Source organism: Roseobacter weihaiensis, from assembly GCF_020622345.1.
Classification (GTDB): domain Bacteria; phylum Pseudomonadota; class Alphaproteobacteria; order Rhodobacterales; family Rhodobacteraceae; genus Roseobacter; species Roseobacter weihaiensis.
Genome location: NZ_JACNMO010000012.1, coordinates 56,852 through 111,353, shown reverse-complemented (window position 1 = coordinate 111,353; position 54,502 = coordinate 56,852). Strand labels below are relative to the sequence as shown.

The following is a 54,502-nucleotide window of genomic DNA, read 5'->3' as shown; positions in this document are numbered from 1 at the left end:
CGGCGCTCACGGCCATCCCGATGGTCAAGCTGCTGCCGTTCTTCGGCATCAACAAATACTGGGCGGCGGCCTGCCTCATCCCGCTGGGCACGATTGCCCTGCTGTGGTGGATGGGTCTGAAGCTGCAAGAGCTGGAGAAGCGGTGATGGGATTTGACCTCGGGCTTCCTTCGGTAGTTCTAGTGTTCATGATGGCTGCAGTATTTGCGACGCCAATATGGATGCTGTTGCCGAAATTCGGAATGTCAAAGTGGTGGGCGATTCTGGCAGTCAATCCGGCTTTTGTTTTCATATTCTGTTGGATTTTTGCATTTCGTGATCCGGTTCAAACAACGGAGGAACGCGCATGATGGACGGCTCCAAAGGTTTTGAAGACGCCCTCACGGGCGAGCAGAAGATCCGCAACTTCAACATCAACTTCGGGCCGCAACACCCCGCAGCCCACGGCGTGCTGCGGCTGGTGCTGGAGCTTGACGGCGAGATCGTCGAGCGCTGTGACCCGCATATCGGGCTGCTGCACCGGGGCACCGAGAAGCTGATGGAGAGCCGGACCTATCTGCAAAACCTGCCCTACTTTGACAGGCTCGATTACGTGGCGCCGATGAACCAGGAACACGCCTGGTGTCTGGCCATCGAAAAGCTGACAGGCGTTGAAGTGCCGCGCCGCGCATCGCTGATCCGGGTGCTCTTTTGTGAAATAGGCCGGGTGCTCAATCACATCCTCAACATCACCACGCAGGCGATGGACGTGGGCGCGCTCACCCCGCCGCTCTGGGGCTTTGAGGAGCGTGAAAAGCTGATGGTCTTCTATGAGCGGGCCTGCGGGGCACGGCTGCATGCTGCCTATTTCCGGCCCGGTGGGGTGCATCAGGACCTGCCGCCCGAGTTGATCGACGACATCGAGACCTGGGCGCATGAGTTTCCCCGTGTGATCAACGATATCGACGGGCTTTTGACAGAAAACCGTATCTTCAAGCAGCGCAACGCCGATATCGGCGTGGTCACCGAAGAGGAAATCCTCGACTACGGCTTCTCCGGCGTGATGGTGCGTGGGTCCGGTCTGGCGTGGGATTTGCGCCGCGCCCAGCCCTATGAATGCTACGACGAGTTCGACTTCCAGATCCCCGTGGGCAAGAACGGCGACTGCTATGACCGCTATCTGGTGCGTATGGAAGAGATGCGCCAATCTGTGGGCATCATTCTGCAAGCCGTCGAGAAACTGCGCGCGCCCGAGGGGCAGGGCGACATTCTGGCCCGCGGCAAGATCACTCCGCCCAGCCGCTCCGATATGAAGACGTCGATGGAAGCGCTGATCCACCACTTCAAGCTCTACACCGAAGGCTTCCACGTGCCCGAAGGCGAGGTCTACTGCGCGGTCGAGGCGCCCAAGGGCGAGTTCGGCGTTTATCTGGTGGCCGACGGCACCAACAGGCCCTACCGCGCCAAGATCCGCGCGCCGGGCTTTTTGCACCTGCAGGCGATGGACCATATGTCGCGCGGCCACCAACTGGCTGACGTTGCTGCCATCATCGGCACCATGGATGTGGTGTTCGGGGAGATTGACCGATGACCGGCAGGTTGATTGCCCTGACACTCTGTATCGCTGTGGCGCTTGTCGTGAAATTTCATGCGCCCATGAGCGGCTCAGATGCGCCCGATGCCCGGCAGGCCGATGGCACTACATGCGACAGACCGAGACTCTGGACCAACCCGCAGCCAGGCGCGGAGTGTTATAAGGTGCCGAAGCTTTGCCCTGACGGTAGTGCGGAGTGTGAGATCGCACCCCGCCTTTGGACAAACTCCGACCCCAAACGCGCTGTTGAACGCCTCTAATGACATCGATGTGCCGCAGGGCGCGCAAAGGACACCGAAATGCTCCGCAGACTTCATCCCGACCAACCTTCAAGCTTTGCTTTCACACCCGCCAACCAGGCTTGGGCGGAAGGGCAGATGACCAAATACCCCGAGGGGCGGCAGGCCTCGGCCATTATTCCGATCCTTTGGCGGGCGCAGGAGCAGGAGGGCTGGCTTTCCAAGCCCGCGATTGAAACGGTCGCGGATATGCTGGATCTCAGCTACATCCGGGCGCTGGAAGTGGCGACGTTTTACTTTATGTTCCAGCTCCAACCCGTTGGTGCCATTGCCCATATTCAGGTTTGCGGTACAACGTCCTGCATGATCTGCGGCGCGGAAGACCTGGTGGCGGTCTGCAAGGAAAAGATCGCCGCCGAGCCACATCAATTGTCTGTGGACGGGAATTTCTCATGGGAAGAGGTGGAGTGTCTTGGATCGTGTTCGAACGCCCCGATGGCGCAGATCGGCAAAGACTACTACGAGGATTTGACGGCCGCGCGCCTGGGGGAGATCATTGACGAGTTGGCAGCGGGCAAAGTGCCCGTGCCGGGGCCGCAGAACGGACGCTACGCGGCAGAGCCGCTCAAGGGGCTGACCAGCCTCACCGACTATGACAGCGGCAAAACACAGTACAATGCCTCCGTCCAGCTGGCGGTGGATCTGGGCGATACGGTCAAGCGTATCGACGGGACCGAAGTGCCCCTGCGGATGCCCTGGCAGGGCGCAAACGAAAATGCAGCCCCGGCCCCCAAGCCCAAAGCGAAAAGGAAACCTGCGCCGGAGCAGGTGACCGAGGTGCCCGCAGGCGTGAAACCCGGCACGCTGAAAGGCCCGCGCGAGAACGGGGCGGATGATCTCAAGCTCATCAAGGGGATCGGCCCCAAGCTTGAGGGGATGCTGAATGACATCGGCATTTATCATTTTGACCAGATTGCAAGCTGGTCCGAGGATGAAGTGGCCTGGGCGGACGAAAGCTTTGTGGGGTTCAAGGGCCGCGTCAGCAGAGATGGCTGGGTCGCACAGGCCAAAGCCCTTGCTGACGGGCAGGACACAGAATTTTCCCAAAGGGCGGAAAAAGACGGTATTTATAAAAAGTGATTGCGTAAATAACCGAAAGAGAGGCCGCTATGGATAGCAACAAAGGAATGATTGGAATGGCGATTGGCAGCTGGCTTGTGGCATTGGCCGGCGGCACTCTGGCCGGCACGCTGCTGTGGGTGCTGGGGGAAAACTGGAGTTTCCTGCAGGGCGCCTTTGTTGGATTCCTGGTCTTTCTCATTTTTGGCGGCATCATCAGCTTTGTGATGACGCGTCCGTTGCCCGGTCCGGGCGAGGTCAAGCTGAACACACCGGCGGCGCCTGAAAAACCCGAAGCGCCAGCGCCGAAGGCCGCCGCACCGGTTGCCGCTGCCGCCCCGGCGGCGGTAAAAGCTGCTGAAAAACCGGCACCCGCGAAAGCGCCGGCTGCAAAGTCGCCTGCCAAGCAGGCGACGCCCGCGAAGGCGAAACCCGCTGCAAAAGAAACAGATGCGCGACCCGCGCTGATGCGGGATGCCCCGGAGGGTGGCCAGGCGGACGATCTCAAGAAGATCAGCGGCGTCGGCCCCAAGCTGGAGCAGACCCTCAACGAGCTTGGCATCTGGCATTACGAGCAGGTCGCCAAGCTGAAAAAGAAAGATATCGCGTGGGTGGATGAGCGCCTGCGCTTCAAAGGACGTATCGAACGGGACGACTGGGTCGGTCAGGCCAAGGCGCTGGCAAAAGCCAAAGGCTGATCCAAGACGAAGCTAGGAGGCTTCATGAGTGCGCAAGAACAATCGGCCGAGGCGCGGGAGCGTGCCTTGGCCGCCAAAGGACGGATGGTCAGCCTCGTGATTGTGGGGACCATGGTGCTTTGGATGCTGTCGTTGTGGCTGGCGCCCAAGATCGGGCTAACGTCAAGGCAGTCGATCCTCATTGATCTCTTCGCTCTGGCGGCCCTCTTGTGGTCGTTTATCGTCTCGATGCAATTGAAACGTGCGCGCAAGGCCGCGCGCGAGGACAGGTAAAAGGGGAAGCGGTATGCTTCAGGATAAAGATCGCATCTTTACCAACATCTACGGGATGCATGACCGCACGCTCAAGGGCGCGCAACAGCGCGGCCATTGGGATGGCACAGCGGGCATCATCCAGAAGGGTCGGGACTGGATTGTGGACCAGATGAAAGCCTCTGGCCTGCGGGGCCGGGGCGGTGCTGGCTTCCCGACCGGTCTGAAATGGTCGTTCATGCCCAAGGAAAGTGACGGGCGGCCCGCTTACCTGGTGGTCAATGCCGACGAATCCGAGCCGGGCACCTGCAAGGACCGCGAGATCATGCGCCACGATCCGCATACATTGGTCGAGGGCTGCCTGATTGCCTCTTTCGCGATGAATGCGCATGCCTGCTACATCTACATCCGCGGCGAATACATCCGCGAGAAAGAGGCGCTGCAGGCCGCGATTGACGAGGCCTATGATGCCGGGCTGGTGGGCAAGAATGCCGCAGGCTCCGGCTGGGATTTCGACATCTACCTGCACCACGGCGCGGGCGCTTACATTTGCGGTGAAGAGACCGCCCTGCTGGAAAGCCTCGAGGGCAAGAAGGGCATGCCGCGCATGAAGCCGCCGTTCCCGGCGGGCGCCGGGCTCTACGGCTGTCCGACCACGGTGAACAACGTCGAAAGCATCGCCGTTGTGCCCACGATCCTGCGGCGCGGGCCGGAGTGGTTTTCAAGCTTTGGGCGCGCCAACAACGCAGGGACGAAACTCTTTGCGATTTCGGGCCATGTGAACAATCCCTGCGTCGTCGAAGAGGCGATGTCGATCAGTTTCGAGGAGCTGATCGAGACCCATTGCGGCGGTATTCGCGGCGGCTGGGACAATCTCAAGGCCGTCATTCCGGGCGGGTCCTCGGTGCCGCTGATCCCCGGCAAGGACATGAAAGACGCGATCATGGATTTCGACTACCTGCGCGAGCAGCGGTCGGGTCTTGGCACGGCGGCGGTGATCGTGATGGACAATTCGACGGATGTGATCAAGGCGATCTGGCGTCTGTCGAAGTTCTACAAGCACGAGTCCTGTGGCCAGTGCACGCCCTGCCGCGAAGGCACGGGCTGGATGATGCGGGTGATGGACCGGCTGGTCACCGGTGAGGCGGAGGTCGAGGAGATCGACATGCTGCTCGATGTGACAAAGCAGGTCGAAGGCCACACGATCTGCGCGCTTGGTGATGCTGCGGCCTGGCCCATTCAGGGCCTGATCCGCCACTTCCGCGACGAGATCGAGGACCGGATCAAGCACAAGCGGACGGGCCGCGTGAGCGCTGTGGCGGCGGAGTGATGATACAACTCTGGCCAGGTACAGCGGCGTTGCCGTGCGCTTTGATCTTAGTCGGTGGCGCCGCATTCGCGCATGGTATCCACATTCCTGAACCGTGTGGAACTGGCGAATACACCCATCTATCCGGCGCTGCTTTTTCATGGGATGGTTCCGAAGGTCATATTGTGATTGATAGTATTCCGATCTCGGAACAACGCTTCGAGTTTGTGCTGTCTTTTGACGTGTTGCTTGATGAGCGGCACGCCGATGGGCTGTCGCATTTCATGATTTATGTAACCTGCCAAAGATTCAATATGTTGCCTGGTCCCGTTGAACTTGTTGAGCGTTTGCCAAACGGACTGGACTTCCGGTTTGGGGGTTTGTGCACAGGCGAAGTAAAAACGCCTGACGAAGTATGCGGCGAGGAAGTTCATGGTTGAACACGCCAAACACCTCGCCGAACTCAACGTAGGCCGCCTTGCCGCCCCAACGGATGATCCGCGTGTCGCGGAGTTCATGGCGAACCTCGACCGGATCAATGGGCTGGGCAAGCGCATGCCGGGGTTCGTCTGGATGATGGAAGGCTCGGGCGCGCCGGGCACCGGGAATACGGAAAACGCCATTGATGGCGATCCGCTCTATGTCTCGAACCTCACGGTTTGGGAAAGCGTCGAGGCGCTGGAGCAGTTTGTCTGGGGCACGATCCACAAGCAGTTCTACGCGCGCCGTCAGGAGTGGTTCGAGGTGCTCGGAGAGATGCATTTCGTGATGTGGTGGGTGCCCGAAGGCCATGAGCCGACGCTGGACGAGGCGCTGGCGCGGCTTGAGCACTTGAGGCAAAACGGCGACAGCGATCACGCCTTTGGGTGGTCTTATCTGAAAGAGGCCAGCAGGTGGAAGGACAACCGGTGCCCCCCGGTTGCAGCGGAGTAAGAACATGCGCGCAGTAGCAGCCTTGACACTCATAGCGCTTGCGCTGACGGCCTGTGGTCCGGATGATGACGATGTCGCGTTTGATGGTGTTTTTTTTAACACGAGACTCAACACGGAGCGCGGCAACCGTCAGGATTTTGTCGTGACAGCGCGTCCGGCGTCTGCCTCTTTGACAGGCGCACGGGAGGCGGCGCGCTATGAGGCGACGATCTATTGTGTCAACCGATATGGACGGTCGGATATCGTCTGGCTTGTGGGTCCTGACAGCCCCGATGAGAGCCTGCCCATCACCGGCGACACGCTGACCTTGCAGGGAAGCTGCCGGGAATGACGCCCCCCGTGGCATATCGTGCGGCATCGGTTCGCGCCAGCGTGCGGGGTCCTGCCGCCAAAGGAGAGATAGAATGCGTGCGGCAATGACAGGCGCAGTGCTGGCCCTTGGGATATCTCTGCCGGGCGGCGTGCTCGCCAAACCGGCGTTGCGCGATGTGCCGCAGATTGACGCCCAGCTTTTCGCCATCGGGCTGGCGCATGAGATTCGCGAGAATTGCCCGACAATATCGGCGCGTCTGTTCCGCGCCCTTGGGGTGTTGCGCGATCTGCAGCGCGAAGCGGCCAGCTTGGGGTATAGTGAAAGCGAAATCAGGACCCATATTGAATCTGATACCGAAAAGGACAGGCTGCGCGCCCGCGCGGCGGACTATATGGCGGCCCGCAATCTGGGCCAGGATGAACAAGGATACTGTGCGCTTGGCCAGGCCGAGATTGCGCAGAACTCACAAATAGGGGCGCTGCTGCGCGCCTCCGACTAACCATTGAGCGCCCGGTGCGCATCAGATAGAGGCACATGATATGAGCGATCTGCGCAAGGTCATAATCGACGACAAAGAGGTCGAGGTCGAAGGGGCGATGACCCTTATCCAGGCCTGTGAAGAGGCGGGCATCGAAATCCCGCGCTTTTGTTACCACGAACGGCTGAGCATCGCGGGCAACTGCCGCATGTGCCTGGTGGAAGTGGTGGGCGGGCCGCCGAAACCTGCGGCCTCCTGTGCGATGCAGGTCAAGGATTTGCGCCCCGGTCCCGAAGGTCAGCCGCCGGTGGTCAAGACCAACTCGCCCATGGTCAAGAAGGCCCGCGAGGGGGTGATGGAGTTCCTGCTGATCAACCACCCGCTGGATTGCCCGATCTGCGATCAGGGCGGCGAATGCGACCTGCAGGATCAGGCGATGGCCTACGGGGTGGATTTCAGCCGCTACCGCGAGCCCAAGCGCGCGACGGAGGATCTGGACCTTGGCCCGCTGGTCGAGACCCATATGACGCGCTGCATTTCCTGCACGCGCTGCGTGCGGTTTACCACCGAAGTGGCGGGCATTCACCAGATGGGACAGACCGGGCGCGGCGAGGATGCGGAAATCACGTCGTATCTGGGGCAGACGCTGGACAGCAATTTGCAGGGCAATATCATTGACCTGTGCCCCGTGGGGGCGCTGGTCTCGAAGCCTTATGCCTTTACCGCGCGGCCCTGGGAGCTGACCAAGACCGAGAGCGTGGACGTGATGGATGCGCTCGGCTCCAACATCCGCGTGGACACGAAGGGGCGCGAAGTGATGCGCTTTCTGCCGCGCAACCATGATGGCGTGAACGAGGAGTGGATTTCCGACAAGACGCGCTTTGTCTGGGACGGGCTGCGGCGGCAGCGGCTGGACAAACCCTATATCCGCGAGAACGGCAAACTGCGGCCCGCAAGCTGGCCCGAAGCCCTGACGGCGGCAGCCCAGGCCATGGCAGGCAAAAAAGTGGCCGGTCTGGCGGGCGATCTCGTACCGGTCGAGGCGGCTTTCGCGCTCAAGCAGCTGATCGAAGGGCAGGGCGGTGTGGTGGAATGCCGTACCGACGGCGCAAAACTGCCCGCGGGCAACCGCAGCGCCTATGTCGGTACCGCCAAGGTCGCAGACATCGATACCGCAAAGGCCATTCTGCTGATCGGGGCAAACCCGGCGGTCGAGGCCCCTGTGCTGAACGCCCGGATCCGCAAGGCGTGGACGCAGGGGGCGGATATCACCCTGGTGGGCCAAGCGGTTGACCTGACGTATGAGCACACGCACTTCGGCAGCGATCGCGCCGCCCTGGGCAAGTTGATGGCGCAGGATCACAGCGCTCTTGAGGAGAAGGAAAGCCTCGTCATCGTCGGCATGGGCGCCCTGCGCGAAACGGATGGGGCCGCAGTCTTGGCCGAGGCCATGGCATTGGCGGAAGCGACCGGTTCGGGCTTCATGGTGCTGCACACGGCAGCCGCGCGGGTTGGCGCGCTCGACATCGGTGCGGTGAACGAGGGGGGCATTGAGGCGGTGTCAGAGGCGGAGGTAATCTATAACCTCGGCGCGGATGAGGTTGAGATCGCTGACGGCTCTTTCGTGATTTATCAGGGATCCCATGGGGATCGTGGCGCACACCGGGCCGATATCATTCTGCCGGGAGCGGCCTATACAGAGGAACCGGGGCTTTTCGTGAATACCGAGGGGCGTCCGCAACTGGCCCTGCGCGCAGGCTTTGCCCCCGGAGAGGCCAAGGAGAACTGGGCGATCCTGCGAGCGTTGTCGGCCGAGATGGGTGCGCAGCTGCCCTATGACAGCATCGCGCAGCTGCGTCAGGCGCTGGTCAAGGAGGTGCCGCATTTGGGGCAGGTCGATCAGGTGCCGCAGAACGAGTGGCAGCCGCTGGAGCCAGGAGATCTGGGCGAGGGGCCATTCCCTGAAGCGATCACGGACTTCTACCTGACCAATCCGATTGCCCGCGCTTCGGAACTGATGGCGGAGCTGTCGGCCAACGCCAAGGCGCGTCGGCAGGAGGCAATGGCGGCGGAATGACAAGTTGTATGAAAATGACCCGTTTGGGTTTGATTGGTTTCTTTTTCTTGCTCTCAGGCTGTGCAAGCCAGGTCATGCAGGGTTACGTTGGTGGTTCGATCACGGAACCGATGCTTGACTACGGCCAACCATCGGGGGTTTTTGATTTGCCAGACGGAGCAAGAGCATTCCAGTGGAATATCACTGACTCTGGTGTTATCCCTGTTAGTACACCGTCCACGACCAATATCTACGGATCGGGCGGCTGGGCAACAGCGACGACGACCTCGACAACTTACCAGCCCTATTCTCAGGAGTGCGTTTACACTCTGTTGGCCAGGCCGCAGGGCGACGATTGGATTGTGACGGGTTTTCGAAAACCAAGGCTGGCGTGTGAATGACCCGCCTTGTGCTGATATCCCCCCTCGCGCTTGCAGCCTGTGCGCAACCGGTGCCCACGGCAGAGGACTTTATACCCGATTATCTGGGCGTTGAGACCACCGCGCTGGATGAAGATCTGGTGCAGGTGAATGTGGCGATGACCAAGGCACAGAGCCAAAAAGATGTGCAGCGCTATGCCGAATGTGCGGCCGCGCGGTATACCCGCGACCGGGGATATGGTTTTGCACGACATTTGCGCACAAATTTGACCAAAGAGGGTGGCGTGTGGGCGGCAGATGCTGTTTACACCATCTCGCCAACCCTGCCTGCCGGGCGCGCTACAATCGACGCCGAAGTCACCGTAGCCGCGTGTCAGGAAAGCGGAATACCGACGGTGTGAGGACCTATGGCTGAATTCTTTACCACTCCTGGCGGCATCGCCGTTCTGATCCTGGCACAGGTGCTGGCGGTCGTGGGCTTCGTGATGGTGTCGCTGCTGTTTCTGGTCTACGGCGACCGCAAGATCTGGGCCGCGGTGCAGATGCGGCGCGGACCGAACGTGGTGGGCACCTTTGGGCTGCTTCAGACGGTGGCCGATGCGCTGAAATACGTGGTCAAGGAGGTCGTCGTACCCGCCGGGGCCGACAAGACCGTCTTTATGCTGGCCCCGATGACGTCGTTTGTGCTGGCACTGATCGCCTGGGCGGTGATTCCGTTCAACGAGACCTGGGTCTTGTCCGACATCAACGTGGCGATCCTCTTTGTCTTCGCTGTCTCCTCGCTGGAGGTTTACGGCGTCATCATGGGGGGCTGGGCGTCGAACTCGAAATACCCGTTCCTGGGCTCCTTGCGCTCCGCGGCGCAGATGATTTCTTACGAGGTGTCGCTCGGGCTCATTATCATCGGGGTGATAATCTCGACCGGGTCGATGAACTTCGGCGGTATCGTGGCCGCCCAGGACGGCGCTTACGGGTTCTTCTCGTGGTACTGGTTGCCGCATTTTCCGATGGTTTTTTTGTTCTTTATCAGTTGCTTGGCCGAAACCAACCGCCCGCCCTTTGACCTGCCCGAAGCGGAATCCGAGCTGGTGGCGGGCTATCAGGTGGAATACTCCTCCACCCCGTTCCTGCTGTTCATGGCGGGCGAATACATCGCGATCTTCCTGATGTGCGCGCTGACCACGCTGCTGTTTTTCGGCGGCTGGCTCTCGCCCATTCCGGGCCTGCCCGATGGCGCGTTGTGGATGGTGGCGAAGATGGCGTTCTTCTTCTTCCTCTTCGCGATGGTCAAGGCGATCACCCCGCGCTACCGCTACGACCAGCTGATGCGGCTGGGCTGGAAAGTGTTCCTGCCCTTCAGCCTCGTCTGGGTGGTCTTCGTGGCCTTTGCCGCCAAATTCGACTGGTTCTGGGGCGCTTATGCCCGCTGGGGAATGGGGGGCTGATATGGCTACCGAGTTCTTGTATGGATTTTCCTTGGGCCTTGGAGATGGCTCAGCTCAACTCAGACCTTCGGATGATAGACGGTACGAGTTGGAGGTCGATGGCGAAAGACTTGGGAAGTTCGACAGCATCGACAGCGCGCTGAGCAGCCTTGATGGGTACATCGCAGGACGAAAAGGTGCAGACGCTAATATTCGGAATATCGCCCGCGATATTCGGTACTGGGATCGTTACTTCGTTGACACTTTTGATCCAATGGAGACCTGACATGACACAGATCGACTACACCCGCGCCGCCAAGTATTTCCTGCTGCAGGATTTCTGGGTTGGCATGAAACTGGGGCTGAAATACTTCTTTGCGCCCAAGGCGACGCTCAACTATCCGCATGAAAAGGGCCCGCTCTCCCCGCGGTTCCGGGGTGAGCACGCCTTGCGCCGCTATCCCAACGGCGAGGAACGCTGCATCGCCTGCAAGCTCTGCGAGGCGATCTGCCCGGCACAGGCCATCACCATCGACGCGGAGGCGCGCGAGGATGGCAGCAGACGGACCACGCGCTATGACATCGACATGACCAAATGCATCTACTGCGGGTTCTGTCAGGAGGCCTGCCCGGTGGATGCCATCGTGGAGGGGCCGAATTTCGAGTTCGCGACCGAGACCCGCGAGGAGCTCTATTACGACAAGGACAAGCTTTTGGAAAACGGTGAACGCTGGGAGGCGGAAATCGCCCGCAACCTCGAAATAGATGCACCTTACCGATGACCACGTCTGACGCCTATACCCGCGGCAAGGCGATGGCAGAAGCCACCAATCCGGGGATCGAAGAGACTTTGGCGGCGCGCTATGACGCGATCCTGCCGGGGTTTTCGACCACGATGATGGAGGTGGCGTTCGGCCATTACTATACACGCGACGGGCTCGATGACAAAACCCGTTATCTGACGACCGTAGCGGCCCTGACCGCTTTGGGGGGCCAGACGGGACCTCAGCTCAAGGTGCACATCCGGAATGCCCTGCGGTCGGGGGCCACGCAGCGCGAGGTGGCGGAGGTCATCAACCAGATGGCACTTTATGGTGGGTTCCCGGCGATGATAAATGCCCTGAACGCGGCCCTTGAGGTCTTCGAGGCTGAGGAGGCCGCATGACCGACAAGCCGAACCCCTTTGAGGGGATGAACCCCTTTGCCACCATGATGACCCAGGCGCAGGAGATGGCCAAGAGCTTTCCCGCGATGGAGGCGTTCACGCCCAAAGGCTTCGAGAAGATGATGGGCACGATGCCCAAGGACATGATGGAGATGATGTTCGGCAACACGCTGAACGAAGGCGGGCTGGACGCGCGCACCCGGATGCTGCTGACGCTTGCCGGGCTCACCATGCAGGGCGCTCAGAACGATATGGCCTTTCGTCAGGCGGTGCGCCACGCGGTCGAGGCCGGGGCCACCGAGCAGCATATCGTCGAGACCATTGGCCAGATGTCGATGTTCGCAGGGCTGCCCGCGATGACGCGTGCCCTCGAATTGGCACAGCAGGTTCTGGACGAAGAAAAGGACGCAGAATGATCGTTTTTGCCTTTTATCTTTTTGCCATCAGCGTGATTGCGGGGGGCCTCTTTACGGTCATCAGCCGCAACCCGGTGCATTCTGTGCTCTGGCTGATCCTCGCGTTTCTGTCTGCCGCCGGGCTCTTTGTGCTGCTGGGGGCGGAATTCGTCGCGATGCTGCTGATCATCGTCTATGTGGGTGCCGTGGCGGTGCTGTTCCTCTTCGTGGTGATGATGCTGGACGTGGATTTTGCGGAGCTCAAGGCCGAGATGGCGAAATATATGCCGCTGGCCTTGCTGATCGGGGTGGTGATCCTGATGCAGTTCATCATCGCCTTTGGCGCCTGGGAGAGCGATGCCGCCGCCGAAGGCCTGCGCGCGCAGGTGATCCCGGTGGACCGGCATAACACCGAAGCCTTGGGCCTGATCCTCTATGACGACTACTTCCTGCTGTTCCAGCTTTCGGGATTGATCCTGCTGGTGGCGATGATCGGGGCCATCGTGCTGACGCTGCGGCACCGCTCTGACGTCAAGCGGCAGGATGTGGTCGCCCAGATGATGCGCGACCCGGCGAAAGCGATGGAATTGAAAGACGTCAAACCGGGGCAGGGCCTGTAATGCACGGAGACCAGATTGCCATACTCATCGCCCTCAGCGTCGCCATTCTGGCGGCGTTCGGATACTTCAACCGATCCTGAGACCGGAAAGAACGAGAAAATGAGACGTGAACGCAGGGCAGGGATAGGAAAGCGGACAGCCGTAATTCTGCTGATGTCGTGGGGGGCCGGCGGTGCGCAGGCGCTGGCTGTCGAGGATTGCACCCGCACGACCCATATCAGCCACGGCGGCGAGGCGGATCATCGGGATCTGGGCGCGGGCCGCGTGATGTGGCGGGATTGGTGGTCTCAGGAAGGCTCCGCTACGGATCTCACGGTGGCGGATTGCGGACCGGGCACGGCGCTGCGGGTTCGGGCGGCGGAGGAAAACATGAATGCGCGTCTGCCATTCGACCGCATCGACGATGCCCTGCAGGTGATCGCGCGGCATGAAAGCGGATCACGCATCTTCGCCACATTCGACCGGATGGCAGCGGATCTGGAAAGATTTACGCGGGATGTGACGCAGCTCACATTGGAAGCCGAGGTCTGCGCCTGTGCAGCTCTCTACCCCGATCTGCGGGGCGACAAGACAGAATTCAGGCTGGAAAGCCTTTAGGTGGGTCGGCCCCCGCGCCGATGACGATTGGGAACTAAGAACGGGGCGCAGGCCTCGAAAGGAAGAACGATGATAGGTTTGGAACATTACTTGACAGTGGCGGCCACGCTCCTTGTCATTGGCATATTCGGGCTCTTTCTGAACCGCAAGAATATCATCATCCTCTTGATGAGCATCGAATTGATGCTCCTGGCAGTGAACATCAACCTTGTTGCTTTCTCCTGGTACCATGGCGATCTGGTTGGGCAGGTCTTTACGCTCTTTGTTCTGACCGTTGCCGCCGCGGAGGCGGCGATCGGGCTGGCCATCCTGGTCTGTTTCTTCCGCAACCGCGGCACCATCGCCGTGGAAGACGTCAACGTGATGAAGGGCTGAGACCATGGAAACCATCATCCTCTTTGCCCCGCTTGTGGGCGCGCTTCTGTGCGGGTTCGGCTGGAAGGTTATCGGCGAGGTGGCCGCCTGCTGGATCGCCACCGGTTTCCTGTTTCTCTCTGCTGCGCTGTCCTGGATCGTGTTCCTGAGCTTTGACGGCACGACCGAGCAAATCCAGATTTTGCGCTTTATCGAAAGCGGCAGCCTCAGCACCGACTGGGCGATCCGGATGGACCGGCTGACGGCCATCATGCTGATCGTGATCACGACCGTCTCCAGCCTCGTGCACCTTTATTCCTTTGGCTACATGGATCACGATCCGCAGTGGAAAGAAGGCGAGAGCTACAAGCCGCGCTTCTTTGCCTATCTGTCGTTCTTCACCTTTGCGATGCTGATGCTGGTGACTGCCGACAACCTCGTGCAGATGTTCTTTGGCTGGGAAGGCGTGGGGGTAGCCTCCTATTTGCTGATCGGGTTTTATTATCGCAAGCCCAGCGCCAATGCCGCCGCGATCAAGGCCTTCGTGGTCAACCGGGTGGGCGATTTTGGCTTTGCGCTGGGGATTTTCGCGCTGTTTTTCCTCACCGACAGTATCAATTTCGACGATGTCTTTGCCGCCGCCCCGGAGCTGGCGGAAACGCAGTTGACCTTCCTTTGGGGCGAGTGGAACGCGGCCAATCTGGTGGCCTTTTTGCTCTTCATCGGGGCGATGGGGAAATCCGCGCAATTGTTCCTGCACACCTGGCTGCCCGATGCGATGGAAGGGCCGACGCCCGTCTCCGCGCTGATCCACGCCGCGACCATGGTGACGGCGGGCGTGTTTCTTGTCTGCCGCATGTCCCCGATCATGGAGTTCGCGCCCGAAGCGATGATGTTCGTGACCGTGCTGGGGGCCACGACGGCCTTTTTTGCCGCCACCGTCGGTCTCGTGCAGACCGACATCAAACGGGTGATCGCCTATTCGACCTGTTCGCAGCTCGGCTATATGTTCGTGGCGGCGGGCGTTGGCATGTATTCGGCGGCGATGTTCCACCTGTTCACCCACGCCTTCTTCAAGGCGATGCTTTTCCTGGGCGCGGGCTCGGTCATTCACGCGATGCACCACGAGCAGGACATGATGAACTACGGCGGGCTGCGCAAGAAGATCCCCTATACCTTCTGGGCGATGATGATCGGCACGCTGGCCATCACTGGTGTCGGCGTGCCTGTCTGGATTCTGACACTGGGGGAAATCCCCATCGGCTTTGCGGGTTTCCAGTCCAAGGATGCCATCGTCGAAAGCGCCTTTGCCGCAGGGTCCATGTATGGCTTCTGGGCGCTGGTGATCGCGGCGCTCTTTACCAGTTTTTATTCGTGGCGGCTGATGTTCCTGACGTTCTACGGCAAACCGCGCGGTGACAAGCACACGCATGAGCATGCGCATGAGAGCCCGATGACGATGATCGTGCCCTTGGGCGTGCTGAGCCTGGGTGCGATTTTTGCCGGCATGGTCTGGTATGGCTCCTTCTTTGGTCACACCGACAAGGTGGCGACGTTCTACGGCATTCCCTATGCAGAAGCCTCAGAGCAAGGCGATGAGGCAGCCCATGGGGACGCGGCGCAGGATGACGGCCACGGAGCTGAGGCCAAGGGTGATGAGCATCACTATGTCTTTGCCGGGCAGCCGGGCGAAGGGGCTCTTTACGTGGCGCCCGACAACACCCTGCTGGATGATGCGCATAAGGTGCCCTACTGGGTGAAAACCTCGCCCTTTGCGGCCATGCTGATCGGGTTCCTGATGGCCTATTGGTTCTACATCGTGAACCCCGAACTGCCCAAACGGCTCGCCGAAAACCAGCGCCCGCTCTATCTGTTCCTAAAGAACAAGTGGTATTTTGACGAACTCTACGATGTGGTCTTTGTCGGCCCGGCCAAGTGGATCGGCCGGTTCTTCTGGCGGCGCGGGGATGGCGATGTGATCGATGGCAGCCTGAACGGCGTGGCTATGGGGATCATTCCGTTCTTCACCCGGCTCGCAGGCCGCGCGCAATCGGGCTATATCTTTACCTACGCCTTTGCGATGGTGATCGGCATTGCCGTGCTCGTGACCTGGATGACTTTGAGCGGGGGGGCAAACTGATGGACAACCTTCTGTCGATTGTGACCTTCATCCCGGCGCTTGCCGCGTTCATCCTGATGGTTTTCCTGCGCGGGGATGATGAGGCGGCAAACCGCAATGCCAAATGGGTGGCGATGTTTGCCACCTCTGCCACCTTCCTGGTGTCGCTGTTTATTCTCAGCGGCTTTGATCCCGACGACACCGGTTTCCAGTTTGTCGAGCAGCGCGAGTGGCTCTTGGGGCTGCAGTACAAGATGGGGGTCGATGGCATATCGGTGCTCTTTGTGATGCTGACCACCTTCATGATGCCGCTGGTGATCGCCGCCTCCTGGCATGTGACAACGCGCGTCAAGGAATACATGATCGCCTTTTTGCTGCTGGAGACCCTGATGCTGGGCGTTTTCATGGCGCTCGATCTGGTGCTCTTCTATCTCTTCTTCGAGGCAGGGCTGATCCCGATGTTCCTGATCATCGGCATCTGGGGCGGGGCGAACCGTATCTACGCGAGCTTCAAGTTCTTCCTCTATACCTTCCTCGGTTCGGTGCTGATGCTGGTGGCCATGGTGGGGATGTTTGCCGAGGCGGGTACCACCGATATCGAACAACTGCTCGTGCATCAGTTTGATTTTGAAACCTTCAGCGTCGCTGGCGTGACCATCGTGGGCGGATTCCAGACGCTGCTGTTCCTGGCGTTCTTTGCGAGCTTTGCGGTCAAGATGCCGATGTGGCCGGTCCATACCTGGCTGCCCGATGCGCACGTGCAGGCCCCCACGGCCGGGTCCGTGGTGCTGGCCGCGATCCTGCTGAAGATGGGCGGCTACGGCTTCCTGCGGTTTTCGCTGCCGATGTTCCCTGTCGGCTCGGAGGTGATGGCGCCGCTGGTGTTGTGGATGTCCGCGATTGCCATTGTCTACACCTCGCTGGTGGCCTTGGTGCAGGAAGACATGAAAAAGCTGATTGCCTATTCCTCGGTCGCCCACATGGGATTTGTGACCATGGGGATTTTCGCGGCCAATCAACAGGGCGTGGATGGCGCGATTTTCCAGATGATCAGCCATGGCTTCATCTCCGGTGCGCTGTTTCTTTGCGTGGGCGTGATCTATGACCGGATGCACACCCGTGACATCGATGCCTATGGCGGGCTGGTGAACCGGATGCCGGCCTACGCGCTGATCTTCATGCTGTTTACCATGGCCAATGTGGGCCTGCCGGGCACCTCCGGATTTGTCGGTGAGTTCCTGACCCTGATGGCCGTGTTCCAGGTCAACACCTGGGTGGCCGCGGTGGCGACCACGGGGGTGATCTTCTCGGCGGCCTATGCGCTCTGGCTCTACCGCCGGGTGGTGATGGGCGATCTCATCAAGGAGAGCCTGCGCTCGATCACCGATATGAGTCCGCGGGAGCGTTGGATCTTCGCCCCTCTTGTGGTGATGACGCTGCTCCTGGGGGTCTATCCGGCCCTGGTCTTGGATATCACGGGGCCTGCGGTGGCAGCTCTGGTTGCAAATTACGACACGGCGCTGGCCGCGGCTGAGGCCGCGACCCAGATGGCGTCGAACTAAAGGACGGACCCTATGACACCCGCCGATCTGACCCTCATACTGCCGGAAATTCTGCTGTCGGTTTACGCGATGGTGATGCTGCTGGTGGCGGTCTACACCACCAAGGATGCACTGGCCTCGACGCTGGTCTGGATGACCGCTGGCGTGATGATCGCCCTGGGGGCCTGGATCGGGATCACGGGCGAGGGCACCAATATCGCCTTTAACGGCATGCTGATCGAGGACGGCTTTGCCCGCTTTGCCAAGGTCACGATCCTGCTTTCCGCCGCCGCCGTGCTGGTGATGTCCGAAGGTTACATGAAACAGCGCGACCTTTTGCGGTTTGAATACCCGCTGCTGGTGGCGCTGTCAGCGGTGGGCATGATGGTCATGGTCTCCGCAGGCGATCTCATGACCCTCTACATGGGGCTTGAGCTGCAATCCCTGGCGCTCTATGTGGTGGCCTCGCTGCGGCGCGATAGCGTGAAATCCACCGAAGCGGGCCTCAAGTATTTCGTCCTGGGGGCGCTGTCCTCGGGTCTGCTGCTCTATGGCGCCTCGCTGGTCTATGGCTATGCGGGCACCACGCTCTTTTCCGGCATCATCGAGACGGCACAGCATGGCGACGTTTCGCTAGGGCTTTTGTTTGGCCTGGTTTTCCTGATCGCTGGTATGGCCTTCAAGGTCTCCGCCGTGCCGTTCCACATGTGGACCCCGGACGTCTACGAGGGGGCCCCGACCCCGATCACCGCGTTTTTCGCCACCGCCCCCAAGGTCGCGGCCATGGGGCTTTTTGCCCGCGTTCTGCATGACGCCTTTGGCAATGCGGTCAGCGACTGGAGCCAGATCGTGGCGCTCTTGTCCGTCTTGTCGATGTTCCTCGGCGCGATTGCCGCCATCGGCCAGACCAATATCAAACGTCTGATGGCGTTCTCCTCGATTGCGCATATGGGCTATGCGCTGATGGGGCTGGCGGCAGGCACCGTGCTCGGGGTGCAGGCGATGCTGATCTATATGGCGATCTATGTGACGATGAACGTGGGCACCTTTGCCTTCATCCTGATGATGGAGAAAGACGGCCAGCCGGTGACCGATATCGCGTCGCTCAACATGTATTCCAAGCAGGAGCCGGGCAAGGCGTTGGCGATGCTGGTGCTGCTCTTCTCGCTGGCCGGCGTGCCGCCGATGCTGGGCTTTTTCGGCAAATTCTACGTGCTGCGTGCCGCCTATGAGGCCGGGCTGGCCTGGCTTGCCATCGCGGGGGTGATCGCCTCGGTGATCGGGGCCTATTATTACCTGCGCATCGTCTTTTTCATGTACTTCGGCGACGACAGTCAGGAAGGCCTGGACAAGGGCGGCTCCACTGTTTTGTGGGGCTTTCTGATGGCCTCCGCGGCTGTGATGGTGCTGGGCATCATCAACATGTTCGGCGTAGAGGCCGCAGCAGCAGCGGCGGCGGCAACGCTTGTTAACTGATCTGCACCCGGGCCTGTGATCCTGCCGGAGAGGTCGATATGACGGGCTGGCCCGAGGGATACGGTCGCATCGTTCTGTCCTCTGTCAGCTCGACGCTGGACGAAGCGCTGGGACGCGCGACAGATCAGCCCGTGCCGTTCTGGCTGCTGGCGCACCATCAGACTGCCCCACGCGGGCGCCGGGGACGGCCCTGGTCCATGCTGGCCGGCAATTTTGCCGCAACGCTGATGCAGCCTGCGGCGCCAACCCCGGCGCTCTCCGCGCTGCGGTCTTTCGTGATGTCGCTCGCGCTCCACCGGGCCTTTGTCGAGGTGACGGGACAGCCCCAGGCCTTTGCCCTGAAATGGCCGAATGACGTCTTGCTGAATGGTGGCAAGGTGGCCGGCATCCTGCTGGAATCATCGGGGTCAACCGGAGCCCTCGCGATTGGGGTCGGGGTCAACCTGGCTGCGGCACCGGCCCCGCAGGCGGTAGAGCCGGGGGCAGCGGTGCCGGTTTCGCTTGCGGCGGAGACAGGCTGCGTGGTCACGCCCGAGCGGTTTCTCGACATCTTGGCGCAGCACTACGCGGTACTTGACGCGCAGTTTGACACCTACGGGTTCGCGCCGATCCGCACCGCATGGCTGGCGCATGCCGCCCGGCTGGGCGAGACGATCACCGCGCGCACGTCGAAAGACACCCATGTGGGCATTTTCGAGGATGTGGACGCGACCGGCCAGCTTGTGATACGCGGCCCCCGCGGGGTCAAGACAATCGCCGCCGCGGACGTCTATTTTTGAGAACGGGGGAGGCCGGACCATGTTGCTGGCGATTGACTGCGGAAATACCAACACCGTCTTTTCGATCTGGGATGGCGAAAGATTTCTGGCGACCTGGCGCACTGCCACTGAATGGCAGCGCACGGCGGATCAGTACTACGTCTGGCTCAGTTCGCTGATGCACTGGCAAAAGCTCGATGTGACGATCACCGATGTCATTATCTCGTCGACGGTGCCGCGGGTTGTGTTCAACCTGCGTGTGTTTAGCGATCGCTATTTCAACACCCGACCTCTTGTCGTCGGCAAAGCCGATTGCGCGCTGCCGGTGGATGTCCGCGTGGATGAGGGCACCCAGGTGGGGCCGGACCGGCTGGTGAATACGGTCGCGGGGTACGACCTTTATGGCGGTGATCTCATCATGGTGGATTTCGGCACCGCCACCACCTTTGACGTCGTTGATACGGATGGGGCCTATGTGGGCGGGGTGATCGCGCCGGGGGTCAACCTCAGCCTTGAGGCCTTGCACCAGGCAGCGGCCGCCCTGCCGCATGTCGATATCTCCAAACCGCAGCGGGTTGTTGGCACAAACACGGTGACTTGTATGCAATCAGGTGTTTTTTGGGGTTATGTCGGCCTCGTCCGTGAGATATGTGCCCGAATTAAAGCGGAGCGCGCCCGCGACATGCGCGTGATTTCAACGGGTGGGCTGGCCCCTCTTTTCCAGCAGTCCGAAAAGCTATTCGATGTTTTCCGGGATGATTTGACGATGCACGGTCTGACCGTGATCCATGAGTACAACAAGGACAACGCTTAATCCTATGAGCACTGAAAGATTGATCTACCTGCCCCTCGGTGGGGCGGGTGAAATTGGTATGAACGCCTATGTCTATGGCTATGGCGCCTTAGGCCGGGAACGACTGATTGTCGTGGATATGGGCGTGGCGTTCCCGGATATGGACGGTAGCCCCGGTGTGGATCTGATCCTGCCGGACATCACCTGGCTGAAGGAGCGTCGCGACCGGATCGAGGCGGTCTTTATCACCCACGCGCATGAGGACCACGTCGGCGCGGTGGCACTGACCTATGAGGATCTGCGCGCACCGATCTATGCGCGCGCCTTCACGGCGAATATCGCGCGCCGCAAGATGGCCGAGCATGGCCACCCCGAAGACGCGGTGCAGACGGTTTCCGCCTATCCCCAAGAGATCACCGCAGGCCCCTTCAAGCTGAGCTTTCTGCCGATCTCGCATTCGATCCCGGAAAGCTCTGCGCTGGTGATCGACAGCCCCGAGGGGCGTGTGATCCATTCCGGCGATTTCAAGCTGGACGAGACACCGCTGGTCGGGGAGCCGTTTGACCCCGACCTCTGGGCCGAGGTCAGCAAGGGCGGGGTCAAGGCGCTGGTCTGCGACAGCACCAATGTATTTTCCGCCCATGCGGGTCGCTCCGAGGCCAGTGTCGGGCCGGAAATCACCAAGCTCGTTGAGCAGGCCAGCGGGATGGTGGTGGCCACGACCTTTGCCTCCAACGTGGCACGGGTGAAAACGCTGGCAGATGCAGGCGTGGCCGCGGGGCGGTCGATTGTGCTGATGGGCCGGGCGATGCGCCGGATGATCGAAGCGGCGGTCGAAACCGGCGTGTTGTCCGATTTTCCAACCGTGGTCAGCCCGGAGGACGCCAAATCCATCCCGCGCGAAAACCTCATGCTGCTGGTCACCGGCAGCCAAGGCGAGCGTCGCGCGGCCTCGGCCCAGCTGGCGCGTGGCAAGTATCAGGGGATCGAGATGCAGGAGGGAGATCTGTTCCTGTTTTCCTCCAAGACGATCCCCGGCAATGAAAAGGGGGTGATCCGCATCATCAATGCCTTTTCTGAAAAGGGCGTGGATGTGGTGGATGACAGCTCTGGACGCTATCACGTCTCGGGGCATGCGAACCGGCCCGATCTGGAACAGCTCAGCAGCATCGTCAAACCGCAGGTGCTGATCCCGATGCATGGCGAACACCGGCACCTGCGCGAACATGTGAAGCTTGCCGACAGCAATGGCATGACCGGTGTGCTGGCCGTGAACGGGATGATGGTCGATCTTTCCGGGAACCAGCCGACAATCGCCGAATACATCGAAACCGGGCGGACCTATCTCGACGGCTCCGTGCAGATCGGCGCGCTTGACGGCGTGGTGCGCGACCGCATTCGCATGGCGCTGAACGGCCATGTGGTGGTGACGCTGATCGTCGATGAAGAAGACGAGCCCTTGGGCGAGCCGTGGTGCGAGATCAAGGGGCTGCCGGAAACCGGGCGCAGCAATGCCTCGCTTGTGGATGTGCTTGAGGCGGATCTGGGCCAGTGGCTCGGGCGGGCAGGGGCCAAGACGCTGCGCGACGATGAAAAACTCAACGAAGGTTTGCGGCGTGTCGTCCGTCAGACGTCAATGGACGAGATCGGCAAAAAGCCCGAAGTCACCGTGGTGGTCAGCCGATTGAGCTAGCCCGGGTCTGCATTGATGCCGACAGCCCCGGTTTCGGAGATGCGATCGGGAGAGCCAACCGATCAGGTCGCCGAAGGCAGGTCCTGCCGTGTCGGGGGCGCGGGGTTTCGATTTGACCAGACGGTATCAGGTACAGACCATCTAACAGGTTGACCTGGAGCGGTACTTGCCTGGCGGGGCTTGGTGCTGCCGCGTCATCGCATGGTCGATGTCTGAAAGGCCCGCCTGTGTCTCATGCGTAGAGGGCGCTGATTTTCACATCTCTTGTGAAGGGCCATTGGCTTTGAGAAAGGCAACAACCTCTGGATTGCGGTCAAAGGAAACCCCCAGCCTGTCAGCCGATTTCCAGCGCAGGGTCGCGGGTATCTTGCCGATTGTGTCGATGGTGATGCTGTTGATACCGGCGCTCAGACCTTCGGCGGTTTCGAAAAACAGACGAATACCGGCACCGCCTTCGGAGATATCAACGACCCTGCCGCTGATTTCGAAGTTGTCTGCGTGCAATGTGCAATCAAGACTTACCTGATTTCGTGTATGCTGCCGTCGATCACTTTGCGTGGCGGTCGGGATTGGGGTTTTCAAGGTACAGCACCTCTTGGAAGGTCAAACAAGATGGACCTTAGAGCCAGAACATTAAAAAAATGACACTGAAATGGATCGGGCGGATCGGCCCCCGGTTGCCGGACGCTTTTGGAGAGGGGCCGTCGTGAGGGGGCGTCAGTTCGCGTAACGTTCTTTGAAGCTGAGCCCGATAAATTCGGGAGTATGATCGCCCAGTCCGACCACCGCCTCGCCGCCACGGTCGTTCGACTTGGACCGACCCCGACCGCCACGTGTGCGCCCGCGGGGCTTCTCGTCCTTTGCCGGGGCCGGGGCTGCTTCGGCCTCTTTTGGCGTCTCGGGGGTGTTGTCCTGCGGGACCACCTCGGCGGGATCCGCCTCTTTCTTGCGGCTCCGGCTGCGGGTGCGCTTGGGTTTTTCGTCCTGCGGGGCCTCTTGCGGCACTTCCTCTACCTGGCTGCCTTGAGGGTTCTCCAGTCGCGGGATCTCGGACTGGACCAGACGCTCGATATCATCAAGGTTCTTTTCATCGCGGGGCACGCAGATCATGATGGCTTTGCCGTCGCGCCCGGCACGCCCGGTGCGACCGATCCGGTGAACGTAATCCTCCGCATGTCCGGGAACGTCAAAATTGAACACATGGCTGACCGAAGGGACATCAAGGCCGCGCGCAGCCACGTCAGAGGCCACCAGAAACCGCAGCGATCCATCCCGGAAACCGTCAAGGGTGCGGGTCCGCTGGCTCTGATCCAGATCCCCGTGGATCGGGGCAGCATCATACTTGTATTTCTTCAGGGACTTGGCGACGATATCCACATCCGACTTGCGGTTGCAGAAGATGATCGCATTGGTGCATTTCTCGCCTTCCGCATCAATCAAGGCCCGCAAAAGCTTGCGTTTCTCGGATCCTTCGCGGTCTCGCCGGGATGCTTTGAACATCAGGACGCCCTGTTCGATGGTCTCGCTTGCGGTCGCTTGCCGGGCCACCTCGATGCGTTCAGGGGCCGACAGGAATGTATTGGTGATCCGCTCAATTTCCGGCGCCATGGTGGCCGAGAAAAACAAGGTCTGGCGGGTGAAAGGCGTCAGGCTGAAAATCCGCTCGATATCGGGAATGAACCCCATGTCGAGCATCCGATCCGCCTCATCCACCACCATGATCTGCACGCCGGTCAACAAGAGCTTGCCGCGCTCGAAGTGATCGAGCAGACGACCGGGCGTGGCGATCAGAACATCGACACCCTTGTCGATCAGCTTGTCCTGTTCCTTGAACGAGACGCCGCCGATCAGCAGCGCCTTGGTCAGCTTGAGATGTTTTGTATAGGTGTCGAAGTTTTCGGCCACCTGTGCGGCCAGTTCCCGTGTCGGGCAGAGCACAAGACTGCGCGGCATGCGCGCGCGTGCGCGCCCCCGCGCCAGCAGCGTAATCATCGGCAGCACGAAGCTTGCGGTCTTTCCGGTGCCGGTCTGGGCAATGCCCAGAACGTCGCGTCCTTCCAGCGCAGGCGGAATGGCACCGGCCTGAATAGGGGTGGGGGTCTCGTATCCGGCCTCGTCGACGGCTTTCAATACTTTTGGATTGAGGTTCAACTCAGAAAATTTGGTCATATGTATCCGTGGTTTGCGGACACATCCTTGGCCCGCAGCAGCGTTCATACCGGCCCGCATGGCCCAAGGGGCGGCACCTGCCGCGATATGCTGCGCTTGCTTAACAACTCGCAAGCGCAGGGTCAAACAGATGTGGATAACAGAACAATAATTGCGGAAATCACGGCCCGTTTTGTGTCCGGCGTGCGATTGTTCAGCCGCAACACTCCCTTTTGTGACAGTTGATCTGCCCGGCGGGCCTGAGAGGCCGTGCGGGGATCACTGTGGCTTTGGGCCTTTCAGCCTCTGCGTGCGGGCAAAGATGCTTCTGTTGTCTGTCATCACCATCTCAAGCATCCGCTTGCCGAGCGGGCGGATGGTGGTATCCTGCCGGGACAATCGCCACAGACGCGCGAGCATGTTGCGATCCAGATCGCCGCCTCTGATTGCGTAGGGCGCCATGTCAAACGCCAGCGATGGGCGCACGCGGGACCGTCTGCGGCGAAAGAGCTCGTTCCCCGGTTTGCCGGTCAGCCGCCGTTCGCTGTCATGCAGCTTGATCAGGTCAAAGAGCAGCGACAGCCCCATGCCCAAGGCACGCTGATCACCGTTTGCCCCATGGTCGGCAAAAGTCGTCGCCGCCGAGATCAGCCACCGGACCGGCAATTCACCCGCCATCGCGTCGCCCTTTTCACGCCAAACACGTATGAAGAGAGTGACCGCTTCCGCCGGTGGATCCCGCCTTCGCAGAATGGCGATCAACATGGCGTGGAGCAGAAAGAGCGCGCTTTCGCCCTCAAGCTCCGCGTGCAACCGGGCCCATTTTGCCTGGGCATAGCGGGGGGAGCCTTCTGCGCCGGGCTGAGCTAGCTGGGGCAGCTTCTCTTGGTGAAGCGCGTCGAGATCGATATCCGCCGGGGGGATGACCGCATCGACCTGCTTAAAGGACCGGCAGCGGCGCTCAAAGTCCCGCATCAGTTGGTCAAAACCGCCCGGGTAGATGTGATCTGCGCCGCTCATCCGTCCTGACCCGTTTCTAGACCATCATTTCCTTGGTCGCGGTCAGCCGGATGTCTGGATAGTCGCGCTCGACCCGGTCAATGTCCCATTGTAGGCGGGTCAGATAAACGGTGTCGCCATCGTGGTCATATGCGATATGCTGTTTGTTGCTTTCCGTAAACTTATCAACGGATTGTTTATCACCATTCACCCAGCGCGCCGAGGTGAACTGCGAGGCGTCGAAGCGGACCGGCAGCCCGTATTCAAGCTCGATCCGGCTGGCGAGGACTTCGAACTGCAATTGCCCCACCACCCCAACCACAAAGCCCGACCCGATGGCGGGTTTGAAGACCTTGGCGGCCCCCTCTTCGGCAAACTGCATCAGCGCCTTTTCCAGGTGTTTGGCTTTCAGCGGGTCGCCGGCACGCACGCCTTGCAGCAGTTCCGGGGCAAAGGAGGGGATGCCGGTGACGCGAATGGCTTCGCCTTCGGTCAGGGTGTCCCCGATGCGCAATTGACCGTGGTTGGGAATGCCGATGATGTCCCCGGCCCAGGCCTCTTCGGCCAGCTCCCTGTCGGACGCGAGAAACATCACCGGGTTGGTGATGGCCATCGGTTTTTTTGACCGCACGTGGGTCAGTTTCATGCCGCGCTCGAAGTGCCCCGAGGCGAGGCGGACAAAGGCCACCCGGTCGCGGTGTTTGGGGTCCATATTGGCCTGCACCTTGAAGACAAAACCCGCCACCTTGGGTTCTTCCGGCAGGATCTGGCGTGGCTCTGCCGATTGAATCTGCGGCTCAGGCCCGTAGGTAGCAATCCCGTCCATCAGTTCCTTGACGCCAAAGGAGTTGATCGCGGAGCCGAACCAGATCGGCGTCAGTGAGCCTTCGTGCATTGCCGCCATATCCAGCGGGGGCAGTAATGCGCGGGCCATTTCAAGCTCTTCGCGCAGCTTGTCCAGCAGGTCAGCGGGGACGTGCTCGGCCAGTTTGGGGTCGTCCAGCCCGTTGATTTCAATGGAGTCCGAGACCCGGTTCCGATCCGCGCGGTCCATCAGCTCCAGCCGGTCGCGCAGAATATCATAGCAGCCGATAAAATCCCGTCCAACCCCTATGGGCCAGCTGGCCGGGGTCACGTCAATCGCGAGGTTTTCCTGGATTTCATCAATGATCTCAAAGACGTCGCGGCTTTCGCGGTCCATCTTGTTGCAAAAGGTCAGGATCGGCAGATCCCGCATGCGACAGACCTCAAAGAGCTTTTGCGTCTGGCTTTCGACCCCCTTGGCCCCGTCAATGACCATCACGGCCGCATCCACGGCGGTCAGCGTGCGGTAGGTGTCCTCGGAAAAATCCGAGTGGCCGGGGGTGTCCACGAGGTTGAACCGGAACGCCTTGAAGTCGAAGGACATGGCCGAGGCCGAGACCGAGATGCCCCGGTCCTTTTCCATTGCCATGAAATCCGAGCGTGTGCGCCGCGCCTCGCCCTTGGCCCGTACCTGGCCCGCCATCTGGATCGCCCCGCCAAAGAGCAGGAATTTCTCCGTCAGCGTCGTCTTGCCCGCATCCGGGTGCGAGATGATCGCAAAGGTCCGGCGACGCGCGATTTCGGGCGGCAGATCAGAACGGTTTTTCGACGTGTCCAGCATCCTTGGGGCTATAGGCGAGGGGGGCGGTCAGCGCAAGAGATCAGGCACCGGCCCGCGTTCAGCCTTTGGAGGCATGACGCAGAATATCGACCGCGTCAGGCCGGTCCAACAGGGTTTTTTCAACCTCCAGTGCGGTGAGGTTGTTTTGCCGGTTGGACGCGGGGGCAATTGCGCCCCGTGTTGTTTCATCCAGCAGTTGGGCCGTGCGCGCATCGACCAGCATGGATTCAGCGGCGATGCCTTCGGCGTAGATGATCTGATGCGTGTCAAAAAGCAGTTGAAAGTAATCGACAAAACCGCCCCGTTGGACCGTCACCGATGTGCCGTTGACCAGATGGGCGGCCCTGACCAGCAGCTCTGCGCGCCCCGCGCCCAGCTTATCCACGCGTTGATAGACAAACAGACGATGATCGGGGCTGACAATGAGGTCATTGGTATTGTTCAGCGTGCCGGCGGCAATCCGGATCGGGGCAAAGGCGCCAACCGCCCGCTGGGTGGTCTGGCCGATCCAGCGCAGTGGTTGCACCCCGTTGTCGCGGGTCAGAACGGGGTCGCCGGGGCGCAGATCCTCGACAGGGCGCTGGCGGCCTGATCCCAGCGTAATGCCGGTACCCCGTGTGAAAGAAACGCATGCCATCTGGGCCAGCTTTTGTGCCGCGCCGTTTCTGTCGATACCGACAAGGCGATAATCCACTTTCGCGTGCAGCGGCACCAGCGGCATGGCGTAGACCTCTTGCACATGGCCTGTGCTATCCAACTCCACCAACACCAACACATCCGTGACCTCGGTTGTGTCGCTCATCAACGTGACGGTGCAATCGAGATGAACCGTTGCCCCGATCCGCCCAACGGCGCTGCTCTGCGAGACCTTGTAGCTGCCGTCCGGCCCACGATGCAGCCCGATGTTTCGGGTCTGCGCGGCGGGGGCAAGCGTATAGATATCGTCCAGCACCAGATCGTCGGCAAAGCTGATCGCATCCCCTTCATTAGCCCCATTTGCCACAACAAAGTCACCCGACGGGTAGACCGGGACGTTGTGTGTTTCCAATGTCAGTTCCGGCATATCGGCCATAGATTTGATCTCGTGCGGTGAAGCGCTTGGTTTACGCGTGCTCAGGGCGGTGTGAGAACAGCGTTGCTGTCTTTTACTGGTGCGTGTTGCCTTTTTGGTGCTAGTCACAATCTGCTGTTAAAGGGAATATGACATGAATTTGGGCATTAATGGTAAACGCGCTGTCGTTTGCGCCTCCTCCAAGGGGCTGGGGTTGGGCTGCGCGCGCGCCTTGGCTGGCGCCGGTGTTGATCTGGTGCTGAATGCGCGCGGCGCTGAGGCGCTTGAGGCGGCGGCGGCGGGCATCCGCACGGCCTTTGATGTTGAGGTGACCGCAGTGGCCGCTGATATCACCACCGAAGAGGGCCGCGCGGCAGTGCTCGATGCGGCAGGGGATGTGGATATTCTGGTCAACAATGCCGGTGGGCCGCCCCCCGGCCTTTGGAAAGACTGGGACCGCGACGATTTTATCAAGGCGCTGGATGCCAACATGCTGGCCCCGATCGCCATGATAAAGGCGCTGGTGCCTGCGATGATGGCGCAGGGCTGGGGCCGGGTGGTCAATATCACATCGCAATCGGTCAAAGCACCGATCCCGCAACTTGGGCTGTCCAACGCCGCGCGCACCGGTCTGACCGGGTATGTGGCGGGCACCAGTCGGCAGGTTGCCGAAAAGGGTGTGACCATCAACAACCTGCTCCCCGGCATTCACGCCACCGACCGGGCGGATATGCTGGACAACACTGTTGTTGAAAAGGAAGGCATCTCCCTGACAGAGGCCCGCGCGCGCAGGGCCGCGACAATACCGGCGCGGCGCTACGGCACGATGGATGAATTCGGCGCCACCTGCGCGTTTTTGTGCTCACAGCACGCAGGCTTCATTGTGGGTCAGAACATCCTTCTGGATGGCGGTGCCACCAACGCAACGATTTGACCCATGGCAGAGCGTTTTTCCCTCAAGGACCATTTGTTCAACGCTGAAACGGTGGCGCAGCTTGCCGGTGAATACAGCGCCGCACTGCCTGATTTCGATGCGCCGCGCTTTGAGAAAGCGGCACTTGCGGGTTTTGCGGAGCGTGAATTGATGGCGCGGCTCGATTGGCTTGCGGACTGTCTGGAGCCGCAGTTGCCAACCGGTTTCGACGCGATGGCTGACGCGCTGGAGGCGGCGATGCCCGCGCCGTTGGATCCCAGCAAGACGGATGATGACTTTGGCCGGTTCATCCATGCGGTGCCGGGTATTCTCGCGGTGCGCCATGGGCTTGAGACCCATCGCGACCGGGCGATGGCGCTGCTTTATCAGGCCACGCAGCGCTTTTCGATGGAGTTCTACATCCGCGCCTTTCTCAACCGCTGGCCGGATGAAACGCTCAGAACCCTCCAGGTTTGGTCCGGGGATGACAATTATCACGTGCGGCGTCTGGTCAGCGAAGGGACGCGGCCCAGGTTGCCCTGGGCCAAGGCTGTCGCCCTGACGCCCGCGCAGACCTTGCCGTTGCTCGATCATCTGCATGCTGACCCAACGCGGTTCGTGACCCGCTCCGTTGCAAACCACCTCAATGATCTGACGCGCAAGGTGCCGCAGGAGGTCATGGACCGCCTGGCGTCCTGGAAACGGGCCGGGCGGCAAACGCCCAAGGAGCTGGGCTGGATGACCCGGCACGCCTTGCGCACCCTCATCAAGGCCGGGGATGCCGGGGCGATGGCGGCTTTGGGCTACCGCGCGGATGCGGAGGTCAATGTGACCCTCACCGTGAAAGAACCCACCGTAAAGCGCGGCGGTGTCCTGGCCTTTGACTGCGTCATCACCGCGCCGGAGGCGCTGCCGGTGTTGGTGGATTACCGCATCGGGTTCGCCCGACCTGACGGGCGTGCGGCGCAGAAGGTCTTCAAGCTCAAGCAGGCGCAGGCGGGGCCGGACACCCCCCTGAAACTGGCCAAGGCGCACAAGATCAAGGCAGGGGCCACGACCTTTACCTGGCACCCCGGCCGCCACAACCTGACCCTGCAGGTGAATGGGGTGGACCGGGCCGAGGCAAGCTTCGACGTCACCTGATCCTTTCCCGGCGACAGGTCTCGCGCGTCGGTCACAATTCTGCGAAAACGGCGTTGTGCACTGGCGGCTGCCGCGGCATCCGATTACCGGGGATTGAGATCAATCAGAACCGGAAAACTGACCGATGCAAGCGACCGTCCTCATTCTCGTTTTCGCCGCCATTGTGGTGGCCAGCCTGATCGCCGCCCCGCGCCGTGTCACCGTCGAGGGCTTTTTCGGCGGGCGCAGTGTGCAGGGGCAGGCACCGGGGCTGTGGATGCTCACCCTCAGCCAGGTCACCACGTGGATTTTTGCCCGCTCTTTGATGAACGCCGCCATCCTGGGCTATTACTACGGGATTGCGGGCACGCTGGCCTATGCGGCCTATTACGGGTCATTTCTGACCGGCGGCGTCATCATCGGTCATCTGCGCGCCCAGGGGGCGGGCTCCGTTCAGGACTGGCTGGGCCGCCGCTTCGGAGCTACGGGCAACACCTGCTATAATATCGTCATCGCGCTGCGGCTGCTGTCGGAGGTCTTTGCCAACCTGCTGGTCGTCGGGCTGATTTTTAATGCGGTGATTGCCGGCAGTGGCACGACAGCCATCATCATCGTTGCCCTTTTGGGACTGGCCTATTCCGCCTGGGGCGGGCTGAGTGCCGCGCTCAGGACCGATGTGGTGCAGATGCTGCTGTTTCTGGCGGCCTTTGCGATGGCCTTTGTGGCGCTGATCGCGACGCCGGGTTTCTCGCTCACCGCGATCCTTACGGCCCCCGGCGTCGCCGGCAGCTATAATGGCTGGATTCTGCTCGCCGTCGCGGCCTTGCAGGTGTTTTCCTACCCCGCACATGACCCGGTGATGATGGATCGTGGCTTCATCGCCGACCCGCAGACCACCCGGCGCTCCTTTTTTCATGCCTTCTGGATCTCCACCCTCTGCATCATCGCCTTTGGGTTCTTTGGCATCCAGGCCGGGCTGATCGAGGCCGCCTATGACAATGAGCTGATCGGCACCTGGAGCACGATGTTCCCGCCGTGGGTTTTTGTTCTGCTGATGCTGTCGTTGCTGGTCTCGGCGCTGAGCACGCTTGATTCCGCCCTGGCCTCCTCGGCGCGCCTGGCGGTTGAGGAACTGGGGCTGGTGGCGCGCAACCTCATGGGCGGGCGCATTGCCATGGTGGTGGTGATGGTGCTGGGCACATTGCTGACCTTGTGGGGCAATGCCACGCTTTTCGATGCGGTCGCGGTCAGCGGCACGGCGTCGATGTTTCTGGCGCCGGTTCTGGTTGTGGGGCTGGTGATGCAGCGCCAGGTGGCCCTCTGGGCCTATCTGGTGGCCTATGCGGCGGCGCTTTTGGGGGCCTTTGCCTATTTCGCCCGCAGTTGGCCCGGCATCGTCGAGCTGCTGCCTGAAGCACACAAGTACGAACAGCTTCTGGTGATCTGCGTTGTGGTTCTGGCGACAGGCTTTGCCGCGGTGCTTGCGGGCGCGCGGAAGGGCTGATAGCTGCTCATCCGAGTAATTCTGTCAGAATTCCGGAGAGCCTCGTGAGCACCGACACCCCTCGGCTGGAAATCAGGAACCTGCGCCGGGCCTTTGAGGGGCGCGCCGTGGTGGATGATGTCTCGCTCCGCATCCAGCCGGGGCAGGTCACCTGTCTCTTGGGGCCTTCGGGCTGCGGCAAATCCACCACCCTGCGCATGATTGCCGGGGTCGAGATGCAGGACAGCGGCGAGATCTATGTCGATGGCAATCTGATCTGCGACACGGTCTTCCGCGTCCCGCCGGAACGGCGCGAGATCGGGCTGATGTTTCAGGATTTTGCGCTTTTTCCGCACCTGAGTGTGGCTGATAACGTGGCCTTTGGCCTGAAAACAGGGACCAGGGCCGAAAAGCGTCACCGCGTTGCAGAACTGCTGGAGCGTGTCGACCTCAAGCAGTTCATCGATGGCTACCCCCACCAGTTGTCGGGGGGCGAGCAACAACGGGTGGCCCTCGCGCGCGCCCTTGCCCCCAAACCCAAGATCATGCTCATGGACGAGCCCTTCTCGGGGCTCGACAACCGGCTGCGCGACGGCATCCGCGATGACACGCTGACCATTCTCAAGGAGCAGGACACGGCGGTACTGCTGGTGACCCATGAGCCGGATGAGGCGATGCGCATGGCCGATGAGATCGCCCTGATGCGCGACGGCCGGATCGTGCAGCAGGGCGCGCCCTATAACGTCTATACCCGACCTGTCGACCGGGCGGCCGTGTTGTTTTTCTCGGATGCGAATGTGCTGCAGGCACAGGTCACCGGTGCTTTGGCCCAAACGCCTTTTGGCCAGTTTCTGGCCCCTGGTGTGCCCGATGGGACAGACGTCGACATCGTGTTTCGTCCGCAGCATCTGCGCATCGATTTTGACCGGGCGGGACAGGGGCCGAAACCCACCGCAACCGACGGCACACCGGCCCGCGCTGTCGTGGACCGCGCGCGTTTCATGGGCAATGAAAGCCTGGTCGAGTTTCGTATGGATTATGACGGTTCGATCCTGAAAACGACGGTTCCGAATGTCTTTCTGCCGCAGCCGGGCACGGTGATGTGGTTGACCATCCGGCGGGACCGGTGTTTCGTTTTTCCAGCCGCAGACCGCGGAAAAAGAGGATAAACATGCAAAAGCTTCTTGTGGAATTTGGCATGGGAACCTCGCTGCGGCGCGGCGACTACACGCAGGCGGCGGTGCGGGGGGTGAAAGACGCGCTCTGGCACAACTCCATCAATCTGGCGGAACTCTTCGGGTTTGAGAAAACCGACATGAAAATCATCGTCGATGTCGGCGTGCAGCGCCCGGAGGCTGTGGATGTGGCCGAGGTGCTCAAGGTTTTTCCCTATGGCCAGGCCGAGGTGCGGCTGCACGCAGGGGGCCTTGACGTGCCGCACCCGAGGGCAGTGGCAACCCAACCATCATGGCGAATGTGGCTCTGACGGTCGGGTTCGATATGGAGCGGGCCGATGGCTGAACAGCGCGTTATCATCGAGATGGGCATGGGCAACGACCTGCACGGGCAGGATTATACCAAAGCCGCGCGCCGCGCGATCAAGGATGCCTTTCGCCATTCCTCCTTGCCGCTTTTCGGCGCGGTGGGGCTCAGCCATGACGTTATGCGGGTCAAGGTGACGGTCGGTGTGCAGAAGCCCGAGGCGGTCGACACGGAAGTACTGGCGGCAACCCTGCCGCGGGGCCGGGCCGAGGTGCATGTGGTCCAGGGCGGGCTCGATGTTGAAACGGTTGCAGGTGATCCGATCGTGATCGCGCAGGCCAGTGTAGAGGCGTTTCTGCCGCCCCAGACCGGATGGCGCCTGAAGGGCTAGCGGTCAGGGGCTGTAATCGGCCAATGTCTTACCCGGCTCATCCACGAAAAGCTCTGCCAACGCCTCTGCGCTCTGGATCAGATCGACCCGAAAGACACGGTGGTCGCGCCTGAGCTCGCACCAGGATGTCAGCGTCCAGACCCGGCCCCAGTATTCCATATGCAGCGGGCGGACCACACGTGTCGTGACGCGGCCGTCCTTTGACGTATAGGTCAGTCGCAGTTTTTGTCGGGCCCGGATGGCCGCGCGCAGGGTCGGCATATGGGCAAATCCGCGGGCCGCATCGGCAAAGGGGTAGACCGCGAATTTCCACGCGTCAGCCTCCGCGATGGTCTGGGTGGGCAGGACCGCATCCACCTTGTCGGCCAGGCTGAGGGCGGCGGCCTTCAAATTCGGGTCCGCCGCCTCGCCGACAATCGCCATGCCAAGGTTGAGTGCCTCCAGCTCCTCCACCGTCAGGGTCAGGGGGGGCAGGGTGATGGCTTCGGTAATCATGTAGCCAACGCCGCGTTCACCCTGCACCGGCACGCCAGAAGCCACAAGCGTGTCCATATCGCGGTAGATCGTCCGCACCGAGACCTCAAGACGCGCCGCAATATCCTGCGCGCGGTGCAATTTGCCGTCGCGCAGGATCTGGATGATGTCAAAAAGCCGGTCGGTGCGGCGCATGCTACTCCTTATGGCATCGAAAAATAGATCGGCGCGTGGCGCAGGTTGACGGTGCCGCCATCGATCATGGCCAGAAAGGGTGCAGCCTCAGCCTGCTGTGCGAGGATCGCCGCAGCCTCCTGGGCCGCGGGCAGGGAGGTCCATGTGATATAGTCGGTCCAGAGGCCGACGTCATCGACGCTCAGGCTGCGGGACAGCACGGCGCCCGTGCGGTCCAGGAACGGTGTCATCCCTTCTGCTGCCTCAGCAAAGCGGGCAGGGTCGGCCCCCGGGATGAGCCGGAAGGTGACGATTTCTGCCACCGCTCGGGGGGCTGTGCCGCCGCCGGTATCCGGTGCGGCATGAGCGAGAGGCAGGCCGTTAAAGAGGGTAAAGCGCATGATCTGTCCTTTCATCTGTGCGTATGCTGCACTTTTGACAGGGTACAACTGACATAAACCTGTCAGTTGAGTTTTGCGAGACCCAATTCCGGGTGTTTTTATGGCACCACGGGGGGCATTGCCGGTGTTTCCGGGTTCTGCACGCGCGCAGCTTTGCTAAACAGGCTGCGACGGCCCCGCATCTATGGGGCGATACCTGTGGGAGATTCTCCATGTTGAATAATATCGGCCTGCCCGGCCTTCTGCTGATCGCTGTTGTTGTGCTCGTGCTTTTTGGGCGCGGTAAAATCTCCAGCCTGATGGGCGAGGTGGGCAAGGGCATCACTTCGTTCAAAAAGGGCATTAACGAAGGTCAGGACGAAATCACCAAGGCCGGCGCCGAAGACGCAAAGGACGTGACGCCCACAACGCAGGATGCCGCCACCGATCTCAAGGCTGAAAAAGACAAGGTCTGATCCATGTTCGACCTTGGCTGGACAGAGATGCTGGTGATCGGCATTGTCGCGCTGATTGTGATCGGCCCCAAGGACCTGCCGGTGATGTTCCGCACGCTGGGACAGTTCGTCGGCAAGGCCAAGGGCATGGCGCGCGAGTTCAGCCGTGCGATGAATGACGCGGCCAAGGACAGCGGCGTGAGCGATGTGGCCAAAGGGCTTCAGGCGGCGACAAACCCGGTCAGCTCCGCCCTGGATGGCGTGAAATCCGCGGCAAAGGATCTTGGCAATCTCGATCCCGAGAGCGAAACCGGTAAGCTGGCGGCTGAAAAAGCGGATCGCGCCGAAAAAACCAAAAAGATACAAGCGGCCACAGCCCGTGCTGCGGCAGATCGCAAGCTGAAAGAGGCTCAGGAGGCGCAGGCGCGTGCCGCCGAGCTTGAGGCGCAGGTGACGCCCCCCGAAAAGAGTGACACATGAGTGCATCCGACGACATGGACGAAACTGCCGCCCCGCTGATCGAGCATCTGGCGGAATTGCGCACACGTCTCATTCGGTCCGTCATCGCCTTTCTCATCGGCATGATCATCTGTTTTACGGTCGCGACCCCGATCTTCAACTTCCTGACAGATCCGCTCTGTCAGGTCCTGGGGGAGCGCGGGCAGGATTGTGACCTGATCTTCATCAGCCCGCAGGAAGGCTTTTTTGTCGCGATCAAAGTGTCGCTGCTGGGCGGCCTCATGTTGTCTTTTCCGGTGATTGCGCATCAGATGTGGCGGTTTGTGGCGCCCGGTCTCTACAAGAACGAAAAAGGCGCGTTTCTGCCCTTTCTGATTTCCTCGCCTGTGATGTTCGTGCTGGGGGCGTCCTTCGCCTTTTACGTGGTGACCCCGCTGGCCTATGACTTCTTCCTCGGGTTCCAGCAGTTCGGTGCGGAAGGCGAGGCGGTTCCCGGTGATCCGGCCACCTCTCCGGGGTTGAGCGTTGTCTTTCAGGGATCTGCGCAGGAATATCTGAACCTGACGATCAAGTTTATCGTGGCTTTTGGCATGTGTTTCCAGTTGCCGGTGCTGCTGACGCTGATGGGCAAGGCCGGTCTGGTCAGTTCCGAAGGGCTGGGCAATGTGCGCAAATATGCCGTTGTCGCCATTCTGGTGCTGGCCGCGCTGGTCACGCCCCCGGATGTCATCACGCAAGGCATCCTGTTCGTGGTGGTCTATGGCCTTTATGAAGTCTCGATCTTTCTGGTGCGCCGGGTCGAGACCAAGCGTGAAGCCAAACTGCGCGCCGAAGGCTATTATGACGATGAGGATGAACTGCCGTGATTGACGATCCGATGGATCGGATCGCGGCGGCGCTTGAACGGATCGCGCCCGCCCCGCTGGCCGATCCGGATTTTTCCCGCGCTGCCGCCTTTGTCTGGCATACCGATCCTGATCGCCTGGAACCTGTCGGGGAGGTGTCCCGGATCGAGCTGACGCTTTTGGTTGGTGTGGATCGGTCCCGCGATACCTTGCTGGCCAATACCGTGCAGTTCGCCAAGGGCCTGCCCGCCAATAACGCCCTTCTCTGGGGTGCGCGCGGGATGGGAAAATCAAGTCTTGTCAAAGCGATTCATGGGAAAATTCATGCGTCACATGAGGTTTTGCGCCTGGTGGAACTGCAGCGCGAAGACCTCCCGTCCGTCGGGCGCCTTCTCAATCTTCTGCGGCATGCGCCCTACCGGTTCATTCTGTTCTGCGATGATCTGTCTTTTGGCCATGATGATGCGCATTACAAAAGCCTCAAAGCCGTCCTGGACGGCGGGATTGAAGGACGTCCGGATAATGTTGTGCTTTACGCCACGTCCAACCGGCGGCACCTGATGCCGCGGGATATGATCGAAAACGAACGCGGATCGGCCATCAATCCCTCGGAGGCGGTGGAAGAGAAGGTTTCTCTGTCGGATCGGTTCGGGCTGTGGCTTGGGTTTCATGCCTGCGATCAGGACCAATACCTGTTGATGATCCGCGGCTACTGTGATGCCTATGGTGTCGAGATAGAGGAGGAGGTCTTGCGCAGCGAAGCCATTGAGTGGCAGGCCACGCGGGGGTCTCGATCCGGTCGTGTCGCCTGGCAGTACTTCACAGATTTGGCGGGGCGTCGGGGCGTGGCCCTTGCCGGTTGACCGGTCGGACAAACCGCACCACGCGTCTCGATCCACCCCGGAGCGCCTCACGGGTTTGCAAAGAAATACTCAGTTCTTTGCAAACTCCCAATCGCTTGGTCCCAAGGCTGAAAATAGCACAAATCGCGGGTTTCCTTTCGGGGTAGGGGTGGATCATCACAATGCCCCCGCAAGGTGCCCTGAGCAACCGGGGATGAGCGTCACCCCCCTGTCTTTGCAAAAAAACGGCATCAGCGTTTTCCAAGCGAAACGATCCCATTCGACTGTTTCTAGCCCGGGAACACGGCGCGACCGTAGCCGATACGCGCTCAATCAAGGCATGGATCGGAAAACTTTAAGGAAAATTAGCGCCTTTCGGACACTACCGGCTGGGCTAGCGCAGATACGGCATCGGATCTACGCTGTCGAAGCCCTGCCGCACCTCGAAATGCACATAGGCGTCATCCCCCTCCCGCAGCTTGGCAATCGGTTGGCCGCGCGTGACGCGGCTGCCTTTTTCCACGTTCACATCGGTGACATTGGCATAGACCGTCAGCAACTGTGGTTCGTGACGGATCACGATGATGGGCACGCCATCAGCACTTTTGGTGATCGCGGCCACCGTTCCCGCATCGGCGGCCTGAACATCTGTGCCGGGAGCGGCTTTGATGTTGATTCCCTCATTTCGGCCCTTTGCATATTCACGGATAATCGAGCCGGTGACGGGAAAGAGCATCCGGGCGACATCCGCTGACGCGGCCGTGCGCTCGCCCACATCCACCGCAGGGGCGGGGTTAGTCTGCGCAACAGGTGTCTGGGCCGGTGGCAGAGGGGTCGCGGCGCTAGGCGGCGTCGGGGTTGGGGATCCGGTGCCCGGTCGGGTGACATCCTCGGTCGCCGGCGCGGGCGCTGCCTGCTTGGCGACCGGGATCAACAGAAACTGACCTTCGCGGATCGCGAAATCGGACCCCAGCCCGTTCCACTCGGCCAGTGACTTTACAGGCACGTTGTAAAGCCGCGAAATCGTAAAGGCGGTCTCTCCGCGCTCCACCTTGTGCCGCACGGGTTCCTGACCGCTCGGGGCAGCAGCAGCTGGCGCTTCGGACGGGGGCAGGGCCGCAACCTGCACATCATTGCCAGTGCTGTCTTGCGAGCGGTCGATGGCATTTCCGGCAATCGCCCCGATGTCCACGCCGCCCGGACGAATAGGTCCTGTGCTGACCGCGCCGGTGGCTGACGACGGTTCGGCGACACGGGCGGGCAGGGCGATGATCTCGCCCCTGCGCAGCGAGACACCTTCCTCTATGCCGTTGAAGCGGGCGAGGGTCGGGGCGTCAACGCCCAGCCGGCTTGCGACGGTTTGGATCGTGTCGCCGCGTTCCGCAACAGCAACCTGATAGTTCGGATAAGAAATCACGCCGCGATCATCAGGCTGCGGTCGTTGTTCGGTTACGGCTTGCAGTGCGGCGTCGCTGGTCGAGAACCCACCCCCAAGGCCGCGCAGGTCATAATCAAAGCCCTGCGAACAGGCCGAAACAAGTGTCAAAACGCTGGCCGTCAAAAGAAAAAAGCGCGCCCGCCGGCGGGAAGGGAAAACCGTCATCTGCATGTCCTCAACGTTGCTCTGTGAGCCTGCACCGGTTGACCGGCGCTTATAGGGATGCAACATAGCAGGTTATGCGTCGTTACCCAAGCCTTCGAGCAGCGGAACGAAGCGAACCTGCCTTAATTCATCGTATTCGAGCCCGTTTTCGGTCTTTCGGACCACGATAAGATGCTGAACAGCGTCTGATTGGCCCACCGGAATGACCATGATACCGCCTGTTTTGAGCTGATCCATCAGCGTGCTGGGCGGGTCTTCGGCGGCGGCGGTGACCAGGATGCGGTCAAAGGGGGCCTGATCGGGCAGCCCGTAGCTGCCATCGGCGGTGATCGCGGTGATATTTGTGAGGTTCATCTCGTCAAAGAGTGCGCGGGCTTCGCGCACCAGACGACTGTGACGGTCCACGGTGTAGACACGGCGCGCAAGCCGGCTGAGGATCGCGGCCTGGTAGCCGGAACCGGTCCCCACCTCCAGCACCTTGTCGCGCGGGGTCAGCGCCAGCGCCTGGGTCATCAGCCCGACAACAGAGGGCTGGCTGATGGTCTGGCCACAGGCAATCGGCAGCGGCATGTCCTCATAGGCGCGCCCTGCAAAGATGCCGCGGATAAACGGGCCGCGGTCGATGGTTTCCATGGCCGAGAGCACGCGCTTGTCCGTCACCCCCTTGGAGCGCAACGCGTAGAGGAACTGCATCTTGCGTTCCGCCTCGGTGGTGTCTTCGGTCATGTATTGATGCCCGCCAGCGGGGCCATCATGTCATGCGCGGTCAGATCGGCCCGCATCGGGGTGACAGAGATATAGCCTTGCAGATTAAGTTGGGCATCCGACCCTTCGGCGGTGGGCCGGTGCTGGTCTCCGCCCTTGATCCACAAGAACCGGCGCCCTGACGGTGAATTATGCGGTTCTGTCGAAAAGCCCAGGCCCTCGCGGAAGCCCTGGGTGGCGAGCCGGATGCCGTTCACATCCGCGGCGGGCACTGGCGGGAAATTGACGTTGTAGAAAAGCCGGTAGCCGCTTGTTTCCTGCGGGGTATGCGCGAGGATACGGCGGACGACATCGACGCCATGCCGGGCAGCGGCTTCAAACGGGTTTTCGGTCCGGGCGTTTTTCGGCCCGTAGTATTGCGAGAGCGCAATGGCGGGCAGCCCTTGCAGGGCGGCTTCCATAGCCCCGCCGATGGTGCCTGAGTAAAGCGTGTTCTCGGCCGAGTTGTTGCCCCGGTTCACGCCGGAAAGCACCAGATCGGGGGGCGTGCCTTGCATCACATCGTGCAGACCTGCCAGCACACAATCCGCGGGCGAGCCTTCGGCGGCAAAGCTGCGCTCTGCCATTTGCGCCACCATCATGGGGTGTGTGTAGCTGATGCAATGCCCCACGCCTGATTGCTCGAACGCGGGTGCCACGGTCCAGACCTCGCCCGCATCGCCCGCAAGTTCGGTCGCAATCGCGTGCAGGATCTTGAGACCCGGTGCGTTGATACCATCGTCGTTCGTGATCAGAATGCGCATGTCATGCCCCTTTTGGCCTTGATAGGCGAGGGCCTGTGCGGCGGCAAGAGAGGCGAGAGGCCTGACCGCATTTCGCGTTGGGAAACGTTAAAGTTGTGACAGAAGCGCCGCGGCAGCCTCTGCCGGAGGGGTCAGAGGGTCCCGGTCCTCGCCGGGATAAAAGCGCGCCCGCGTGGCCGTCGGCATGGCCGGCGGGGTCAGGATGCGGACCTTGGGCCCGATTTCCGCGGTTTCAGCCTGCCAGCTGCGGGCCAGAGCAATCTGCGCAGCCTTCGTGGCCCCGTAGCTGCCAAAGAACTTCTCGCCGGCGCGCGGGTCATCGAAGAAAACGGCTGTCCCGGCCGTCCCCAGAAGCGGGGCGACATAGCTGATGAGCGTGGCGGTGGCCGCGACATTTCCTGCAATGGATTTGGCCATATCCTTGGGGTTGATATGATCGGCCGGGGTCAGCGGTGCGGCATGAACGGCGGTATGCACCCAGAGATCAAGATGCCCCCAGCGATCATAAATGCCACGGCAAAGCACGGCCATCGCTTCTGCATTTGTCACATCCATCGGGGCCAGCGTGGCAGAACCGCCCCCTGCCTGAATGCGATCGTCCAGTTCTTCGAGGGCACCGGTGGTTTTGGCCACGGCGATGATGTGGTGCGTGGCGGAAAGGGCTTCGGCCAGGGCCGCGCCAAGGCCCCGGGAGGCACCGGTGATGAGGGCTGTTTGTGTCATCCGCGCGTGATGAAGCGGATTGAAACGCGCGTCAAGCTGTCTTGCGCAGATCGGGCCGCACCGGAGCGCAGAGTTATCGGTTAAAGCCTGTTGCAGCCTGCGGCCCTATCCCGGTTTCATGGCCCCTGAATGACGCGATGGGTCTGTTCAATCTCGAGAAGGCTCTGTTCAAGGGCTATGTGCCCGGCCCGGCCAAGACCGGTGATTGGCGCGGCTACTCAGCCGCCTTCATCTGAAATCCTTCTTCGACCTGGTCGGAGGGGATCACCGGGTATTCGCCGGAAAAACAAGCATCGCAATACTGCGGCTGGTCGGAGTTGCGGCCCTTGGCCTCGCCAACGGCCCGGTAGAGGCCATCGAGCGAGATGAATTTCAGGCTGTCGACCTGCAGATGGTCCCGCATTTCTTCTTCGGACATGGTGGCGGCCAGCAGTTTTTCACGCTGCGGGGTGTCCACCCCGTAAAAACAGGGCCAGGCCGTGGGCGGGGAGGCGATGCGGAAATGCACCTCTTTGGCCCCCGCATCAAGGATCATCTCCTTGATCTTGCGAGAGGTGGTGCCACGGACCACGCTGTCGTCCACCAGAATGACCCGCTTGCCCCGGATCAGCGCGCGGTTGACGTTGAGCTTGAGGCGGACGCCCATGTTGCGGATCTGCTCTGTCGGCTCGATAAAGGTGCGGCCCATGTACTGGTTGCGGATGATCCCCATGGCATAGGGAATGCCGGATTGAAGCGAATAGCCGATCGCCGCGGGGGTGCCGGAATCCGGCACGGGGCAGACCAGATCGGCCTCTACCGGCGCTTCCTTGGCCAGTTCCCGGCCAATCGCTTCGCGCGTCTCGTAGACAGAGCGCCCGCCCAGAATGCTGTCGGGCCGGGAGAAATAGACATGTTCAAAGATGCAGAACCGGGGCTTTTGGGGGCGAAAGGGGAATTGGCTCTCCACGCCTTTGTCGGTGATGACCACCATCTCGCCCGGTGCGATCTCGCGGATGAATTCCGCGCCGATGATATCGAGCGCGCAGGTCTCTGACGACAGCGCCCAGCCCTCTCCGATCTTGCCCAGCACCAGCGGCCGGACCCCCAGCGGGTCGCGCACGCCAATGAGCTTGGTGCGGGTCATGGCAACGATGGAAAACGCCCCTTCGACCCGGCGCAGCGCATCCTCCATGCGCTCGGGGATCGTGCGTTGCAGCGAACGGGCCATCAGATGGATGATGCATTCGCTGTCGGAAGAGCTTTGAAAGATCGAGCCGCGTTCGATCAGCTCGCGCCGCAGGGCGTTGGCGTTGGTGATATTGCCGTTATGGGCAATCGCTGCCCCGCCCATGGCAAACTCGCCAAAGAAGGGCTGCACGTCCCGGATCGCGGTCTGTCCCTTGGAGCCGGCGGTGGAATAGCGCACATGACCGATGGCCAGCGGTCCCGGCAGGGTCTGCATCACATCCTGGCTGGTGAAATTGTCGCGCACATAGCCAAAGCGCCGGGCGGACTGAAACCCCTGTTCGGGGTCATGGCTGACAATGCCGCCTGCCTCCTGGCCGCGATGTTGCAGCGCATGCAGGCCGAGGGCCACGAAATTGGAGGCGTCGGCAACGCCGGTGACCCCGAAAACCCCGCATTCTTCCTTCAGTTTGTCGCCGTCCTCGCCAGCCTGCAGATAGCTGGTGTCGAAAGGATGGGCGGGCGGCATGATTTTGGACAACGGGGCAGCTCCGAATCCGGTTTGGTTCTAGAGCCTATGTAGGGCCTCTGGTCGCCAGTGTCACTAAAGGATGCGTTTTACCGGTGCGGAATGTCGCACCGCTTGTTTTTTGGACGCGGCCCTTTGTGAAAGACACAAAACATCCGCAATTGTTTCCTCAGCCGCAGTTGCCCACCAGAGATTCGTACTGGCCGGTGATCCAGCCCAGGGCCTGCTCCGGCTCGGAGTTTTCGATCTGAGCGGTCAACTGCGAGAAAACTGCGGCGGAGCGGCTGTCATCCACAAGGGTGTACTCCTCGCCGGTCACGACCGTGTTGTAGACAAAGAATGCCACGGCCACGAGCAACACGCCGCGTGCCACGCCAAAGAGAAACCCCAGCCCCTGATCGACGCCGCCCACGGCCGAACGCTGGATGACGCTGGAAAAGAGCGGTGTGAAAAGCGAGACCACGATCAAGGCCACCGCAAAAACCGCAGCAAAGGCCCCGATGATCGACAACTCGCAGCTGTCGGCCAGAAACGCGCCGACAACGGGGATTTCGCGCACCATCGGTTCGACCTGCGGCGCAAACATAAAGCCAAGCACCGCAGCCGCGACCCAGCCCACGATGGCCATCAATTCGCGCACCAGCCCGCGTCCGTAGGCCAGCAGGGCTGAGATCACGATCACCAGCGCGACGACGCCGTCGATCATTGTGAAATTTTCCATCGTCTTGCTCGCCTCTTTTACGGGCGCTTATCCCGCGCCGAATACTTCGCCCACAAAGCCTGTCAGGTCACTCATGGTATTTAACGATATGCCAGAAACACCTACCGGTTTTCCACCCCCCGCGGCAATCGCGCTGGTGAAACCAAGTTTTTGGGCCTCTTTCAACCTGTTTTCTGTCTGTGTGGCGGGACGTAACGCGCCTGAGAGGCTGATTTCGCCAAAGACCACCGTATCTGAAGGCAGCGCCGCATCCTCGCGCGCGCTGAGCAGAGCCGCAGCCACCGCCAGATCTGCCGCAGGTTCGGAGACTTTCATGCCGCCGGCCACGTTGAGGTAGACATCAAGACCGGCAAAGGGAATGCCGCAGCGTGCCTCCAGCACGGCCAGGATCATCGCCAGCCTGCCGCCATCCCAGCCGACCACCGTGCGACGCGCTTGCGCATGGGGAGAGGGGGCCACAAGTGCCTGAAACTCCACCAGAACCGGACGCGTGCCTTCAACGCCCGCAAAGACCACGGAGCCGGGAGAGGGCTCGCCACGTTCGCTGAGAAACAGGGCCGAGGGGTTGGCGACCTCTGAAAGACCCTTGCCCGTCATCTCGAAGACACCGATCTCATCCGCGGGGCCAAAGCGGTTTTTCACCGCGCGCAGGATGCGGAACTGATGCCCGCGCTCGCCTTCGAAGTAAAGCACCGTGTCGACCATATGTTCGACCACGCGGGGTCCTGCGATCTGGCCTTCCTTGGTGACATGGCCCACCAGGATCACCGAGAGGCCCTTGCGTTTGGCAAAGCTGGTGAGCTCATGCGCTGCCGCCCGCACCTGAGAGACCGATCCCGGTGCGCTTTCCACGTTGTCGGCCCACATGGTCTGGATCGAGTCGATGATGGCAAGCTGGGGTTTTTCAGCCTCCAGCGTGGTGAGGATGTCGCGCAGGTTGGTCTCGGCGGCCAGTTTCACCGGCGCGTCGGCAAGGTCCAGGCGTTGCGCGCGCAGGCGCACTTGGGCAGAGGCTTCCTCGCCCGAGACATAGATCGTCTTGAGACCGGCGCGTGCGAATTCTGCGGCGGCCTGCAAGAGCAGGGTGGATTTGCCGATGCCCGGGTCCCCGCCCACCAAAATCGCCGAGGCCGCCACAAGACCGCCGCCCAACACCCGGTCAAGCTCGGCGATGCCGCAGACGGTGCGGGGCGGTGGAGCTTCCTGCGTGGACAGGTCGGTGAGCTGGATCGCCGCGCCGCGCTTGCCCCCCAGTGACTTTGCGGGCCCTTTGGAGATGCCCGCGTCCTCGCTGATGGTGTTCCATTCGCCACAGGTTTCGCAGCGCCCGGCCCATTTGGTGGTGACACTGCCGCAGGCCGAACAGGAAAAAGAGGGAGATTTAGCCATTGGGCTTTCATGCCTCAGCGCGTCGGGGGCGTCAAAGTCAAAATGGTGGTGTTTGGGGCATATCGAAAAGTCATGCCGGTTCGGAGCGGGCGCGACGGGCCTGCTTGCGGTATCGCCATGACAGTCTGTCTTCCACGCGATACGGAGCAGATGGGAAGGATCGCCTTGCCGGTTTTGATGCGGTTCAGAGACCGGCGTGCGCTCGGTTGTCAGGAACATGTCCAAAACTGATTGCCAGCCTGTTCCAGGCATTCATCTGCGCAACGATCAGCGTTAGATCCACGATCTCTTTTTCAGTGTAATGCCGGCTCAGATCGTCAAACAGCGCTTGAGGGGCGCCATTGGCCGATACCAGGGTGAGCGCCTCTGCCCAGGCCAACGCCGCTTTCTCAGCCGCGCTGAAGAACGCAACCTCGCGCCAAACGGTAAGGCAATCCAGCCTTTGCTGTGTTTCGCCGGCCGTCCGCGCCTCGGTGGTATGCAGATCGACGCAATAGGCACATCCATTGATCTGAGAGACCCGCAATTCTACGACGGCCCTGAACTTGTCGCCAATCGACGTCATGTCTTTCTTCGCTCTGGCCATGTTCGCAATGGCCGAGCCGTTTATGGCTACGTAGTCTAAGCGTTCAATCATAACGGACCCTCATGCTTTTCGACATCATGACAGGCCGGTTCAGGGATGGCCAGTTTGGGGTCGAAGCCGACCTCCCGTACTCCTGCCCCTTTGCCACGCGAAATCCGCTCTAGCGGACGGCTTCGATCGGGCCCTCGGCGCGGCCATTGATGAACTGCTCCAGATAGGGGTCACCGCTTTGGTCCATCTCGGCGACGGGGCCGGTCCACTGGATCACGCCGTCATGCAGCATGGCGATGTTATCGGCAATCGCGCGTACCGAGGTCATGTCGTGGGTGATGGTCATCGCCGTGGCCCCCATTTCAACCACGATCTCGCGGATCAGCTCATTGATGACGCCAGACATGATCGGATCAAGCCCGGTGGTGGGTTCATCGAAAAAGATGATCTCGGGCTCGGCGGCGATGGCGCGCGCAAGACCGACGCGTTTGGCCATCCCACCGGACAGCTCTGCCGGAAAGCGATCCGCCACATCGGATTTCAGCCCCACACGCCGCAGCTTTTCGATGGCGATGGCGCGGGCTTCCTCGCGGGGGCGCTTGAGCGATCCGCGCAACAGCCGAAACGCCACGTTCTGCCAGACCGGCAGGCTGTCAAAAAGCGCACCACCCTGAAAGAGCATGCCGAAACGCGCCAGAAAGGCATCGCGGTCCCCCGAGGATGCGTCCTTGCCATCGACCAGAATGGTGCCCTGATCCGGTTTGACCAGCCCCAGGACACATTTTAGCGCAATGGATTTCCCGGTGCCGGAGCCGCCGATGATCACCATCGACGAGCCTTTGGGAATATCGAGGTCGAAACCGCGCAACACATGGTTTGAACCAAAGGATTTATGGATGCCTTCCATATGGATCATAGCGAGAAAAAGACCCCCGTCAGGATGAAATTCGTGGCCAGGATCAGGACTGCGGCGCCTTCGACGGCGGTTTTGGTGGCGCGTCCGACACCCATGGCACCCCGGCCCGAGTGCATGCCGTGATAGCACCCCATAAGGGCCGCGCAGAACCCGAAAACGGCCCCTTTGGTGAGCGAGGAGATTACATCCAGCGGCTCAAGGAAATCGACCGTGTTGTTGATATAGGTTGCCGGATTGAAGCCCAGGGTTCCTGTCGCCACTGCGTAGCCGCCAAAAATACCGATGATATCTCCGATCCCCACAAGCAAGGGGACCACCAGAAGGGCCGCCAGAACACGCGGGACAGTCAGGTACTTTGCCGGGTGGGTCGAGAGGGTGACCAGAGCGTCAATCTGTTCGGTCACCTTCATGGTCGCAATCTCAGCCGCAATGGAGGAAGTCACCCGCGCGGCAATCATCAGCCCCACCAGCACCGGGCCCAACTCGCGCACCATGCCCACGGCAACGATCTGCGGCACGACGGCTTCGGCGTTGAAGCGCGAGCCGCCCGCGTAGATCTGCAAGGCGAGAGCCCCGCCGGTGAAGACCGCTGTCAGCCCGACCACCGGCAGCGAAAGCCAGCCGATATGCACCAGTTGCGACAGGAATTCGCGCCCGTAGAAGGGCGGGCGAAACAGATGGCTGACAGCCTCGAGTGCGAAAAAGGCGATCCGGCCAATAGCGGCAAAGGCTGTCAGAACGGTCCGACCCAGGATAGCAAGGAATTTCATGTCCGATACACCCGATTGTAGCGTGCACCCAGTGAGGTGAGAACTTCGTAGCCGATGGTCCCGGCAAATCCTGCCACGGTGTCCACGGACTGATGGTCGCCGATGAGCTGGAGGGTTTCGGGCAGCTGGTCGAGTGCCGTGATATCCACCCCGATCAGGTCCATCGAGACGCGCCCGACAACGGGCACGGCGACCTCGCCCGCATGCAGCGTGGCGTTTGGCCCCATCGCACGGATCAGCCCGTCGGCGTAGCCCGCCGAAAGGGTTGCGATGACAGAAGGGGTCGCGGCGGTCCATGTATTGGCATAGCCGACTGTCTCGCCGGCGGCCACGTCACGGGTCTGGATCACGGGGATATCCAGCGTCACCACGGGCAGCGCATCCACATGCGGCAACCCGCCGTAAAGCCCGATGCCGGGGCGTGTGAGATCAAAGTGAAAGTCAGGCCCCAGCAGCACGCCACCTGTTGCCGCAAGCGATCTTGGAGCGGTAACATCTTGTGTCATCTGCACAAAACACGCAAGTTGCTGCGCGTTCATCGGGTGGCGGGGTTCGTCGGCACAGGCCAGATGGGACATGATGAGCGTTGGGGATTGCGCCAGCGCGATCTCACGCAGCGCTTGCCACTCGGCGTCCTCCATGCCCAGCCGGTTCATCCCGGTGTCAAGCTGTAGCCCGAAGGCATGGCCCGGCAAAGTCTCCACATGGCGCACCATCTGGTCCACCGAGTTTATCATCGGGATCAGCCTGGCATCGCGCAGCAGCGCCGTGTCGCCCTCCATATGACCCGAGAACACGCTGATCTGGACCTCGGGGCCGAGGATTTCACGCAGGGCGGCCCCTTCTTCTGCCACCGCCACAAAGAACTGGCGCGCGCCGGTGTGCGCCAGGGCCGGGGCCACCCGGTCCACGCCAAGACCGTAGGCATCAGCCTTGGCCACGGCGGCGGTCTCACCGTCGGTCAGCGCGTTCAACTTGCGCCAATTCGCCTCGATAGCGGAAAGGTCAATCGTCAGGGTCGCCGTGCTCATGAGGCGTTCATGACAGGATGTCGGGCGAGGTCAAGCCTTTGGGGTCTGTTGGGGCTGGGTCGGCGGCGGAAAATCACGGCTGGTGGCAGGGCGGCCTCAAGGAATATCAAAGTAGGTGCGGTTCTGTTCCCGCATCTTTTCCCCGATCAGACAATCATAGGCTTCGGGGGCCGCGAATTGCACCGGGACGACCTGCGCGGGGGTCATGGAAATCTCAAGGATCAGCTTGCGTTTCACAGCATCGGCAAATTGATCCCATTCCAGCACCGGCACCACGAATGCGCCGGGCCCGCCGATCACGCAGGTCTCATAATAGACATCCAGATCGGGAATGCCCCAGAACTCGCTGAGCAGATCGACCGTCATCAGGGGCAGACCGTTGATGGTGATCCCCTGGGCAAGGGCGGCGTCGCGGGCCTCTGTCACCGGGGCCCCCTGGTTGTTGGGGCCATCGCCCGAGACATCGATGACGCGCCGCAGGCCGGTAAATCCGTTGTCCTCAAAATCCGCCACCGCGTAGGCGATGGCCCCCGAGATCGAGGTGCGGCGCATGCCGGAATGCTGTGTGGCAGTGATGAGCCCGGCGATGGTTTCAGCGTCTTCCTCGGTGGCCAGCATCTGCCAGGGGACCACCACCCGCTGGGCATGCTCGCCGGCCCATTCCACATATGTCACCGCGATACGTCCCAAAAGACCGTTCTGGACCGCTGCAAGCACCTGCGGGCTTTTCAGCGCCTCGGCATAGCCGCGCCGCTGGATTTCCAGCTCCGCCCCGGTCATGGAGCGCGAGACATCCACGGCGAGAAACAGCTCGACGTCAACTTCGGGATCCTGCGCAACGGCAAGCGAGGGCAGCAGCAAAAGGAAAGCAAACAGTCGCATGGCACCATTGCGACAGAAGCGGGCCGCCCTGTCCAATCAATTATGCGATCAGAAGGTCTGATCGCTGCCCTGTTGCCACGGCTGGACCAGATTTCCAAAGCGGGTGAAGCGCCCCTCAAAGCTCAGATCGACGGTCCCGATCGGCCCGTGGCGCTGCTTGCCGATGACCACTTCGGCGCGCCCGTGCAGACGCTCCATCTCTTCTTGCCATTTCGCCATGGCCTCAAGATCGTGATCGCCGGGTTTTTCCCGCTCTTTGTAGTACTCTTCGCGGAAGACGAACATCACCACATCCGCGTCCTGCTCGATGGAGCCTGATTCGCGCAAGTCGCTGAGTTGCGGGCGCTTGTCTTCGCGGTTTTCCACCTGACGCGACAACTGCGAGAGGGCAACCACCGGGATGTCGAGTTCCTTTGCGATGGCCTTGAGCCCCATGGTGATCTCGGAGATTTCATTGACCCGGTTTTCGGACTTCCCGGTGCCGCGCACCAGTTGCAGGTAGTCCACCATCAGCACATCAAGACCATGGGTGCGTTTGAGCCTGCGCGCGCGGGCGGCCAATTGCGCGATGGGCAGGGCGGGCGTGTCGTCGATATAGAGTGGACAGGCTTCGAGCGCTTTCGCGGCATCCACAAAGCGGCGGAACTCGGCCTCTGTCATGTCGCCGCGACGGATCTGTTCGGAGGGCACTTCGGATGCCTCTGACAGAATCCGCGCGGCGAGCTGCTCGGCGCTCATTTCAAGAGAGTAAAACCCGACCACACCGCCATCGACGGCCCCTTCGGTGCCGTCCGGCATCAGGCCCCGTTTGTAGGCTTTCGCGATGTTGAACGCGATGTTGGTCGCCAGCGAGGTCTTCCCCATGGAGGGCCGCCCGGCCAGGATCAGCAGGTCGGACCGGTGCAACCCGCCCAGTTTCTTGTCCAAGTCGATCAGGCCGGTGGAGACCCCTGCCAGGCCGCCATCGCGCTGATAGGCTGCGTTTGCAACATTAACAGCATCCGTTACTGCCTTGAGGAAACTCTGAAAACCGCTTTCCACCTGCCCCTGTTCGGCCAGCGAATAAAGCGCCTGTTCGGCCTCCACAATCTGTTCGCGCGGCTCGGAGGCCACATCAACCCGCGCGGCCTTGTCAGAGATTGTTCGCCCCAGTTGGATGAGGTCGCGGCGCACGGCGAGATCATAGATCATCTGCGCATAATCCCGTACCGCAAAGGCCGAGATCGCAGCCCCGGCAAGGCGGGCAAGATAGGCCGGACCACCGAGTTCCTTGAGCCCCTCATCGTCCTCCATGAAGGCTTTGAGCGTCACCGGCGAGGCCAGATTGTTCTTGGCAATCCGGGCGGCGGCGATTTCAAATATGCGCGCGTGGACGGGGTCATAAAAATGTTTCGGACCGATGATAGAAGCGACCCGGTCATAAATGTCATTGTTGGTAAGGATCGCGCCCAGCAATTGCTGCTCTGCCTCAATGGAATGGGGCATCGTCTCGGGGGATTGCACATCCACCCCGGTTGGATTGAAGGCCGTGACTTCGTTCATGACTGTCCCTGCTTTGTCTTAACTGCTCGATCCGGACGCTTCTGAGGCGTCATCGCTGGAGGGTTTCTACCCGATTGTTCTGTGAATCTCTATCGGGACAGAACTGTGGATAACCTCTGCGATAACCCTGTGAATAGCATAATGCTCTCGCTGATATGGTAGCAGGTCGGGCAACCGCCGCAACATGTGGTTTTCGTTTGCCGATTCTTGTTGGCAAAGCTGCCGGTCATGTGGAGAAGAATTTATTTCTTGTTTTCTTCTTGCCACTTACGTGGATCGCGCAGGAATTTTTCAACCTCGGTCAGGGTCGCCGTGTCGAAAGCGCCCTGCGCCTTGGCCTCGGCCAGCACATCCCACCAGGTGCACAAGGCATGCAGGGCGACGCCATGATCGCCGAGGGTCTTTTCGGTTTCCGGAAAGATGCCGTAGTAAAAAATAACCGCCGTATGCCCGCAGCTGGCCCCTGTGTCGCGGATCGCATCGACGAAAGATAGCTTTGATCCGCCGTCGGTGGTCAGGTCTTCGACCAGCAGGACGCGCTGGCCCTCGGTCATGTCGCCCTCGATGCGGGCGTTGCGCCCGTAGCCTTTGGGTTTCTTGCGCACGTAGGTCATGGGCAGCGCCATGCGTTCGGCCACCATGGCGGCAAAGGGAATGCCAGCGGTTTCGCCCCCTGCGATGTTGTCAAAAGCCTCAAAGCCCGCGTCGCGCATCACGGTGACAGTCAGAAAATCCATCAAGGTGGACCGGATACGCGGGTGGCTGATAAGCTTGCGGCAATCAATGTAGGTCGGGCTGGGCAGACCCGAGGCCAGCGTAAAGGGCTCAGTTGCGTTGAAATGGACGGCCTTGGTCTCTAACAGCATCCGCGCCGTGAGCCGTGCCATTTCCGGCGCGTCGGGATAAGAAGTGGGGATCATCTCGTCTTCCTCATAGAGTAGGTTTCAGGGCGATCGGGCTCAGACAACCCGCCATTTCAGATCAAATCCCGGATCAAAGACCGTCACCGGGCCCTCCGCGGTCTCGATCTGTGCGGGCAGGGTGGGGGCGGTCTTTTCCAGGGTGATGTCATCCCCGTTGACGGGCAGGCGGTAAAAGGCCGGGCCGTGCAGCGAGGTAAAGCCCTCAAGCTTGTCCAGCGCGCCGTCATCCTCGAAGACCTGTGCCAGGATCGACATGGTATTGAGAGCGGTAAAACAGCCCGCGCAGCCGCAGGGCAACAGCTTGTTGGCGTCCGTATGGGGCGCGGAATCGGTGCCAAGGAAAAAGCGCGGCTCGCCCGAGGTGGCGGCAGCCCGCAGGGCCAGCCGGTGCTCTTCACGTTTGGCCACCGGCAGGCAGTAGTAATGCGGTTTGATCCCACCGGCGAGAATGTGGTTGCGGTTGATGACCAGATGGTGCGTCGTGATCGTGGCGGCCAACGTGCCATCCTGGGCGCGCGCGTAGTCCACGGCATTGCGGGTCGTGATATGCTCCATCACCACGCGCAGGCCCGGCGTGGCCCGGCGGATCGGATCGAGCACACGGTCGATGAAAACAGCCTCGCGGTCAAAGATGTCGATCTCCGCCTCCGTCACCTCGCCGTGCACGCAGAGCGGCAGGCCGATCTCGGCCATACGCTCAAGCACGGCGCGGATGCTGTCGAAGTTCTGCACGCCACTGGCTGAATTGGTCGTGGCCCCGGCGGGGTAGAGCTTGACCGCGTGCACCAGACCACTTTCAGCGGCCGCTGCCACGTCATCGGGGTCGGTGTCCTCGGTCAGATAGAGCGTCATCAGCGGTGTGAAATCTGCGTCCTGCGGCAGCGCATCCAGGATGCGGGCGTGATAGGCTCTGGCCTGCGCAAAGGTGACCACGGGCGGCACCAGATTGGGCATGATGATGGCACGGGCAAAATGGGCGGCGGTGGCGGGCAGCACGGCCCGGAGCATGTCACCGTCGCGCAGATGCAGGTGCCAGTCGTCGGGGCGTCTTATCGTTAGCGTCTCAGTCATGCCGATGCGCTAGCACAGTGCCGGCTTCAGCGCCAGAGCTACGCCCGTTCTGCGGTCTTGCGCTGCAACCGGCGGGCAAATCGCGGGGCCGACATGCGCGCGGTGACGTTCTGGCAGAGCAGCTGGGCCAACCCCCGGCGGTCCTTTGCATCCAGACGGGACAGCAAGCGCCGCAGGTAGGGCAGGTGGTTGCGGCGCGCCCGCATCAGGCTGGCAAAGACCTGGCGGGTAAGTCGACCTTCTTGCGCCGCTTCAATCAGGCTGAACAGCAGGGCCATCTGCAGCAGATCGGTCTGAAGGGTCGCGCCCATATGGGGTACCCGCAGCTTGGTGACATTCGACCGGGTAAAGAGTGCCGCATGCATCGCATCTTCGAGTTGCGTGGGATCATAAAGGATATGAGCCTCCGCGGCGGCCTCCAGCATATCGGGGGCAAAGGCGTAGCGGTCCGTGAAATTCAGCCGTCGTTTTTCCACAAAGCGCTTATCCCATTCCGTCAGATCCGGTGCGAGCGTGGCCTGCGGTTGGATCGCGAGCACGCGGGCACCGGGAGCGGCCACCGAGAAAGCCGCCGCCGCGTATCCGCAGGGGCCCGCCCCATAGAAAAGCACGCGGTCAAAGCCATCGAAAAAGCCATCATCCACCAGGCGGTCGAAATAGCCGTAGACGGCAGCGTCCCGGAACCAGGTGTCGCCATCGCTTATGATCCCCAGATGGGACCACCTCCTGGCCTCGACAAGCGCCCATCCCAGCGGCAGCGCGGTGGGGGAGAGCGCCTGTATCCCCTGCAGTGTCTCAAAGGTGACGATCAGGGTTTTGCTCTGTTCGGTATAGGCCGCCAGATGCCGGTCGCCAAGGTGGGCCAGATAGCCGTCATAGTCCAAAAGCGCGCTGACCTCGGCGATCCAATCCGACTTTTTGAAATCCCGCAGCGAGGGTCCAACTCTGAATGTTGCGTCCGGCATCGCGCCTGTCCTTATCCTTGAGACACGGCAGGTACCGCGCCGATGCATCTGGTGGCGATCCAGGGTTCGTGATGACCGTCGGCTAACGCACAGCGGGATTAGAATCAGTTTCGCTCAATCCAAAGTTTAGCATACTTCGCGCGGCATGCACGGGGACGAGGCGGGAAGGCGCCGCCATGAGCAGCCTTCCGTAGAGCGCCCGGAAAAGATCCTGACGCATCAGTTGGTTAAAACGAGACCGCCGCCAGGCCACCGCGCTTTGGTGCAGGTCATTCAACACCCTATCCGACAAGAGCGCGGTCCGGGTTGCCTGCATTTCCGAAGACAATGCGTGGATTGAGGTGTCTGTCTCCATGTTGAAATTCCGCTCAACCCAATAATCCAGCCCGAGCCGATCCTGCGCATGCACGGCCCGCCCGCGATCCGCCTTCAGCACAAAGCTTTCCATCGCTCCCAAGGGATAGTGGTTGAGCTGGACAAGCCCGTGGTTGGGCTGCCCATAGTCAGAAAAGATGCGCCGCGTTTTGAAGGTCTCGTGCAGCGCGCGCCCCTGACCGTCAAACCATCTCGCCGCCTCCAGCCTGTCCGCCCGAGGCGCGCGGGGGCGGTGCACCCCAAGCGCACGGTAGGTGCCATCGTTTTTGTAGAGTGTTTTGAACATCGCCGCGCGCCAGGGCCAGTGAATGACCTCCGGCGCGCAGTGCGTAAAGACCTCCGTGACAGGGGCGTCCTGATACGCGATCTGGCCCGCATTGCCAAAAAGCCGCCAGGTCAGCGTGATGGCGGTGGCCTCGGGCAGGGCGGCCAGCAGGGCCGGCAGCGTGTGATCCCCGGTCTTGATCGTGACGAACTCGTCGATGTCGAGGGGCAGGATCCAATCCGCTTCTTTCACCAGCGGGTGGCGCTGCGCGGCCTTGAGGGCTGTGAATTGTATCCCACGGTCATGATAGGGGCCGTCGTTGCGCAGATGCGTCAGCCAGCCCATGTCCTGCAGCCGGTCGAGCATTACGTCGGTGCCATCCTGGCAGTCATTGGAGA

Annotated in this window: 61 protein-coding genes and 1 pseudogene (2 of these 62 cut by a window edge); 38 read left to right on the top strand and 24 right to left on the bottom strand. The window is 61.2% G+C overall.

Features of this window, described 5'->3' with window-relative positions; translation table 11 throughout:
* From H7847_RS15175 to H7847_RS15040, 28 genes are all read left to right on the top strand, one after another.
* Positions 1-146 carry the 3' portion of a hypothetical protein gene (locus H7847_RS15175; protein WP_227270325.1) on the top strand. It extends 28 nt beyond the left edge of the window, so 146 of the gene's 174 nt are visible here — the last part of the coding sequence; its start codon lies beyond the left edge, outside the window; the stop codon is at positions 144-146.
* The gene (locus tag H7847_RS15170; RefSeq protein ID WP_227270324.1) at positions 146-349 is read left to right on the top strand and encodes a hypothetical protein; all 204 of its coding nucleotides are present in this window, start codon (positions 146-148) and stop codon (positions 347-349) included. Before H7847_RS15175 ends, H7847_RS15170 begins: the two co-directional genes overlap by 1 nt.
* On the top strand, positions 346-1,569 hold the full coding sequence (locus H7847_RS15165) for an NADH-quinone oxidoreductase subunit D (protein ID WP_227270323.1): 1,224 nt from the start codon (positions 346-348) through the stop codon (positions 1,567-1,569). The genes H7847_RS15170 and H7847_RS15165 overlap by 4 nt, the downstream gene beginning before the upstream one ends.
* A 302-nt stretch (positions 1,570-1,871) precedes the next feature.
* Entirely contained in the window at positions 1,872-2,951 is a 1,080-nt protein-coding gene (nuoE, locus tag H7847_RS15160) for an NADH-quinone oxidoreductase subunit NuoE (protein WP_227270322.1), read from the top strand.
* Positions 2,952-2,980: 29 nt separating this feature from the next.
* Positions 2,981-3,628 carry a hypothetical protein gene (locus tag H7847_RS15155; RefSeq protein WP_227270321.1) on the top strand — a complete coding sequence of 216 codons (648 nt, stop codon included), beginning with the start codon at positions 2,981-2,983 and terminating at the stop codon, positions 3,626-3,628.
* Positions 3,629-3,652: 24 nt separating this feature from the next.
* Positions 3,653-3,901 carry a DUF5337 domain-containing protein gene (locus tag H7847_RS15150; RefSeq protein WP_227270320.1) on the top strand — a complete coding sequence of 83 codons (249 nt, stop codon included), beginning with the start codon at positions 3,653-3,655 and terminating at the stop codon, positions 3,899-3,901.
* A 13-nt stretch (positions 3,902-3,914) separates the two neighbouring features.
* The gene (nuoF, locus tag H7847_RS15145) at positions 3,915-5,210 is read left to right on the top strand and encodes an NADH-quinone oxidoreductase subunit NuoF (RefSeq protein WP_227270319.1); all 1,296 of its coding nucleotides are present in this window, start codon (positions 3,915-3,917) and stop codon (positions 5,208-5,210) included.
* Positions 5,210-5,629: a hypothetical protein gene (locus tag H7847_RS15140; RefSeq protein ID WP_227270318.1), complete on the top strand. Its 420-nt coding sequence runs from the start codon at positions 5,210-5,212 to the stop codon at positions 5,627-5,629. The genes nuoF and H7847_RS15140 overlap by 1 nt, the downstream gene beginning before the upstream one ends.
* Entirely contained in the window at positions 5,622-6,122 is a 501-nt protein-coding gene (locus H7847_RS15135) for a DUF3291 domain-containing protein (protein WP_227270317.1), read from the top strand. Before H7847_RS15140 ends, H7847_RS15135 begins: the two co-directional genes overlap by 8 nt.
* 4 nt (positions 6,123-6,126) lie before the next feature.
* Positions 6,127-6,453 carry a hypothetical protein gene (locus tag H7847_RS15130; protein ID WP_227270316.1) on the top strand — a complete coding sequence of 109 codons (327 nt, stop codon included), beginning with the start codon at positions 6,127-6,129 and terminating at the stop codon, positions 6,451-6,453.
* A gap of 73 nt (positions 6,454-6,526) precedes the next feature.
* Positions 6,527-6,934 (top strand): DUF5333 domain-containing protein, encoded by a 408-nt coding sequence (locus H7847_RS15125; RefSeq protein WP_227270315.1) that lies wholly within the window; start codon positions 6,527-6,529, stop codon positions 6,932-6,934.
* A 40-nt stretch (positions 6,935-6,974) separates the two neighbouring features.
* Complete coding sequence (nuoG, locus tag H7847_RS15120) at positions 6,975-8,990, top strand: NADH-quinone oxidoreductase subunit NuoG (protein WP_227270314.1); 2,016 nt, start codon at positions 6,975-6,977, stop codon at positions 8,988-8,990.
* An 8-nt stretch (positions 8,991-8,998) separates the two neighbouring features.
* Positions 8,999-9,370: a hypothetical protein gene (locus tag H7847_RS15115; RefSeq protein WP_227270313.1), complete on the top strand. Its 372-nt coding sequence runs from the start codon at positions 8,999-9,001 to the stop codon at positions 9,368-9,370.
* On the top strand, positions 9,367-9,750 hold the full coding sequence (locus H7847_RS15110) for a hypothetical protein (RefSeq protein WP_227270312.1): 384 nt from the start codon (positions 9,367-9,369) through the stop codon (positions 9,748-9,750). Before H7847_RS15115 ends, H7847_RS15110 begins: the two co-directional genes overlap by 4 nt.
* Before the next feature lie 6 nt (positions 9,751-9,756).
* Positions 9,757-10,794, top strand: coding sequence for an NADH-quinone oxidoreductase subunit NuoH (gene nuoH / locus H7847_RS15105; protein WP_227270311.1), 1,038 nt, complete (start codon positions 9,757-9,759; stop codon positions 10,792-10,794).
* Between the two features lies 1 nt (position 10,795).
* Positions 10,796-11,059 (top strand): hypothetical protein, encoded by a 264-nt coding sequence (locus H7847_RS15100; protein WP_227270310.1) that lies wholly within the window; start codon positions 10,796-10,798, stop codon positions 11,057-11,059.
* Position 11,060: 1 nt separating this feature from the next.
* Complete coding sequence (gene nuoI / locus H7847_RS15095; protein ID WP_227270309.1) at positions 11,061-11,555, top strand: NADH-quinone oxidoreductase subunit NuoI; 495 nt, start codon at positions 11,061-11,063, stop codon at positions 11,553-11,555.
* Positions 11,552-11,938 (top strand): carboxymuconolactone decarboxylase family protein, encoded by a 387-nt coding sequence (locus H7847_RS15090; protein WP_227270308.1) that lies wholly within the window; start codon positions 11,552-11,554, stop codon positions 11,936-11,938. Before nuoI ends, H7847_RS15090 begins: the two co-directional genes overlap by 4 nt.
* Positions 11,935-12,354 (top strand): carboxymuconolactone decarboxylase family protein, encoded by a 420-nt coding sequence (locus H7847_RS15085; protein ID WP_227270307.1) that lies wholly within the window; start codon positions 11,935-11,937, stop codon positions 12,352-12,354. The genes H7847_RS15090 and H7847_RS15085 overlap by 4 nt, the downstream gene beginning before the upstream one ends.
* Positions 12,351-12,953, top strand: a complete 603-nt coding sequence (locus tag H7847_RS15080; protein ID WP_227270306.1) for an NADH-quinone oxidoreductase subunit J — start codon at positions 12,351-12,353, stop codon at positions 12,951-12,953. The genes H7847_RS15085 and H7847_RS15080 overlap by 4 nt, the downstream gene beginning before the upstream one ends.
* A 99-nt stretch (positions 12,954-13,052) precedes the next feature.
* A complete protein-coding gene (locus H7847_RS15075; RefSeq protein WP_227270305.1) occupies positions 13,053-13,550 on the top strand; it encodes a hypothetical protein in 498 nt (165 codons plus the stop codon).
* A 69-nt stretch (positions 13,551-13,619) separates the two neighbouring features.
* Positions 13,620-13,925, top strand: coding sequence for an NADH-quinone oxidoreductase subunit NuoK (gene nuoK, locus H7847_RS15070; protein ID WP_227270304.1), 306 nt, complete (start codon positions 13,620-13,622; stop codon positions 13,923-13,925).
* Between the two features lie 4 nt (positions 13,926-13,929).
* Entirely contained in the window at positions 13,930-16,044 is a 2,115-nt protein-coding gene (gene nuoL / locus H7847_RS15065; protein WP_227270303.1) for an NADH-quinone oxidoreductase subunit L, read from the top strand.
* Positions 16,044-17,585: an NADH-quinone oxidoreductase subunit M gene (locus H7847_RS15060; RefSeq protein ID WP_227270302.1), complete on the top strand. Its 1,542-nt coding sequence runs from the start codon at positions 16,044-16,046 to the stop codon at positions 17,583-17,585. Before nuoL ends, H7847_RS15060 begins: the two co-directional genes overlap by 1 nt.
* A 12-nt stretch (positions 17,586-17,597) precedes the next feature.
* Complete coding sequence (gene nuoN / locus H7847_RS15055; RefSeq protein ID WP_227270301.1) at positions 17,598-19,040, top strand: NADH-quinone oxidoreductase subunit NuoN; 1,443 nt, start codon at positions 17,598-17,600, stop codon at positions 19,038-19,040.
* A gap of 38 nt (positions 19,041-19,078) precedes the next feature.
* Entirely contained in the window at positions 19,079-19,819 is a 741-nt protein-coding gene (locus tag H7847_RS15050) for a biotin--[acetyl-CoA-carboxylase] ligase (protein WP_227270300.1), read from the top strand.
* A gap of 19 nt (positions 19,820-19,838) precedes the next feature.
* On the top strand, positions 19,839-20,612 hold the full coding sequence (locus H7847_RS15045) for a type III pantothenate kinase (RefSeq protein ID WP_227270299.1): 774 nt from the start codon (positions 19,839-19,841) through the stop codon (positions 20,610-20,612).
* A 4-nt stretch (positions 20,613-20,616) separates the two neighbouring features.
* Positions 20,617-22,284 carry a ribonuclease J gene (locus H7847_RS15040; RefSeq protein WP_227270298.1) on the top strand — a complete coding sequence of 556 codons (1,668 nt, stop codon included), beginning with the start codon at positions 20,617-20,619 and terminating at the stop codon, positions 22,282-22,284.
* A gap of 255 nt (positions 22,285-22,539) precedes the next feature.
* Here H7847_RS15040 and H7847_RS15035 read toward each other — a convergent pair whose 3' ends face one another.
* From H7847_RS15035 to H7847_RS15015, 5 genes are all read right to left on the bottom strand, one after another.
* Entirely contained in the window at positions 22,540-22,866 is a 327-nt protein-coding gene (locus H7847_RS15035) for a PilZ domain-containing protein (protein WP_227270297.1), read from the bottom strand.
* Between the two features lie 135 nt (positions 22,867-23,001).
* Positions 23,002-24,453, bottom strand: a complete 1,452-nt coding sequence (locus H7847_RS15030) for a DEAD/DEAH box helicase (RefSeq protein WP_227270296.1) — start codon at positions 24,451-24,453, stop codon at positions 23,002-23,004.
* A 258-nt stretch (positions 24,454-24,711) separates the two neighbouring features.
* Entirely contained in the window at positions 24,712-25,452 is a 741-nt protein-coding gene (locus H7847_RS15025) for a hypothetical protein (protein ID WP_227270295.1), read from the bottom strand.
* A gap of 16 nt (positions 25,453-25,468) precedes the next feature.
* A complete protein-coding gene (locus H7847_RS15020) occupies positions 25,469-27,076 on the bottom strand; it encodes a peptide chain release factor 3 (RefSeq protein WP_227270294.1) in 1,608 nt (535 codons plus the stop codon).
* A 58-nt stretch (positions 27,077-27,134) separates the two neighbouring features.
* Entirely contained in the window at positions 27,135-28,148 is a 1,014-nt protein-coding gene (locus tag H7847_RS15015) for a Hint domain-containing protein (protein WP_319799772.1), read from the bottom strand.
* Positions 28,149-28,281: 133 nt separating this feature from the next.
* Here H7847_RS15015 and H7847_RS15010 point away from each other — a divergent pair, with 133 nt between their 5' ends.
* The 6 genes and pseudogenes from H7847_RS15010 (at position 28,282) to H7847_RS14985 (ending at position 33,518) form a co-directional block, all read left to right on the top strand.
* Positions 28,282-29,061 (top strand): SDR family oxidoreductase, encoded by a 780-nt coding sequence (locus H7847_RS15010; protein WP_227270293.1) that lies wholly within the window; start codon positions 28,282-28,284, stop codon positions 29,059-29,061.
* Positions 29,062-29,064: 3 nt separating this feature from the next.
* On the top strand, positions 29,065-30,183 hold the full coding sequence (locus H7847_RS15005) for a hypothetical protein (RefSeq protein WP_227270292.1): 1,119 nt from the start codon (positions 29,065-29,067) through the stop codon (positions 30,181-30,183).
* Between the two features lie 124 nt (positions 30,184-30,307).
* Entirely contained in the window at positions 30,308-31,666 is a 1,359-nt protein-coding gene (locus tag H7847_RS15000) for an SLC5/6 family protein (RefSeq protein ID WP_227270291.1), read from the top strand.
* 44 nt (positions 31,667-31,710) lie between these two features.
* A complete protein-coding gene (locus tag H7847_RS14995) occupies positions 31,711-32,814 on the top strand; it encodes an ABC transporter ATP-binding protein (protein WP_227270290.1) in 1,104 nt (367 codons plus the stop codon).
* Positions 32,815-32,816: 2 nt separating this feature from the next.
* Positions 32,817-33,166: pseudogene (locus H7847_RS14990) on the top strand (Lin0512 family protein).
* Entirely contained in the window at positions 33,159-33,518 is a 360-nt protein-coding gene (locus H7847_RS14985; protein WP_227270289.1) for a Lin0512 family protein, read from the top strand. Before H7847_RS14990 ends, H7847_RS14985 begins: the two are co-directional and overlap by 8 nt.
* Before the next feature lie 3 nt (positions 33,519-33,521).
* On the opposite strand, the gene H7847_RS14980 is transcribed toward H7847_RS14985, so the two are convergent.
* Both H7847_RS14980 and H7847_RS14975 read right to left on the bottom strand, forming a co-directional pair.
* Positions 33,522-34,187, bottom strand: a complete 666-nt coding sequence (locus H7847_RS14980; RefSeq protein ID WP_227270288.1) for a helix-turn-helix transcriptional regulator — start codon at positions 34,185-34,187, stop codon at positions 33,522-33,524.
* A gap of 8 nt (positions 34,188-34,195) precedes the next feature.
* A complete protein-coding gene (locus tag H7847_RS14975) occupies positions 34,196-34,582 on the bottom strand; it encodes a hypothetical protein (protein ID WP_227270287.1) in 387 nt (128 codons plus the stop codon).
* Positions 34,583-34,779: 197 nt separating this feature from the next.
* Between H7847_RS14975 and tatA the strand changes: the two genes are divergently transcribed.
* Genes tatA through H7847_RS14955 form a run of 4 tightly spaced genes read left to right on the top strand, consistent with a single transcriptional unit; the run spans position 34,780 to position 37,168 of the window.
* A complete protein-coding gene (tatA, locus tag H7847_RS14970) occupies positions 34,780-35,022 on the top strand; it encodes a twin-arginine translocase TatA/TatE family subunit (RefSeq protein ID WP_227270286.1) in 243 nt (80 codons plus the stop codon).
* 3 nt (positions 35,023-35,025) lie between these two features.
* Positions 35,026-35,481, top strand: a complete 456-nt coding sequence (gene tatB, locus H7847_RS14965) for a Sec-independent protein translocase protein TatB (RefSeq protein WP_227270285.1) — start codon at positions 35,026-35,028, stop codon at positions 35,479-35,481.
* Positions 35,478-36,326: a twin-arginine translocase subunit TatC gene (tatC, locus tag H7847_RS14960; RefSeq protein WP_227270284.1), complete on the top strand. Its 849-nt coding sequence runs from the start codon at positions 35,478-35,480 to the stop codon at positions 36,324-36,326. The genes tatB and tatC overlap by 4 nt, the downstream gene beginning before the upstream one ends.
* Complete coding sequence (locus H7847_RS14955; protein ID WP_227270283.1) at positions 36,323-37,168, top strand: ATP-binding protein; 846 nt, start codon at positions 36,323-36,325, stop codon at positions 37,166-37,168. Before tatC ends, H7847_RS14955 begins: the two co-directional genes overlap by 4 nt.
* Positions 37,169-37,541: 373 nt before the next feature.
* Here H7847_RS14955 and H7847_RS14950 read toward each other — a convergent pair whose 3' ends face one another.
* The 17 genes from H7847_RS14950 to H7847_RS14870 all read right to left on the bottom strand — a co-directional run.
* A complete protein-coding gene (locus tag H7847_RS14950; RefSeq protein ID WP_227270282.1) occupies positions 37,542-38,750 on the bottom strand; it encodes a M23 family metallopeptidase in 1,209 nt (402 codons plus the stop codon).
* 72 nt (positions 38,751-38,822) lie between these two features.
* On the bottom strand, positions 38,823-39,476 hold the full coding sequence (locus tag H7847_RS14945; protein WP_227270281.1) for a protein-L-isoaspartate(D-aspartate) O-methyltransferase: 654 nt from the start codon (positions 39,474-39,476) through the stop codon (positions 38,823-38,825).
* Positions 39,473-40,258 (bottom strand): 5'/3'-nucleotidase SurE, encoded by a 786-nt coding sequence (gene surE, locus H7847_RS14940; RefSeq protein ID WP_227270280.1) that lies wholly within the window; start codon positions 40,256-40,258, stop codon positions 39,473-39,475. The genes H7847_RS14945 and surE overlap by 4 nt, the downstream gene beginning before the upstream one ends.
* An 87-nt stretch (positions 40,259-40,345) precedes the next feature.
* On the bottom strand, positions 40,346-40,981 hold the full coding sequence (locus H7847_RS14935; RefSeq protein ID WP_227270279.1) for an SDR family NAD(P)-dependent oxidoreductase: 636 nt from the start codon (positions 40,979-40,981) through the stop codon (positions 40,346-40,348).
* A 214-nt stretch (positions 40,982-41,195) separates the two neighbouring features.
* On the bottom strand, positions 41,196-42,677 hold the full coding sequence (gene purF, locus H7847_RS14930; protein WP_227270362.1) for an amidophosphoribosyltransferase: 1,482 nt from the start codon (positions 42,675-42,677) through the stop codon (positions 41,196-41,198).
* A gap of 169 nt (positions 42,678-42,846) precedes the next feature.
* A complete protein-coding gene (locus H7847_RS14925; protein ID WP_227270278.1) occupies positions 42,847-43,398 on the bottom strand; it encodes a CvpA family protein in 552 nt (183 codons plus the stop codon).
* Between the two features lie 27 nt (positions 43,399-43,425).
* Positions 43,426-44,787 (bottom strand): DNA repair protein RadA, encoded by a 1,362-nt coding sequence (gene radA / locus H7847_RS14920; protein ID WP_227270277.1) that lies wholly within the window; start codon positions 44,785-44,787, stop codon positions 43,426-43,428.
* Positions 44,788-44,971: 184 nt separating this feature from the next.
* Positions 44,972-45,424: a carboxymuconolactone decarboxylase family protein gene (locus H7847_RS14915; protein ID WP_227270276.1), complete on the bottom strand. Its 453-nt coding sequence runs from the start codon at positions 45,422-45,424 to the stop codon at positions 44,972-44,974.
* 109 nt (positions 45,425-45,533) lie between these two features.
* Positions 45,534-46,280, bottom strand: coding sequence for an ABC transporter ATP-binding protein (locus H7847_RS14910; protein WP_227270275.1), 747 nt, complete (start codon positions 46,278-46,280; stop codon positions 45,534-45,536).
* Entirely contained in the window at positions 46,277-47,050 is a 774-nt protein-coding gene (locus tag H7847_RS14905; protein WP_227270274.1) for an MlaE family ABC transporter permease, read from the bottom strand. Before H7847_RS14905 ends, H7847_RS14910 begins: the two co-directional genes overlap by 4 nt.
* On the bottom strand, positions 47,047-48,081 hold the full coding sequence (gene alr, locus H7847_RS14900) for an alanine racemase (protein WP_227270273.1): 1,035 nt from the start codon (positions 48,079-48,081) through the stop codon (positions 47,047-47,049). Before alr ends, H7847_RS14905 begins: the two co-directional genes overlap by 4 nt.
* Before the next feature lie 96 nt (positions 48,082-48,177).
* The gene (locus tag H7847_RS14895; protein WP_227270272.1) at positions 48,178-48,963 is read right to left on the bottom strand and encodes a DUF1194 domain-containing protein; all 786 of its coding nucleotides are present in this window, start codon (positions 48,961-48,963) and stop codon (positions 48,178-48,180) included.
* Positions 48,964-49,011: 48 nt separating this feature from the next.
* Entirely contained in the window at positions 49,012-50,505 is a 1,494-nt protein-coding gene (locus tag H7847_RS14890) for a replicative DNA helicase (RefSeq protein ID WP_227270271.1), read from the bottom strand.
* Between the two features lie 242 nt (positions 50,506-50,747).
* Positions 50,748-51,425 (bottom strand): orotate phosphoribosyltransferase, encoded by a 678-nt coding sequence (locus H7847_RS14885; RefSeq protein ID WP_227270270.1) that lies wholly within the window; start codon positions 51,423-51,425, stop codon positions 50,748-50,750.
* A gap of 39 nt (positions 51,426-51,464) precedes the next feature.
* Positions 51,465-52,499, bottom strand: a complete 1,035-nt coding sequence (pyrC, locus tag H7847_RS14880) for a dihydroorotase (RefSeq protein ID WP_227270269.1) — start codon at positions 52,497-52,499, stop codon at positions 51,465-51,467.
* A gap of 38 nt (positions 52,500-52,537) precedes the next feature.
* Positions 52,538-53,464: a phosphoadenosine phosphosulfate reductase gene (locus H7847_RS14875; RefSeq protein ID WP_227270268.1), complete on the bottom strand. Its 927-nt coding sequence runs from the start codon at positions 53,462-53,464 to the stop codon at positions 52,538-52,540.
* Between the two features lie 82 nt (positions 53,465-53,546).
* A protein-coding gene (locus H7847_RS14870; protein ID WP_227270267.1) for a glycosyltransferase family 2 protein crosses the window boundary here: on the bottom strand, positions 53,547-54,502 show its 3' portion. 139 nt of this gene lie beyond the right edge of the window; only the last 956 of its 1,095 coding nucleotides appear in the window; its start codon lies off the right edge, out of view; the stop codon is at positions 53,547-53,549.

Bases quoted from the DNA above. Each gene is read 5' to 3' on its own strand.
- H7847_RS15050 (WP_227270300.1), top strand. From the start codon at position 19,079: ATGACGGGCTGGCCCGAGGGATACGGTCGCATCGTTCTGTCCTCTGTC.
- H7847_RS14925 (WP_227270278.1), bottom strand. From the start codon at position 43,398: ATGGAAAATTTCACAATGATCGACGGCGTCGTCGCGCTGGTGATCGTG.
- nuoK (WP_227270304.1), top strand. From the start codon at position 13,620: ATGATAGGTTTGGAACATTACTTGACAGTGGCGGCCACGCTCCTTGTC.
- H7847_RS15060 (WP_227270302.1), top strand. From the start codon at position 16,044: ATGGACAACCTTCTGTCGATTGTGACCTTCATCCCGGCGCTTGCCGCG.
- H7847_RS15135 (WP_227270317.1), top strand. From the start codon at position 5,622: ATGGTTGAACACGCCAAACACCTCGCCGAACTCAACGTAGGCCGCCTT.
- nuoF (WP_227270319.1), top strand. From the start codon at position 3,915: ATGCTTCAGGATAAAGATCGCATCTTTACCAACATCTACGGGATGCAT.
- H7847_RS14980 (WP_227270288.1), bottom strand. From the start codon at position 34,187: ATGCGCCGCACCGACCGGCTTTTTGACATCATCCAGATCCTGCGCGAC.
- nuoH (WP_227270311.1), top strand. From the start codon at position 9,757: ATGGCTGAATTCTTTACCACTCCTGGCGGCATCGCCGTTCTGATCCTG.
- H7847_RS14910 (WP_227270275.1), bottom strand. From the start codon at position 46,280: ATGATCCATATGGAAGGCATCCATAAATCCTTTGGTTCAAACCATGTG.
- H7847_RS15025 (WP_227270295.1), bottom strand. From the start codon at position 25,452: ATGAGCGGCGCAGATCACATCTACCCGGGCGGTTTTGACCAACTGATG.
- H7847_RS15030 (WP_227270296.1), bottom strand. From the start codon at position 24,453: ATGACCAAATTTTCTGAGTTGAACCTCAATCCAAAAGTATTGAAAGCC.
- alr (WP_227270273.1), bottom strand. From the start codon at position 48,081: ATGAGCACGGCGACCCTGACGATTGACCTTTCCGCTATCGAGGCGAAT.
- H7847_RS15115 (WP_227270313.1), top strand. From the start codon at position 8,999: ATGAAAATGACCCGTTTGGGTTTGATTGGTTTCTTTTTCTTGCTCTCA.
- nuoE (WP_227270322.1), top strand. From the start codon at position 1,872: ATGCTCCGCAGACTTCATCCCGACCAACCTTCAAGCTTTGCTTTCACA.
- pyrC (WP_227270269.1), bottom strand. From the start codon at position 52,499: ATGACTGAGACGCTAACGATAAGACGCCCCGACGACTGGCACCTGCAT.
- H7847_RS15150 (WP_227270320.1), top strand. From the start codon at position 3,653: ATGAGTGCGCAAGAACAATCGGCCGAGGCGCGGGAGCGTGCCTTGGCC.
- nuoL (WP_227270303.1), top strand. From the start codon at position 13,930: ATGGAAACCATCATCCTCTTTGCCCCGCTTGTGGGCGCGCTTCTGTGC.
- tatA (WP_227270286.1), top strand. From the start codon at position 34,780: ATGTTGAATAATATCGGCCTGCCCGGCCTTCTGCTGATCGCTGTTGTT.
- H7847_RS15080 (WP_227270306.1), top strand. From the start codon at position 12,351: ATGATCGTTTTTGCCTTTTATCTTTTTGCCATCAGCGTGATTGCGGGG.
- H7847_RS14905 (WP_227270274.1), bottom strand. From the start codon at position 47,050: ATGAAATTCCTTGCTATCCTGGGTCGGACCGTTCTGACAGCCTTTGCC.
- H7847_RS15140 (WP_227270318.1), top strand. From the start codon at position 5,210: ATGATACAACTCTGGCCAGGTACAGCGGCGTTGCCGTGCGCTTTGATC.
- H7847_RS14975 (WP_227270287.1), bottom strand. From the start codon at position 34,582: ATGAAAGGACAGATCATGCGCTTTACCCTCTTTAACGGCCTGCCTCTC.
- nuoI (WP_227270309.1), top strand. From the start codon at position 11,061: ATGACACAGATCGACTACACCCGCGCCGCCAAGTATTTCCTGCTGCAG.
- H7847_RS15015 (WP_319799772.1), bottom strand. From the start codon at position 28,148: ATGGCCGATATGCCGGAACTGACATTGGAAACACACAACGTCCCGGTC.
- H7847_RS15090 (WP_227270308.1), top strand. From the start codon at position 11,552: ATGACCACGTCTGACGCCTATACCCGCGGCAAGGCGATGGCAGAAGCC.
- H7847_RS15005 (WP_227270292.1), top strand. From the start codon at position 29,065: ATGGCAGAGCGTTTTTCCCTCAAGGACCATTTGTTCAACGCTGAAACG.
- purF (WP_227270362.1), bottom strand. From the start codon at position 42,677: ATGCCGCCCGCCCATCCTTTCGACACCAGCTATCTGCAGGCTGGCGAG.
- H7847_RS15130 (WP_227270316.1), top strand. From the start codon at position 6,127: ATGCGCGCAGTAGCAGCCTTGACACTCATAGCGCTTGCGCTGACGGCC.
- H7847_RS14945 (WP_227270281.1), bottom strand. From the start codon at position 39,476: ATGACCGAAGACACCACCGAGGCGGAACGCAAGATGCAGTTCCTCTAC.
- H7847_RS15170 (WP_227270324.1), top strand. From the start codon at position 146: ATGGGATTTGACCTCGGGCTTCCTTCGGTAGTTCTAGTGTTCATGATG.
- H7847_RS14895 (WP_227270272.1), bottom strand. From the start codon at position 48,963: ATGCGACTGTTTGCTTTCCTTTTGCTGCTGCCCTCGCTTGCCGTTGCG.
- radA (WP_227270277.1), bottom strand. From the start codon at position 44,787: ATGGCTAAATCTCCCTCTTTTTCCTGTTCGGCCTGCGGCAGTGTCACC.
- tatB (WP_227270285.1), top strand. From the start codon at position 35,026: ATGTTCGACCTTGGCTGGACAGAGATGCTGGTGATCGGCATTGTCGCG.
- H7847_RS14885 (WP_227270270.1), bottom strand. From the start codon at position 51,425: ATGATCCCCACTTCTTATCCCGACGCGCCGGAAATGGCACGGCTCACG.
- nuoG (WP_227270314.1), top strand. From the start codon at position 6,975: ATGAGCGATCTGCGCAAGGTCATAATCGACGACAAAGAGGTCGAGGTC.
- H7847_RS15075 (WP_227270305.1), top strand. From the start codon at position 13,053: ATGAGACGTGAACGCAGGGCAGGGATAGGAAAGCGGACAGCCGTAATT.
- surE (WP_227270280.1), bottom strand. From the start codon at position 40,258: ATGCGCATTCTGATCACGAACGACGATGGTATCAACGCACCGGGTCTC.
- H7847_RS14935 (WP_227270279.1), bottom strand. From the start codon at position 40,981: ATGACACAAACAGCCCTCATCACCGGTGCCTCCCGGGGCCTTGGCGCG.
- H7847_RS15155 (WP_227270321.1), top strand. From the start codon at position 2,981: ATGGATAGCAACAAAGGAATGATTGGAATGGCGATTGGCAGCTGGCTT.
- H7847_RS14985 (WP_227270289.1), top strand. From the start codon at position 33,159: ATGGCTGAACAGCGCGTTATCATCGAGATGGGCATGGGCAACGACCTG.
- H7847_RS14950 (WP_227270282.1), bottom strand. From the start codon at position 38,750: ATGACGGTTTTCCCTTCCCGCCGGCGGGCGCGCTTTTTTCTTTTGACG.
- H7847_RS15085 (WP_227270307.1), top strand. From the start codon at position 11,935: ATGACCGACAAGCCGAACCCCTTTGAGGGGATGAACCCCTTTGCCACC.
- H7847_RS15125 (WP_227270315.1), top strand. From the start codon at position 6,527: ATGCGTGCGGCAATGACAGGCGCAGTGCTGGCCCTTGGGATATCTCTG.
- H7847_RS15110 (WP_227270312.1), top strand. From the start codon at position 9,367: ATGACCCGCCTTGTGCTGATATCCCCCCTCGCGCTTGCAGCCTGTGCG.
- H7847_RS15100 (WP_227270310.1), top strand. From the start codon at position 10,796: ATGGCTACCGAGTTCTTGTATGGATTTTCCTTGGGCCTTGGAGATGGC.
- H7847_RS15020 (WP_227270294.1), bottom strand. From the start codon at position 27,076: ATGCTGGACACGTCGAAAAACCGTTCTGATCTGCCGCCCGAAATCGCG.
- H7847_RS14875 (WP_227270268.1), bottom strand. From the start codon at position 53,464: ATGCCGGACGCAACATTCAGAGTTGGACCCTCGCTGCGGGATTTCAAA.
- H7847_RS14915 (WP_227270276.1), bottom strand. From the start codon at position 45,424: ATGATTGAACGCTTAGACTACGTAGCCATAAACGGCTCGGCCATTGCG.
- nuoN (WP_227270301.1), top strand. From the start codon at position 17,598: ATGACACCCGCCGATCTGACCCTCATACTGCCGGAAATTCTGCTGTCG.
- tatC (WP_227270284.1), top strand. From the start codon at position 35,478: ATGAGTGCATCCGACGACATGGACGAAACTGCCGCCCCGCTGATCGAG.
- H7847_RS15040 (WP_227270298.1), top strand. From the start codon at position 20,617: ATGAGCACTGAAAGATTGATCTACCTGCCCCTCGGTGGGGCGGGTGAA.
- H7847_RS15010 (WP_227270293.1), top strand. From the start codon at position 28,282: ATGAATTTGGGCATTAATGGTAAACGCGCTGTCGTTTGCGCCTCCTCC.
- H7847_RS15000 (WP_227270291.1), top strand. From the start codon at position 30,308: ATGCAAGCGACCGTCCTCATTCTCGTTTTCGCCGCCATTGTGGTGGCC.
- H7847_RS14890 (WP_227270271.1), bottom strand. From the start codon at position 50,505: ATGAACGAAGTCACGGCCTTCAATCCAACCGGGGTGGATGTGCAATCC.
- H7847_RS15165 (WP_227270323.1), top strand. From the start codon at position 346: ATGATGGACGGCTCCAAAGGTTTTGAAGACGCCCTCACGGGCGAGCAG.
- H7847_RS15045 (WP_227270299.1), top strand. From the start codon at position 19,839: ATGTTGCTGGCGATTGACTGCGGAAATACCAACACCGTCTTTTCGATC.